The organism is Acetivibrio cellulolyticus CD2, from assembly GCF_000179595.2.
GTDB classification, from domain to species: Bacteria; Bacillota; Clostridia; order Acetivibrionales; family Acetivibrionaceae; genus Acetivibrio; species Acetivibrio cellulolyticus.
In genome coordinates this window covers 474,617-532,287 of record NZ_JH556657.1, presented here as the reverse complement: position 1 = coordinate 532,287, position 57,671 = coordinate 474,617, and the positions used below count along the sequence as shown (strand labels likewise).

At 36.3% G+C, this 57,671-nt stretch carries 38 protein-coding genes, 1 tRNA gene, 1 riboswitch and 1 other annotated feature (2 of these 41 running past the window's edge); of the genes, 11 read left to right on the top strand and 28 right to left on the bottom strand.

Annotation, left to right across the window (positions count from 1 at the left end):
• Positions 1 to 844, top strand: partial view of a site-specific integrase gene (locus ACECE_RS0214300; RefSeq protein ID WP_010248419.1) — the 3' portion only. It extends 410 nt beyond the left edge of the window; only the last 844 of its 1,254 coding nucleotides appear in the window; the start codon falls outside the window, past its left edge; its stop codon occupies positions 842 to 844.
• A 129-nt stretch (positions 845 to 973) separates the two neighbouring features.
• Here ACECE_RS0214300 and ACECE_RS0214295 read toward each other — a convergent pair.
• From ACECE_RS0214295 to ACECE_RS0214255, 9 genes are all read right to left on the bottom strand, one after another.
• Positions 974 to 1,048, bottom strand: a tRNA-Thr gene (locus ACECE_RS0214295).
• A gap of 98 nt (positions 1,049 to 1,146) precedes the next feature.
• A complete protein-coding gene (gene corA, locus ACECE_RS0214290; protein WP_010248417.1) occupies positions 1,147 to 2,106 on the bottom strand; it encodes a magnesium/cobalt transporter CorA in 960 nt (319 codons plus the stop codon).
• A gap of 42 nt (positions 2,107 to 2,148) precedes the next feature.
• The gene (locus ACECE_RS0214285; protein WP_010248415.1) at positions 2,149 to 3,459 is read right to left on the bottom strand and encodes an amidohydrolase; all 1,311 of its coding nucleotides are present in this window, start codon (positions 3,457 to 3,459) and stop codon (positions 2,149 to 2,151) included.
• A gap of 128 nt (positions 3,460 to 3,587) precedes the next feature.
• Positions 3,588 to 4,832, bottom strand: a complete 1,245-nt coding sequence (locus ACECE_RS0214280) for an adenosylhomocysteinase (RefSeq protein ID WP_010248413.1) — start codon at positions 4,830 to 4,832, stop codon at positions 3,588 to 3,590.
• Between the two features lie 37 nt (positions 4,833 to 4,869).
• Positions 4,870 to 5,694 carry a purine-nucleoside phosphorylase gene (locus tag ACECE_RS0214275; protein ID WP_010248411.1) on the bottom strand — a complete coding sequence of 275 codons (825 nt, stop codon included), beginning with the start codon at positions 5,692 to 5,694 and terminating at the stop codon, positions 4,870 to 4,872.
• A gap of 98 nt (positions 5,695 to 5,792) precedes the next feature.
• On the bottom strand, positions 5,793 to 6,953 hold the full coding sequence (locus ACECE_RS0214270) for an MFS transporter (RefSeq protein ID WP_010248409.1): 1,161 nt from the start codon (positions 6,951 to 6,953) through the stop codon (positions 5,793 to 5,795).
• A 283-nt stretch (positions 6,954 to 7,236) separates the two neighbouring features.
• Positions 7,237 to 8,625 (bottom strand): SpoVR family protein, encoded by a 1,389-nt coding sequence (locus tag ACECE_RS0214265; protein WP_010248407.1) that lies wholly within the window; start codon positions 8,623 to 8,625, stop codon positions 7,237 to 7,239.
• A 20-nt stretch (positions 8,626 to 8,645) separates the two neighbouring features.
• Entirely contained in the window at positions 8,646 to 9,854 is a 1,209-nt protein-coding gene (gene yhbH / locus ACECE_RS0214260) for a sporulation protein YhbH (RefSeq protein ID WP_010248406.1), read from the bottom strand.
• Positions 9,855 to 9,897: 43 nt separating this feature from the next.
• Positions 9,898 to 11,826 (bottom strand): PrkA family serine protein kinase, encoded by a 1,929-nt coding sequence (locus ACECE_RS0214255; RefSeq protein ID WP_010248405.1) that lies wholly within the window; start codon positions 11,824 to 11,826, stop codon positions 9,898 to 9,900.
• A gap of 586 nt (positions 11,827 to 12,412) precedes the next feature.
• Between ACECE_RS0214255 and ACECE_RS0214250 the strand changes: the two genes are divergently transcribed.
• Positions 12,413 to 14,182 (top strand): prealbumin-like fold domain-containing protein, encoded by a 1,770-nt coding sequence (locus ACECE_RS0214250; protein ID WP_010248404.1) that lies wholly within the window; start codon positions 12,413 to 12,415, stop codon positions 14,180 to 14,182.
• A gap of 164 nt (positions 14,183 to 14,346) precedes the next feature.
• Positions 14,347 to 15,036: a hypothetical protein gene (locus ACECE_RS0214245; RefSeq protein ID WP_010248403.1), complete on the top strand. Its 690-nt coding sequence runs from the start codon at positions 14,347 to 14,349 to the stop codon at positions 15,034 to 15,036.
• A gap of 352 nt (positions 15,037 to 15,388) precedes the next feature.
• Here ACECE_RS0214245 and ACECE_RS0214240 read toward each other — a convergent pair whose 3' ends face one another.
• A complete protein-coding gene (locus ACECE_RS0214240; RefSeq protein WP_010248402.1) occupies positions 15,389 to 16,432 on the bottom strand; it encodes a hypothetical protein in 1,044 nt (347 codons plus the stop codon).
• Between the two features lie 421 nt (positions 16,433 to 16,853).
• Positions 16,854 to 16,937: riboswitch (cyclic di-GMP riboswitch) on the top strand.
• 106 nt (positions 16,938 to 17,043) lie between these two features.
• Between ACECE_RS0214240 and ACECE_RS29440 the strand changes: the two genes are divergently transcribed.
• Positions 17,044 to 19,398, top strand: coding sequence for a cellulose binding domain-containing protein (locus tag ACECE_RS29440; RefSeq protein ID WP_010248401.1), 2,355 nt, complete (start codon positions 17,044 to 17,046; stop codon positions 19,396 to 19,398).
• A 245-nt stretch (positions 19,399 to 19,643) separates the two neighbouring features.
• Here the strand turns inward: ACECE_RS29440 and ACECE_RS0214230 are convergent, their stop codons facing one another.
• On the bottom strand, positions 19,644 to 20,039 hold the full coding sequence (locus tag ACECE_RS0214230) for a sulfite exporter TauE/SafE family protein (RefSeq protein ID WP_010248400.1): 396 nt from the start codon (positions 20,037 to 20,039) through the stop codon (positions 19,644 to 19,646).
• Between the two features lie 15 nt (positions 20,040 to 20,054).
• Positions 20,055 to 20,408, bottom strand: coding sequence for a sulfite exporter TauE/SafE family protein (locus ACECE_RS0214225; RefSeq protein WP_010248399.1), 354 nt, complete (start codon positions 20,406 to 20,408; stop codon positions 20,055 to 20,057).
• Positions 20,409 to 20,617: 209 nt separating this feature from the next.
• Between ACECE_RS0214225 and ACECE_RS0214220 the strand changes: the two genes are divergently transcribed.
• The 4 genes from ACECE_RS0214220 (at position 20,618) to ACECE_RS0214205 (ending at position 25,168) form a co-directional block, all read left to right on the top strand.
• Positions 20,618 to 20,917: an ATP-dependent Clp protease adaptor ClpS gene (locus tag ACECE_RS0214220; RefSeq protein ID WP_010248397.1), complete on the top strand. Its 300-nt coding sequence runs from the start codon at positions 20,618 to 20,620 to the stop codon at positions 20,915 to 20,917.
• Between the two features lie 162 nt (positions 20,918 to 21,079).
• Positions 21,080 to 23,353 (top strand): ATP-dependent Clp protease ATP-binding subunit ClpA, encoded by a 2,274-nt coding sequence (clpA, locus tag ACECE_RS0214215; protein ID WP_010248394.1) that lies wholly within the window; start codon positions 21,080 to 21,082, stop codon positions 23,351 to 23,353.
• Positions 23,353 to 24,036 carry a leucyl/phenylalanyl-tRNA--protein transferase gene (gene aat, locus ACECE_RS0214210; protein WP_010248392.1) on the top strand — a complete coding sequence of 228 codons (684 nt, stop codon included), beginning with the start codon at positions 23,353 to 23,355 and terminating at the stop codon, positions 24,034 to 24,036. The genes clpA and aat overlap by 1 nt, the downstream gene beginning before the upstream one ends.
• 28 nt (positions 24,037 to 24,064) lie before the next feature.
• A complete protein-coding gene (locus tag ACECE_RS0214205; protein WP_010248390.1) occupies positions 24,065 to 25,168 on the top strand; it encodes a DUF3810 domain-containing protein in 1,104 nt (367 codons plus the stop codon).
• Positions 25,169 to 25,260: 92 nt separating this feature from the next.
• On the opposite strand, the gene ACECE_RS27580 is transcribed toward ACECE_RS0214205, so the two are convergent.
• The 8 genes from ACECE_RS27580 to thrS form a co-directional block, all read right to left on the bottom strand.
• Positions 25,261 to 26,124 (bottom strand): DUF7847 domain-containing protein, encoded by an 864-nt coding sequence (locus ACECE_RS27580; protein WP_010248387.1) that lies wholly within the window; start codon positions 26,122 to 26,124, stop codon positions 25,261 to 25,263.
• 104 nt (positions 26,125 to 26,228) lie between these two features.
• On the bottom strand, positions 26,229 to 34,997 hold the full coding sequence (locus tag ACECE_RS0214195) for a GH36-type glycosyl hydrolase domain-containing protein (protein ID WP_010248384.1): 8,769 nt from the start codon (positions 34,995 to 34,997) through the stop codon (positions 26,229 to 26,231).
• Between the two features lie 380 nt (positions 34,998 to 35,377).
• On the bottom strand, positions 35,378 to 36,181 hold the full coding sequence (rlmB, locus tag ACECE_RS0214190; RefSeq protein WP_010248381.1) for a 23S rRNA (guanosine(2251)-2'-O)-methyltransferase RlmB: 804 nt from the start codon (positions 36,179 to 36,181) through the stop codon (positions 35,378 to 35,380).
• A 183-nt stretch (positions 36,182 to 36,364) separates the two neighbouring features.
• Entirely contained in the window at positions 36,365 to 36,718 is a 354-nt protein-coding gene (rplT, locus tag ACECE_RS0214185; protein ID WP_010248379.1) for a 50S ribosomal protein L20, read from the bottom strand.
• A 17-nt stretch (positions 36,719 to 36,735) separates the two neighbouring features.
• Positions 36,736 to 36,933: a 50S ribosomal protein L35 gene (gene rpmI / locus ACECE_RS0214180; protein ID WP_010248376.1), complete on the bottom strand. Its 198-nt coding sequence runs from the start codon at positions 36,931 to 36,933 to the stop codon at positions 36,736 to 36,738.
• A 28-nt stretch (positions 36,934 to 36,961) separates the two neighbouring features.
• Complete coding sequence (infC, locus tag ACECE_RS0214175) at positions 36,962 to 37,456, bottom strand: translation initiation factor IF-3 (protein WP_010248374.1); 495 nt, start codon at positions 37,454 to 37,456, stop codon at positions 36,962 to 36,964.
• A 56-nt stretch (positions 37,457 to 37,512) separates the two neighbouring features.
• Positions 37,513 to 37,648, bottom strand: a sequence feature (ribosomal protein L20 leader region).
• Positions 37,649 to 37,735: 87 nt separating this feature from the next.
• Positions 37,736 to 38,371 (bottom strand): FAD-dependent thymidylate synthase, encoded by a 636-nt coding sequence (gene thyX / locus ACECE_RS0214170; RefSeq protein WP_010248370.1) that lies wholly within the window; start codon positions 38,369 to 38,371, stop codon positions 37,736 to 37,738.
• Positions 38,372 to 38,585: 214 nt separating this feature from the next.
• Entirely contained in the window at positions 38,586 to 40,493 is a 1,908-nt protein-coding gene (gene thrS / locus ACECE_RS0214165) for a threonine--tRNA ligase (RefSeq protein ID WP_010248367.1), read from the bottom strand.
• 589 nt (positions 40,494 to 41,082) lie between these two features.
• Between thrS and ACECE_RS0214160 the strand changes: the two genes are divergently transcribed.
• Positions 41,083 to 42,384, top strand: coding sequence for a sensor histidine kinase (locus ACECE_RS0214160; RefSeq protein ID WP_010248363.1), 1,302 nt, complete (start codon positions 41,083 to 41,085; stop codon positions 42,382 to 42,384).
• A gap of 60 nt (positions 42,385 to 42,444) precedes the next feature.
• Here the strand turns inward: ACECE_RS0214160 and ACECE_RS32090 are convergent, their stop codons facing one another.
• The 3 genes from ACECE_RS32090 to ACECE_RS0214150 all read right to left on the bottom strand — a co-directional run bounded on the left by ACECE_RS32090 (position 42,445) and on the right by ACECE_RS0214150 (position 45,473).
• A complete protein-coding gene (locus ACECE_RS32090) occupies positions 42,445 to 42,582 on the bottom strand; it encodes a cyclic lactone autoinducer peptide (RefSeq protein ID WP_083878634.1) in 138 nt (45 codons plus the stop codon).
• Between the two features lie 47 nt (positions 42,583 to 42,629).
• Positions 42,630 to 43,220 carry an accessory gene regulator ArgB-like protein gene (locus ACECE_RS0214155; RefSeq protein ID WP_010248360.1) on the bottom strand — a complete coding sequence of 197 codons (591 nt, stop codon included), beginning with the start codon at positions 43,218 to 43,220 and terminating at the stop codon, positions 42,630 to 42,632.
• A gap of 252 nt (positions 43,221 to 43,472) precedes the next feature.
• A complete protein-coding gene (locus ACECE_RS0214150) occupies positions 43,473 to 45,473 on the bottom strand; it encodes a CotH kinase family protein (protein ID WP_010248357.1) in 2,001 nt (666 codons plus the stop codon).
• A 306-nt stretch (positions 45,474 to 45,779) separates the two neighbouring features.
• Here ACECE_RS0214150 and ACECE_RS32175 point away from each other — a divergent pair, with 306 nt between their 5' ends.
• Complete coding sequence (locus ACECE_RS32175) at positions 45,780 to 50,435, top strand: glycoside hydrolase family 48 protein (RefSeq protein WP_010248355.1); 4,656 nt, start codon at positions 45,780 to 45,782, stop codon at positions 50,433 to 50,435.
• A gap of 279 nt (positions 50,436 to 50,714) precedes the next feature.
• Here the strand turns inward: ACECE_RS32175 and ACECE_RS0214140 are convergent, their stop codons facing one another.
• The 5 genes from ACECE_RS0214140 to ACECE_RS0214120 all read right to left on the bottom strand — a co-directional run bounded on the left by ACECE_RS0214140 (position 50,715) and on the right by ACECE_RS0214120 (position 55,912).
• Entirely contained in the window at positions 50,715 to 52,598 is a 1,884-nt protein-coding gene (locus ACECE_RS0214140; protein ID WP_010248352.1) for a phospholipid carrier-dependent glycosyltransferase, read from the bottom strand.
• Positions 52,598 to 53,311: a carbohydrate binding domain-containing protein gene (locus ACECE_RS31795; RefSeq protein ID WP_010248351.1), complete on the bottom strand. Its 714-nt coding sequence runs from the start codon at positions 53,309 to 53,311 to the stop codon at positions 52,598 to 52,600. Before ACECE_RS31795 ends, ACECE_RS0214140 begins: the two co-directional genes overlap by 1 nt.
• Positions 53,312 to 53,459: 148 nt before the next feature.
• On the bottom strand, positions 53,460 to 53,834 hold the full coding sequence (locus ACECE_RS0214130) for a BlaI/MecI/CopY family transcriptional regulator (protein WP_010248349.1): 375 nt from the start codon (positions 53,832 to 53,834) through the stop codon (positions 53,460 to 53,462).
• Positions 53,835 to 54,335: 501 nt separating this feature from the next.
• A complete protein-coding gene (locus tag ACECE_RS0214125) occupies positions 54,336 to 54,992 on the bottom strand; it encodes a GerMN domain-containing protein (protein ID WP_026073846.1) in 657 nt (218 codons plus the stop codon).
• A 149-nt stretch (positions 54,993 to 55,141) separates the two neighbouring features.
• The gene (locus ACECE_RS0214120; protein WP_010248345.1) at positions 55,142 to 55,912 is read right to left on the bottom strand and encodes a helix-hairpin-helix domain-containing protein; all 771 of its coding nucleotides are present in this window, start codon (positions 55,910 to 55,912) and stop codon (positions 55,142 to 55,144) included.
• A 471-nt stretch (positions 55,913 to 56,383) separates the two neighbouring features.
• Between ACECE_RS0214120 and ACECE_RS0214115 the strand changes: the two genes are divergently transcribed.
• A protein-coding gene (locus ACECE_RS0214115) for a D-alanyl-D-alanine carboxypeptidase family protein (RefSeq protein ID WP_010248343.1) crosses the window boundary here: on the top strand, positions 56,384 to 57,671 show its 5' portion. Its footprint extends 2 nt past the window's final position; 1,288 of the gene's 1,290 nt are visible here — the first part of the coding sequence; its start codon is at positions 56,384 to 56,386; only part of the stop codon is in view: it crosses the right edge, with 1 base visible at position 57,671.

Here is a 57,671-nt window from a genome sequence, read left to right as displayed (position 1 = left end):
TAAGGGAGATACTTTATCTGAACCCACAATACAGAAATATCACAGGATAATTTCAAGTATCCTTCAGGATGCAATGCAATGGCAACTTATTATCTCAAATCCTGCCTCCAGGGTTAAACCTCCAAAGGTAAGAAAAAAGGAAGCTGGAACTTTTGATGAAGAAAAAACAGCCTTATTATTAGAGACATTAGAAAGTGAACAGTTAAAATATAAGGTCCTTGTTTTACTAGGAACTGTCACAGGTTTAAGGCGTGGCGAATTAGTCGCACTAAAATGGGAAAATGTTGATCTAAAGAACTGTATTATTGACGTTAGATACTCGGCTCAGTATGTCCCTGGAAAAGGCGTATCTATAAAAGAGCCAAAGACTAAAAGTTCATTGAGAAAAATTGCAATTCCTTCATCAGTAAAAGATCTGCTTAAATCGTATAAGCAATTCCAGTCCCAGGAGAGATTGGAGTCGGGCGATCAATGGAAAGGTGATGACTGGGTATTTACACAATTGAATGGCGAAATAATGCATCCAGACACCCCCACAAAGTGGTTTAAGAAGTTCCTTGAGGACTATAATGAAAAAGTGCACTCAGACAAAAACATACCAAAAAATCAAAAAGAAAAGTACTTGCTGCCGGTAATAAAATTTCATTGCTTACGCCATACTGCAGCCACATTGTTGATTCACAAAGGTCTTAATGTTAGAGCAGTATCAAGCCGATTAGGACATGCAAACACATCAACCACTATGAATATTTACGCTCACGCTCTTCAGACAGCCGATAAACAAGCAACTGATATGATGGAAAGTATATTGACCCCGAAGAAGAAAATGAGTAAAAAGGCTTAATTTCCTTTTGTATCTTTTAATAACTTTTAATATCTCCGTTCCCCATTTGTTCCCCACATTGTATTTATGTCAACAAACTCATTTTAAACAAAAAAGTCCGAAACCCATTTAAGTTTCAGACTTTTAGTGTGGAGCCACTGGAGGGAATCGAACCCTCGACCTATTCATTACGAGTGAATTGCTCTACCCCTGAGCCACAGTGGCTTATATGCTTTTCATACAATAATGGTAATTCTAAAATTGAATTTTGTCAAGTTCGATAATGAAATTGGTAGTTTTTTAAACAAAAGTTTATCAGCATCTTATTTGTAAATATTAAACCAACCCTTCACCTTAAACCACAGAGTCATAACCAATGCAATCAAAGCCATAAATCCCATTACAACAAAATACCCATAACGCCATTTTAATTCAGGCATATATTCAAAATTCATCCCATATATACCTGCTATAAATGTAAGTGGAATAAATATAGTCGTAATTACAGTAAGTATCATCATTATTGTATTCATCCTGTTGGACATAACCGAAAGGTAACTATCTCTAAGGTCAGAAGTTACATCTCTGTTTGATTCTATCATTTCAGACAGCTTGATTAGGTGATCATAGATATCTGTAAAATACAGTTTACCTTCCTTGAACCCTTCTGCATGGTCCGAATTTATAATCCTATATAATAAATCTCTCATGGAGTTAACTATTCTTCTTAACTTTAGTAACTCACCTCGAACCTCAAACACCTCGTTAATCAACTCTTTAACTGAGTTTCGCCGTGCATTGTCATCTATCTCGGACAAATAATCTTCTATCCTATAAATGGCCGGAAAATATTCATCAATAATCTTATCCAAAATTAAGTATATTATGTAGTTATGGCCTTTAGCCCATAGTTCCTTGTCTTCTTCCACCTGATTCCATGCAGATTGGATTTCATCCGATGGTTGCTTATGAAATGAGACAACATAATTTTTCCCGATAAATACATCAACCTCTTCCGCTGCCAATGTATCTTGATTTAAAGCATGTAAAACCAGAAAGTTATATGTACCGCAATAGTCAAGCTTTGGTCTCTCCAAAAACTGGAGACAATCTTCAATTGATAGATGATGGAAGTGAAAATAATCGCTCAAATACTTGATTTCTTTTTCATCAGGAGCTTCAAAATCCACCCAATACCATTGAATATTGCTATCCTTGAGATCTGCGATTTTTAGACCTTTTCTCAGTTTTAGATCCTTTGTAACAGCAATAATTCTTATCAAATAAACACCTACTCTCAGTAGCCGCAGCAAAATGAGATTTTATCACTTGTTTAACACTCTTTTGGAAATCTCTTTTACTTTGTTTTTTGCCTTTTCTTCATCAATTGTTTTAAGAACTCTATTCTCCATTAAAATATTACCATCTATAATTACCGTGTCAACATCCGAACCTTGCACACAATAAACCAGAGCCGGTATATAGTCATTTACCGGTGCTATATGTGCTTTATCCATATCAATCAATAAAATGTCCGCCTTAAGCCCTTCCCTTATTTGCCCGATTTCTCCTCCAAATCCCGTAGCCTTTGCACCGTTTACAGTAGCCATTTTCAGTACTTCCTCTGCAGTTACTAGTGTAGGCTGCATTTGAACACCTTTATGTATTAGAGCAGCTATATGCATCTCTTCAAACATGTTAAGGTTATTATTGCTTGCAGCACCATCCGTGCCTAACGCAACATTTATTCCTTTCTTCATCATTAAAGGCACATTTGCAATTCCGCTTCCAAGTTTTAAATTACTTGTCGGGTTATGCGCTACGCTAACCCCTTTACTTTTCAATACATCATAATTATCATCAGACAAATGAACACAGTGAGCTGCAATTACAGGAACATCAAATACACCCGCCCTAGAACATACTTCTATAGGATCTGCACCATAGCGTTTGATACCTTCCTCCCGCTCATGAAGAGTCTCAAGCAAATGTATGTGAATACCGGTTCCAAGTTCCTTTGCAAGCTGTGCTGATTCAGTTAAACCATCCTCATCACACAGATAAACCGAATGAATCTCAACATAAACCTTCATTCTCCCATTGGCCTTGTTATGCCAATTCTTAAAGTATTCGACACATACCGGAACCTGATTTCTTACCATTTCACTTTCACTGCCTATAAACTTAAAAGCATTCCTCGATAAATTAGCTCTCATGCCTGTTTCTTCAACCGCTTTTGCAACAGTATCCATATGGTAATACATATCAGTAAATGTAGTTGTACCCGACTTTATCATTTCAGCCATTCCAAGCATTGTTCCCCAGTATATGTCTTCTTCGGTTAACTTAGCCTCTGTAGGAATGATATTATTAAACAGCCAATCCTCCAATGGAAGGTCATTGGCATAATTTCTCAATATAGTCATTCCACAATGAGTATGCGTATTGATAAGCCCTGGCATTGCAAGCTTATTCCTTCCATCAATGACTTTATCTGCTTTAAATTCCCTAAGCTTTTCTTCATTTCCACCAATAAAATCTATGTAATTCTCTTTTATACCTATATTGGTATCCTTAATAACCTTGTTTTCTTCATCACAGGTTAATACATCTATATGTTTGATTAATATGTTCACTTTTTTCCTCTTTTCTAATTAGCGGGCTGTTGCAAAATACATCCTATTCCTTCATAATGTCTGAATTTTCAAACCCAGAATATATGAAAAGTAAAATATTTTTTCAACAGCCCTTCTAAAAATAATTCTTACGCCCAACTTCCAATATATTTTATTTGATCTTCTGTAAGCTCGTCTATTTTAACGCCCCAGGACTTAAGTTTCATATTTGCCACTCTCTTATCAATCTCATCAGGAACATCAACAACTCTGCATCCAAGCTTATTGTAATTCTTAACCATATACTCTGCCGATAGAGTTTGAAGGGCAAAACTCATGTCCATAATCTCAGCCGGATGACCATCTCCAGCCGCCAGATTAACCAACCTACCTTCAGCCAGTATATTAATCCACCTTCCGTCTTTTTGCCTGTAGCCCATTATATTTTTCCTCTGTTCCTTTTTCTCTTCGGTCATTTCCTCTAACTCAGGCAAGCAAATTTCCACATCAAAATGGCCTGCATTACACAAAATAGCGCCATCCTTCATTACCTTGAAGTGCTCACCATGAATAACTCGTTTACATCCTGTAACTGTAACAAAAATATCTCCACGACTTGCTGCATCGTTCATCGGCATTACTTTAAAACCGTCCATAATTGCTTCAGCGGCTTTAATTGGGTCAATTTCACAAACAATTACGTTTGCTCCCATACCCTTCGCTCTCATAGCTATTCCTTTTCCACACCATCCATAACCTACAACTACAACATCTTTTCCAGCTACAATAAGGTTGGTTGTTCTATTGATTCCGTCCCACACAGATTGGCCGGTACCATATCTATTATCAAAAAGGTATTTGCAATAAGCATTATTTACAGCTACCATCGGAAACTTCAGAACTCCTTCTTTTTCCATAGCTTTTAACCTTATAATCCCGGTTGTTGTCTCTTCGCAGCCTCCCATTATATGCGGCTGCAATTCGCTTCTTGATGTATGTAGAAGATGAATCAGGTCCCCTCCGTCATCTATAATAATATTAGGCTTATATCCGAGTGCTTGGTTTAAATGCTTTTCATACTCCTCATTAGTTGCTCCGTACCATGCATATACATCGAGTCCATCACTTGCTAAAGCTGCAGCAATATCATCCTGGGTAGATAACGGGTTGCTTCCCGTAACCGATACTTCGGCGCCACCAGCGGCAAAAACTTTTGCCATGTATGCTGTTTTTGCTTCAAGATGCACGGACACTGTAACTCTTACACCAAAGAAAGGTTTAGTCTTGGAAAATTCCTCCTCAAGACTCCTTAATATAGGCATATTTTTTCTTACCCATTCAATTTTTTGCTTTCCTGATTCAGCCAAGTTAATATCACGAATCATACTCTTCATTCAACAATACCTCCATATTTAAAATTAAAATCTTCAATTATTCAGGCCAACTATCTATAACTCTTTTCACTACGCAGGTAAAATTCCTTTCTGCCTGTTTAGCTGTTTGCATTACCTCTTCATGATTTAGCGGTTGATTTAATATACCTGCAGCCATATTTGTAATGCATGATATACCCATAACATTCATTCCAGCATGCCTTGCAGTTATAACCTCAGGCACTGTTGACATTCCAACTGCATCCGCTCCTAAAATACCTAAAGCTCTAATTTCCGCCGGAGTTTCATACATTGGTCCCTGTGTAAAAGCATAAACACCTTCCTGCATTTTTACCCCTACTTCTTCAGAAGCTTTTTTCAATACCTCTCTAAGTTTTTTGCTATAAGCCTCACTCATATCAGGAAACCTTGGTCCAAATTCGTTAAAATTCTTTCCTCGTAGCGGAGATGGTGCAAAAAAACTTATATGGTCTTTAATTATCATTAGGTCACCCGGGCTGAAAGACTTATTAATCCCCCCTGCTGCATTTGTAACAAGCAGATTATTAATGCCCAGCAGTTTAAAAATTCTTATTGCAATAACCACTTGCGAAACGTCATATCCTTCATAGTAATGAAATCGGCCTTTCATAGCAATTACAGGCTTGTTTCCAATTTCTCCGCAGACAAGCTTGCCAGCATGTCCTTCAACAGTTGATAACGGGAAACCAGGAATATCCTTATAATCTATTTCAATACAATTTTTAATATCATCTACAAGCGGCCCTAACCCTGAACCTAAAATAATTGCCACCTTCGGTATAGAACCTATCTTACCTTGAATATACTGTGCAGTTTGGTTTAAATCTTCATAGCTGTACATAAGATGCCTCCTGTCGTTATTAGTATACTTCTTTTTCATTTTTCTATTTCCGCTATTGCTTACTTAATATAAACTTCTATAACAACTCTATCAATTGACTAGGTTTGTTTGACATTTTTTATAAATATACCATAAAAAATAGCTATTGAAAACAAAATAATTAAAGATCCTAACAGAAATACCTGCCTTATTCCAATAACATCGCTAAGCATTCCGCCTCCGATGTTCCCTATTAACTTCGAAAACCCCGCAGTTATTACAGAATTTAAAGTCTGACCAGATGCTTTTAGTTCTTTAGGTACTTCCTTGTTTATATAATTAGCCATTGAATATGAAAGTACTATATAAATAAATCCGTGCAGCACCTGCATTACTAGAATTATATATATATTGCTTACAACTCCAAGCAGAAGCCATCTTATTACAGCTATAATTGCCGCTCCAAGCAGAGTATTCCTTATCCCAAGCTTTTCTATTATTTTGTCACCCTTAAACAGGAAAAATACTTCACTAACTGAAGCGATAAATATTGCCCATCCTAGAAGGGTACTGTCAGCACCCATATCTTTATAGTAAATTGAAAAAAACGCATTATAAAATGACAGCGTAATATGTACTGTAACTGTAAAAAATATAAGTATCATCAGCTCACGGTTTTTAAAAAGTTGCATAATGGAAATCTTATTGGCCTTTGACTGGTGGCCTTGAACCCTGGGCATTGAAAAAGACACAATAAATACAACTAATCCTATAATAAACGAAAGAAAAAAGATCCCGTTTATATTCTTTTTAACCATGATACCTGCGATAACTGCAATACATGCATACCCCATAGTTCCCGCAAATCTTATCGGCCCAAACTTCCACCTTGTTCCAGCCATATGTTCCAATGTAATGGCATCACTTATAGCATTAATTGGTGTCTGAAAAAACGCCAATATTATCAATAAGCAAAAGATATAGTAATAGTTGGTTGAAAGCCTAAAGAGAATGATGATTGCATTACTGCTAAACAATAAGAACATTAAAATGCTGTTCTTTGTTTTTGCCCTATCACTTGCAACGCCCCAAACAGGTTGCGCGAATAGCGCAACAAAAGATCCTAATGCCAACAAAACTCCTATCTGTCCATTATTATAATTAAGGCTCTTCAGGTAGACAGGCATAAATACCCCAAATACTGCCGTAGCCATAAAGTTTAAAGCGTAATATATCAAAAAGCAATAAGGATACCTATCAGAATTTTTATGATTAAACAAATAGCCTTTCTCCTTTAAAAAGATTATCTAATAAACTTTTAGAAATAATTTCCGTTACCATTTATACATTAGGCTTATTTTCTGCCAAATGGTCTTTAGGTAAAGTTAATGTAATATTGCACTCATTAATTAAACAACTCTTATAAAATTAAAAAACATATTTACAAGAGTATTTTACACTTACCTAAACCTATTGTCTACATAGAATTAGCTATGACATCAAGCCATAGCTAAACCTTCCACATCCCACCATTAAATATATTGAAGCGTAGCTAAAAATTTCTTAAGCATCTGCTAACGTTACCTTCTTGTGCTCATCGCACGCTATTACTTTTCTTTTATTATCAAGCTTTGTTACTAACATTACTTTTCCATCCCATAAATCAACTACATGTTTTAAAGTCTCATAAGCATAGCCAAGATCTAAATCTCTTCCATCATATTCATGTTCTAAAATAAGCATATTATCACTTTGTACCCATTCGAGAACTTTAATTACAGGAATACCTGATGTGCCAGCACTGTTGGCTATTGTATCCCGCACCTCTTTCCATCCGTCTTCGTCCGAAACATTAGTTATTACATAATTGTTCCCAAGCTTCACATATTCAAAAAGGTTCATCTCTTCACAAAGTTCCCGAGTCAGATACCTTCTTATAAAGGACTGGTCTCTTTCAACCTCTCTGACTTCAAATATCTTCTTGGGATTGTCGCTATGTTTATTCTTAAGATCCTCAAATATCTTGAAACCCACATAATAAGGATTTAGCTGACCCAAATGAGGTCTTATAACCTGATTGTGTCTCTTTAAAAATTCCATATGCAGACCCTGTGGAAGGTGCAATTCGTTAAGAATTGTGTAATGCCAGAAGCTAGCCCAACCTTCGTTCATTATCTTTGTCTCAATTTGTGGTATAAAATATAGTGTTTCTTCCCTGACAATATTTATAATGTCTCGTTCCCAGCTTGTCAGCTTTCCGTAGTTCATAATGAATAAAAGCATATCCTCATCGGGTTCGAAAGGAATTTTCCTGAAATCCGGCATTGGCTCCTCTTCTTTACCCTTAGGCTCTAATAATCGGTATTCACTCTTAGGTTTCGCCATCCTTTGGAGGGCATCTTTCTTTTTCTGCTCTTCAGTTAGCCTCTTTTCACCGATTGTCCTTGATATTTGATATTTTATTGCATGAGCAGCATTTAGAATCTTCTCAACCCTGGCATATCCAATGCCCGGGTCCTGAATGTATTCCCTGATCCTGTTTGCATGGTTTTTGAACATCTCCACTGTATTTTCTGCCCGGGTTCCAAGCTTAAAGAGCCTGTTATTCTTAAAAAAATCGTTATGTCCATAAACGTGTGCTATTGTCAATATCTGCAAAAGCAACGTATTATCTTTCATCAGGTAAGCAAGACATGGGTTGGAATTAATGACCATCTCATAAGGAAGCCCTGACATATTATATTTGTGCAATGTTTTGGTTCTCTCGTAGTGCTTCCCATAACTCCAGTGGGGATAATGAGATGGCATACCTACGTAAGTTTCATACCCAATCATATCTTCGAAACTGCATATTTCAAATTCCTGCTCATAATAGTTAAGTCCAAACTTTCCGGCGATCTCTTCGATTTTCTTATTCCATTCATGCAGCTCACTAATGCTGTAATCAGTCATATTATCACCCCCGGCTCCGGTTATTCTCCCTCTTTGTCGAGAAGTTTCTTTAAACCGGTAAAGATGTCTTCTTTCCTTGTCATCGTAATAATGGAGAAATTCTCCTTATTAATGTTTTTTTGATATTCGCTTTTAATAGTACTTGCTGAAGAATAGTAGCCCGGTACAATTTCCCCATATCCAAACAGGTTGCAAACCTCACATAGCTTTTGGGCTAACTCCACAGCTCGTTTATTATCCTCGAACCAATTGTCCCCATCACTGCAGTGAAAAGCATATATATTCCAACTTGCAGGATTATACCTTTGCTCAACTATTTCAAGGGCTTTTTCATAACCGCTGCTGATATAGGTTCCACCAGATTCTCCCTTATGGAAGAATTCATTCTCGTTTACTTCCTTTGCGGTAGTAGTATGAGCTACAAATACAACTTCCACATTTGAATACTTCAGCCTGATAAACTGGTATAGAAGGAAATAAAAACTTCTTGCCATATACTTCTTAGTCTGGTCCATAGAGCCAGAAACGTCCATAATACAGATAACAACTGCATTAAAGTCCTTCTTATGGTCTTCCCTCACTCTTCTGTACCTTAAATCATCCTCCATAAAAGGAAATCTCTTATTTTGCGGATCGTTTTCAGTTTCCAAAACATCATCTTCAGGGTTTTCAATATCATCATTCTCTTCGTGATTACGCTTAAAACCTTGCTTCCTCTTAATCTTCTCTATAACAGAACGCTTTTTCGCAAGCCTTGGAGGAATACCCTTGCGCTGATATCCCAGATTCTTAAAACTTCGAATAGACTCGATTTCAGCCATTTTCTTCTTATCTATGTCAGGAAGGTTTAAATCATCAAAAAGATAATTAATCAACTCTTCAATTGTAACCTCTGTCTCATAAATATCCTCACCTTCCTGATTACCAGCCTGGCCATCACCTTTCCCACTTTTTCCTGCTTTGTCCTCGCCGATCCTGTCTCCTCTCTTTTCACTGCCATCACCCGAACCGGCTGAAGTACCATTATTTCCATATACAAACTGGTACTCCTTGATTCCCTTTATAGGTATTTTGATCTTCTTATCCTTACTCTGACCTATTATACTTTCTTCAGCAATTATATTGCCAATATTCTTTTTAATAGACTCTTCTACCAGTTCCCTATGCCGCCTTTTGTCCTCGGCTGAACGGTCCTTGCCGTTATTGACATACTCCCTGAAAATAGCCATTTAACCACCCCCCGCTATTATTTGTTGCCCTTTCAAAAGGGGTTTAATCTTTCCAAAGATTATTTGCAGCATATTTTAAAACTACGTTGCAGCAGTGGTCACAATAGCCATTTTTCTTCATTTCTTCAACCATAGCATCATATTTTTCGCCCTGTTCCCTATCTCTTACCTTTGCTAATGTAATAACCCTGCTCAGTTCCCTAACTGAAGCTGTCAGCTTTTTCTCAATAGCCTCTTTCAAAGGTTCATAGCTGTCGAAGTCAAGTTTGCCCCCACTTCTTAAAATATAAAACATATAGGCAGTTACATCAGCTCTAAATCCTTTTGCTGCTGTATCAGTAATCCCTATTTGTTCTTCTATAGACCTTAAGAATTTTTCATCGGGCTCAAGTTCTTCACCTGTGTTCCTGTCCTTTATCTTTGTCTTATTCACAAACGACTCTGCGTGGTCAAGGTAGTTGTTGAACAGACTTTCTGCCTGCTCTCTGTATCCATGAATAAATGCTTTCGTTATCTCTTTTTCAAGAATCTTGTTGTACTCTTTTCTAATACTGTCCTGTATGAATCTTAAATATTTTTCCTTATCTTCTTCACCAATTGCCAGTTCCTTTACAGCTTTAACCAGTGATTCCATAACTGATATAGGGTTAATACAGTCATGTTCCGACTCCGAAAGTGTGGTATCTAAAGCTTTCATAATAAACCTGGTTGAAATGCCTGTCATACCCTCTCTTTGAGCTTCTTCCATTAATTCAAATATATCTATTTTTCTAGTCATACCCTTCTCTACAATTTCTTCACCATTATATATTTTAAGTTTTGTAATGGGATCTACTTTATTTGACGGCGAAATTCTTGAAAGTATTGCGAACATTGATGCAATCTCAATGGTATGAGGTGCAATATGAGCGCTAAACTTGCTCTTTTTCAGTATCTTTTCGTATATTTTAATTTCTTCATTGAGTTCCAGACAGTAAGGCACCTCTACTTTTACAATTCTATCCAGGATAGCTTCGTTGGTGTGGTCTGATTTAAACTTGTTCCACTCAGCCTCATTGGAGTGAGCAAGAATTATCCCGTCAAAATATATCATTGATCCTTTACCGGGAGATGGAATAGACTTTTCCTGAGTTGCAGTAATCATTGTATGGAGATACTCAGTCTCATTTTTAAAAACTTCTATAAATTCTACAATACCTCTGTTACCGACATTAAAAGCTCCATTTAGTGATAATACTCTAGGATCATCTTCCGCATACATATCTATTTTAGAAATATCTACGCTACCAATAAGAACAGATGTATCTTGATTATTTGGATCGACTGGAGGCACAACACCAATTCCCTTTCTTGACCTTATGGAAAAACCAATACTTTCTACAGGGAACTTCTCATATTCTCCCCCAAATTCGTTTTTTAACCTGTAACGACATACTGGACACAAGTCCCCTTCAATTCTTACGTTGAGTATATCTTCAAATTGCTTTCTCAAGTGCTTGGGTATAAGATGTAAAGGTTCTTCCCTCATAGGACAGCCTTTCAAAGCATAAATGGAAGAACTCATTTCAAGCGCCTTTTTTAGAGCTTCCATTAACGAAGACTTACCTGCTCCGACCGGGCCAACAAGATACAAAACCTGCCTTGCTTCTTCTCCTGCCATTGCTGCTGAATGAAAATATCTCACTATCTTCATTATGGTTTTATCTATTCCGAAAAAATCATCTTCAAAGAATTTGTACTTTTTTATGCTGTCATTGCCATATATTCTGCGCAATCTGGGATTTTCATCTGTTTTTATTACCTCTACTCCCGGCTCTGTTATCACTTTAAACATTCTCTGATGAGCCAACATTGGAATTTCAGGGTTTTCTTTAAGGATATCAAGGTATTCAAGGAACGTTCCTTCAAAATGTTTTATTTTATGCTCTTCTCTATCCCTACGAATAATACTTGACAAATCACCTTTTTCCATAATTATGCCCCCTTTTCTTTCCAGTTAGTATTTGTTTGATCCAAGTCACATACTTCGTGAAAATGCTCTTAAATAGCTATATTTTAAATTTTCCAAAGTATATTTACCTTACTTAAATATAAACTATCATTAATTCAGATCCCGATTGAAATTCTATTAAACTTAGTTTATTATATATGTTACACAAAAGAATTTTCATTGGTGATTACTTTAGTTTTGCTATTGTATTATAATATCTTTATTTCATAATATTACTAAAACAAATATAAAATACTTCCAAATATTAATTTTTAACCTCATTGTTATTTTTGCAGATTGTTTCTTGGCTTAGATATTGCTAATCTTCAAATAATTTTAAAAAGCATTTGAAAATGCATTACATGAAATTTTACAGAATTGCTAATTAAATTATAACATACCTAAATTTAAATATCTATAATTTTTATTTGCCACATTTTACTTAAGTTCATATTATAATTTAGTGATATAATATAATTCAAATAAATATTTTCCTAAAAATTCTTAAAATTTTTGAATTTTTTATATGAATATATTGACAACTAACATTTTATATTTGGAGGATTAAATGAAAGTTCTTGCAAAAGTTCTAAAAAACATTTTATTTGTATTTACTATATTTCTTACCAGCCTTTGTCTATTTACTTTTATTTTGTCAATAGACTTAAATAGTACCCTCATGTCATCCCAATACCATCAAAAACTGCTTAGCAAAAACAATGTTTACTCATACGTTGACGATCTTATTACTACCTATATAAGCGATGCCTTTGGCAACTTAAAAACTCAATCATCTGAGCCGAGCAGTCAGCATAAAGAAATTTATAAAATTCTTGAAAATTCAACTTCTTCTGAAATGATCAAAATGAACATAGACTCAGTAACCGAACAAATTTTCCAATACTTCAGAGGAGAAAGAAAATATCTCCCCGACCTTTATATTGATTTGGATACACCGTTAACAAATGAAAAATCCGTGCAAAACACCGCTACCGATTCTATTGATACTTCACAGGTATCCGGTCAAATAAGAAAAATAAACCTGCATGCCATACTGTTAACACTAAACAGAACAGATATATTGGATCAGTTAACTCTGGTCAAATTTATCTACTTTGTGATTTCACATCTTACCACTTTATCAATACTATCTGCCGCATTAATGTTACTATTAATCTTTCTTGTATTCAGAAAGTCTAAGATAGTTATCAGATGGCTTACTTTGGCACTGTTCTTTTGCGGAATTTTTAATCTGGCACTTGCAATAGTCCTATTTGTCTATTTGAATAAGATATTACCTGATAACATATATCTGTTTACTATGTCCATACCATTAAAGTCTGAGCTTATTCTATCATATATTAACGATTTATTATTTCCGGTGTCATTTTTTTGCTTTATACTCGGCATACTTTTCCCCTTATTGTCCATAGTAATTCATTCCTTCTATGCTAAGTTTGCAAAGATAGTTAAAGTTATTAAAGCTCTCGCTTCAAGACTTCCGGCAAAATCCAAAAACATTCTGAAGTACGGTGTTATGACTGTTGTAACAGTTTCAATTGTATCAGGAATGGGCTATAATTTGTACGCTTTCAAAAGCGGTTATGACTCCAACAGTTTTTCAAATGTTGTATCAAAGCTTACTAATAAGAATACAGTCATACAAGTTATATCAGCAAAAAATGATACACTTTACACTCTTCAAGTAAAACTGGTAGACACCTCAACAGGTCAACCAATACCTGATATACAAATTAATGCAATCGGAAAATCGAAAGTACCTGAAAAGCATTTTAACATTGCAGGAATAACTGACAAAGATGGTTCTACAAAATTTACCCTCGGTCAGGGAACGTTCCATCTTAGCTTTTCTTCTCTCACCCCTCTTGACGAGTACAATTTGCCATCACCTTTCTTTTACGAGTTAAAAACAGCAGGAACCACAATCCTAACTGTCAATATGGATAAGAAAGCAAAAGAAGAACCCTCTAATGGCATTGGAGAAGTAGAAGTACTAGATGAGGATAACATGCCTGTTAAAAATGTAGAATTATATTTGGAAGAAAAAATAAATATCGAAACGGACCAAGACTCGGAACCGAATGACAATTCCCTCGTTTCTTCAGATTCAAAAGCTGTAAAATATTATTCAGTAACAAACGAAAATGGGATTGCAGTGTTTAAACTGCCCCAAGGCACTTACAAGACCGGATTCTCCGAATCGAAATTTCCCGCAAGCTATGTACTTCCCCAAGTATTTGAAATGAGCATTTCATCAGATTATGTTACCAGATATACAATAAGGGTTCCACAGAAAAACAAAGAACTAACCAATTAACAGCTTGATGACAATACTATATTATATACTTTTCCAAAAAATCATGCTGCAAATATTAAAAATACATAATTATAGAAGGCTCAGTAACAAAATAGCCAAAGTTTGAATAATATATAAGGTAATGTACTTATGTAAACAGTGTACCAGAAGGAGGAATCATATTTATGTTACCTTATTATAGTTGTCCCTTTGTCTCGCAAAATACCGGCAGTTTTAACCAACCGTCAACATATTCACCTTATATGCCTACGGTAGTTAATCCTATTGCACCTTATCAAAATCCTAACTATACACCTCAGACAATGCCTTTATATAATGAAGGAAGCCCTATGTTTGAAGAGCTCGAAAACGAAGGTACTAATGAGATAAATTTTCCCAACTCACAGGAGCGTCAACCAAACCCAGTATTAAGTGACCCACCTGCGCAAACAAATATAACATTGTTTAAGGAGCTTACCGGTTACCCCAATTATGGCAATCCAAGTGGTAATGCGGACATATTGTACACAGGTAACAGAGGCACATGGAATTTCTCAGTTCCACCGTTCCTATTTGTCCCGGGAAACCTAAGAGCACAACTTATAATTCGCGCAGTACTTGACGATCATCAAAACGTACCGGTTAACAACTACTCTGCACGTATAACCATAAACGGAACAATAGTCCATACAGGAAGACTTCAACTTGAACACGGGCGTCCAGCAGGACAAAGGTTTGACAACTGGAGAAATTTGACCTTCAATATTTCAAACTTGAGACGAAACAACAGAGTAGTAATTGAGAATACTTCAAATGCAGGCCCTAATGACTGGATAGCTTTTGACTGGATGGAATTAAGGTTTGTTCAAAGATAACTGCTTGATAAAAAGCTCAAAAAAATTAAATAAAATTAGCTACGGCAACTTGCCGTAGCTAATTCATTAATATAAGAAGAATTTTTTCACAAATTAGTTTTTTACAGAGGCTAAGGCTTAACCTAATTTAGGAAGATTCTTCATACTCTCTTTTACTGAATCCTTAGAATAATCTATATCACTAAGATTTCCTGCATGGTAATTATCTTAAGCAGTCATGTCAAAATATCCATGTCCACTCAAATTAAACTCTTTCTCGATTTCGCATCTTCATTTCACTCCAAGGGCCTATAATTAAAAAGAGAATGCGATAAGAATCACATTCTCTAAACTAATAAATTATAAACTATACTTAAATTTTACATCTTAAAACACAAACTCTTTTTGCCCCAATATTTTGCCAATACTCTATGTGCCCGTCATCCTGTCTGAAATTCTCAAAGGAATAATTGTTTGCTTTTACATAATCAACTATATCCTTAGAAAACAACACATCCCAACCATCTTCCCTAACTGAAGGAAGCTTACTGAATGTAAACTCATCATACAATTGTCTGAACTCATCAAACAACAACACTTTATATGTCCTGCTGGTATTTTTATACACTGCATACCCAGCTCTTATTTTAATTATATCCTCAACTTGAATATTTCTATCTTCAATTAATAGCGCATGTAGTTTCTTATCAAGATAAAGCATCTTAGAGCTATCCAAATAGGTATGTAAAGCTTTTTTGTTATTTATATTCTTAAAATTTTTAAGGGATACTTTAAGGAAATCTGGTTTATCATTTTTAAATAAAACGATAGTTGCTTCATCTTTATACAAATACCAAATTTCATTATCATCCATATGTATAACATCGCCAGTCAAATTCTTTTCATTAAATACCGGGAACAAGAATGGTTCATCCTCAAAAAACTTGACACGTCTTATTGCAACGTCATTAGCTTCTTTAACGGTAACGGTGCATGGTTCTCCCCAGATATCACGGTCTATTATAACCATCCTTCCAGAACCTGTACTGTAAATATAATTCTTTTTGTTTGAAAAAGATAAATCCTTTTTGTCAACACCTAAAATCCTTTCAAGATTTCTAATTTTATCCTTCTTTAATGAATTCAAAAAACTAGTAGCCCTGTCAGAATTCTGATGTATACTATCTATCAGATTATCTTTTAAGGTTTTAGAAAGTGTTACTACGCCTTCCTTACTCTTTTCCGATTGTGCAGGCGGAACTTTAGAGTCAGACTCGTTAGTAACTTTCTCACTTTCATTAACTTCGCTTTGAGTTCTTCTTTTCTCCATAGAATTTGACGACGCAGCTAAAATGTCTTCTGGAAGTAAATTAATATCTTTCATGGTCACCCTCAAAATGTCTTTTTTATTATCCATGAAACCACCCCTTAAATTTAAACAAACGAAACAACATAGATATGATTAATTGTAAATTCATATTATACTTATGTCATACTACATAATAATTATAACTTATAACATAAAAAATGCCAATACCTTTATAAAAGAATTTCTTAGAGCGGTGTGACAATAATATGTATAGTTTGAATTTTGTACTTGTAATTATATGCCATTTTTGATAATAAAGCAACACTTTTTTATGATGATTCCAACTAAATTTAAAGGATGTTTTTTATATATAGTAGATAACGTTTAAGTGCTATATAGATTTAACTTTAGCGTTTGTCATATATAGTATTTGAGTCCTAATCTAGTATTTGAGTCCTAATCTAGTACTAATAGCCTATTAAAATCGATTCCATAATATGCTATAATGAAATCTATATTAACAAAACATCATTTGAAATGGTAAACCTGGTGAAAACCAGTGACACAAAGCTACGGGTCTAAGGTCTTTGACTAAGACAGCCGAGTTGCCGAAAATGATAGTTTTATTTTTTGGGTTTTCTCCAATGATCTCCAAAGCTTCATTGCCCCTTCTAAATGAGTATTTGTTAGTATAGGAAATTTGAAGGGAGAGAATGTTTATGAAAAATGCAAAAAGAATTTTTGCAGCACTAGCCATTTTTGTTTTTCTTTTCACTTTTGGATTCATTTTTATCTCACCATCTCCAAGTAATGCTTCAATTCCAACTCCTTGGCTTCATGTAGACGGAAAGTACATTAAAGACCCCGGCGGCAATACAGTAGTCTTAAGAGGTGTATCACTAATTGACATCGGTGCTATTGAACATCAGGGATCATTTAGGGGCGGCAAAACAGCCGTTGACCTTATTAACATGGCTACTAATGAATCTAGCGGATGGTATTCGAGAGTAGTCAGACTACCTGTTTATCCAGCAGCTATTGATGGTGAAGCCGGATGGACAAACTGCTGGTATAATGGTAAATCAAGCAACTCATATTATGACGATCATCTTAAAGCTGCTGTCGAGGCATGTATTGCCAAAGGAGTGTACTGTATAATTGACTGGCACTACATTGATACTTATACGGATAAAGATACACAAACAAGAGAATTCTGGACTTTTATAGCAAACAAATATAAGGATACTCCTAATGTAATATTCGAATTATTCAATGAACCAACTTACCCTGATAGTTGGAGCACATGGCGAACTACTGCACAGGGCTGGGTAGACATGATACGTACGATCGCACCTAATAACCTCATTATCGTAGGCGGACCAAGATGGTCACAAAACCTCGGCCAGGCTGCTACCAGTCCTGTAACAGGTGGTAACATTGTTTATAACGCTCACTATTATCCAACTCATGGTGGGTCAAGTGCATGGGATGCAAACTTCGGTAATGCAGCAAATTCAGTTCCTTTCCTTAATACTGAATGGGGATTCCAGCATGATGGTGATTCAATTACCACAGGTACTGTAAGTAGTTACGGTCAGGCATATAAGGACTATTTGGAAACCAAGGGTATAAGCTGGACCGCATGGACTTTTGACAACGATTATAAACCTGTTATGTTCTCAACACGTGTTTCCTCATGGGATCTTGCAGGTTCGACCAACAATGCCAGCGGAGATTCAACTTATAATGATCATATGGGCCAATTTGTAAAAGACTGGCTGTACGAAAAGAGGAATAGCAATATTCCTTCCGGCAGTGCCGCAACCGCTGCGGTAACCGCAACCGCCGCTGCTACCCCAACTAAAACTGCAACAGTAACTGCTACACCTACTAAAACTGCTACACCTACTTCAACAGTTGCTGCTACTTCTACTTCACAATCATCTAATAAAATCTTGAACATTCAAATGTACAATGGTACTACATCATCTTCAACAAATGGAATAACTCCTAAGTTCAAATTAACAAATATAGGTTCATCTGCAATTGATCTGTCAACTGTAAAAATAAGATATTACTATACTATGGACAGTTCAGCTTCACAATCATTTAGTGTTGACTTTGCTTCAGTTGGCAGCTCGAACATAACTGGAACATTTACAACTGTTAGTCCTTCAGTTACTGGAACAGACTGTTACTTTGAAGTCGGGTTCTCATCGAGTGCCGGCACTTTGGCAGCTGGTTCAAGTACTGAAATACAGGCAAGGTACAATAAATCCGACTGGTCAAATTATAATCAATCAAACGATTACTCCTTCAATCCAACAGCTACGGCCTATGCTGATACGGATAAAGTAACAGTATATCTTTCAGGAACCTTAAATAGTGGTACTCCTCCATCAGGTAGTGGCACAACCGTCACTGCTACACCTACACGTACAGCTACACCTGTAGTTACACCTACACGTACAGCTACACCTGTAGTTACACCTACACCTACAGCTACACCTGTAGTTACACCTACACGTACAGCTACGCCTGTAGTTACACCTACACGTACAGCTACACCTGTAGCTACACCTACACCTACAGTTGCTGCCACATCTACAAATTCATCCAGTGCTAGCTTGAACATACAGATGTTCAATGGTAATACAGCTTCTTCATTAAACGGCATAACTCCTAAGTTCAAGTTAACAAATACAGGGTCAACACCAATTAATCTGTCAACTGTAAAAATAAGATATTACTATACTGCTGACAGTTCAGTTTCACAACAATTTACTGTTGACTATGCTATGGCTGGAAATTCAAACATAACTTCGTCATTCATAAGTATGAGTTCTCCAACTACAACCGCAGACTGTTACCTTGAAATCGGCTTCTCTTCAGGGGCAGGTAGTCTTGCCGCTGGTGCAAGCACAGAGATACATTCAAGGTTTAATAAATCCGACTGGTCAAACTACTCTCAGACAAACGATTATTCTTTCAACTCGTCAGCAACAAATTTTGTTGACTGGACTAAGGTAACAGTATATTTATCCGGTACTAAAGTAAGTGGTACAGAGCCATAAAAGCATAATGGACTGTCGTACTGAACCGCTCCCTGTCAAGTAGACAGGTAAATATCTCCAGCCAAGATTTTTGGTTGGAGATATTTTTATGATACTTTATTCTGTAAAAAGACGCTATATTCCATTGGACCGTTGTCTATATAGCGCGCGATATGCTGGACTTATTTTTATTTGGCATAGAAAATGCTCCCTTCCAAGCAAACATTATTATTTATTGTCTACTTAGAAGAGAGCGTATCATACACCTACGACCTTTGCCCAGCTTGCCTCAGTTTTTTCTCCGAGACCTTTTGTTTATCCTTTCTGATTATCTCACAGACACCAAGTACCAATAGAAAAAATCCAAAATACTTTTTTAGGACTATTCCAGGCAACCTGATTGCAAGTCGGGAACCAAGATATGCACCTAATAGACCAAAAATAATTATAGGAATTGCCACCTTGAAATCAACGCGCTTGTTTCTTATATGTACTATCAGTGCTATAACTGCTGTAGGAATAAAGAATATAAGATTAACACTTTGGGCAATATGTTGATCGGGATTTGCAAATATAACCAATGCTGGAATTAGGATTGTTCCACCTCCAATTCCCATTCCACTGATTATTCCCGAGATAAGACCAATAAGAAAAAGTATCATAAATCCTCCGCTTTATCACAATATCATTCTTATAGCAGCAGCAATCATAAATACTGCAAAGATTTTTCTTAATATGTTTGAAGGGCATATATTAAGAAGTTTAGCTCCTATATAGCCTCCTATAATCCCTCCAATCATAACTTTAGCTGTTAGATTCCAATTGATAAAATTATTGGACATGTAAAGTATTGCACTTACAACGGTCAGCGGCAATATAATTGAAATGGCAGTAGCATGGGCCTTATGCTCTTCCTCATTTAAAAGGAGAACCATGGCTGGAACAGCTATAGTTCCCCCTCCCGAGCCAAAAAGGCCGTTAGCTAGGCCTGTCGCCAACCCTATAAGTATATACTTGATATATTTTTTCAAAAGCTTTCCTCCATATACACTTCAAGTATTTATATGCACTTTACAATCACCTTTCTTATTCTTATTAAATTTATCAATTATATTCATTAAAATTTTGAGGTATTTACCTGTATAATTATACCTTGTTTATTGGTTGCACTTTTTGAGCTCAATTTGTTATAATTTAAATTGAATATGGCAAAGAATTTATTAGCTATGGGAGAAATAATATGTCTGAAAAAGTTGTTTATAAAGATGATACAATAATTGAGTTTAAAAAACCTAAAATGTATAAAGTAATACTTTTAAATGATGATTACACTACAATGGAATTTGTTATAGAAGTACTTATTGCAGTATTTCACAAAAATCCTACTGACGCAACGCAAATTATGCTTGATGTTCATGAGAAGGGAAAAGGTATTGTAGGTGCATATACCTATGATATTGCATGTACCAAAATTGCTCAGGTAGAAGAGATGGCTATAAAAAGAGATTTTCCACTTGTAACAGTTATGGAACCAGATTAAATTGTTAAAACTATATAGGTTGCTATTTAAGTGCCCATAACAGAACTCGTTTCTAGAGTTTCTGAAGCACATATGGAGTAACTATATGCTTAACATTATTCTGCAAAATTGTGTAACTGTATGTTTTATGATACCTAATACTTAGAATTGGTGGGGTTTTATATGAAATTAGATGATATAACAAACAGAGTTTTAATGGCTGCATACAATGAGGCTAAATACAATGGACATGAATACTTTACACCTGAACATATTCTTTATGCCTCACTCTTTTTCAATGAAGGCGCAGCCATTATAGAAAGCTGTGGAGCAAGCGTTGAAATCATCAAAAATGAGCTGGTTAAATTCTTTGGAGAAAACATTCCTGTAGTTGAAGGTACTGATCCAATAGAATCTGTAGGCGTAAACAGCATTATGCAATCAACAGCTTATCACTGTATGTCCTCAGGTAAGGATATAATTAGGCTTGGTGACATTATAGTTGCTCTTTTTAGTGAGAAAGAGTCCTTTGCAAGCTATATACTTCAAAAAAATGGTGTAAAGAGAATAGATGTCCTCAAATATATCTCACATGGAGTTTCTCTAGTTCCTAAGACAAATGAATCATTCCTAGATAGTATGGAGTCTTCCATATATACCGATGATGAAGAAGTGGAATCAAGCTCCGAACAAAGTGAATTCTTGAGTAACTTTACAATAGATCTTGTTGAAAAGGCTAAAAAAGGCAAGATAGATCCCCTTATCGGAAGAGAAGATATCCTCGAACGTACAATACAGGTACTATCAAGAAGACTAAAAAACAATCCTATTCATGTTGGCGACCCCGGAGTCGGCAAAACAGCTATCACTGAAGGACTTGCCAGGCTTATTGTAGAAAACAAGGTACCAAAATCCTTAAAGGACAGCAAGATCTACTATCTGGATATGGGCAGCATGTTAGCGGGAACAAAGTATCGCGGGGACTTTGAGGAACGTATGAAGAAGGTGCTAAATGAGATACAAAGTCAGGAAAAAGCTATTGTATATATAGATGAAATTCATACCATTGTAGGAGCTGGATCTGTATCGGATGGTGCAATGGACGCTTCAAACATAATTAAGCCTTTTCTGACACAGGGATCTTTGCGTTTTATAGGTTCAACCACCTATGAAGAATACAAAAAATACTTTGAAAAAGACAGGGCACTGTCAAGAAGATTCCAAAAAATAGATGTTCCTGAGCCTGATGTTGAAGATACCTATAAAATACTCATAGGCCTTAAAGACAAGTATGAAGATTATCACAAGGTTAAATATACTGACGAATCCTTAAGACTTGCAGCAGAACTGTCGGCTAAGTATATTCAGGACAGGCATCTGCCTGACAAGGCTATAGACGTTATTGATGAAACAGGAGCATATGTGAGGCTTCACTGTGAAAATGATAAAAAAGTCATTACAATTACAGAGAAAGACATTGAACTTACAGTTTCCTCTATAGCAAAAATACCTCAAAAATCAGTTTCAAGCAACGAAATTTCGCAGCTTAAGAATCTTGATAAGAAGCTTAAGAAAGAGATATTTGGGCAGGACAAAGCAATAGACACAGTTACAGGTGCCATAAAAAGATCCAGAGCAGGATTTAACGAACCTGAAAAACCTGTAGCATCCCTCTTTTTTGTGGGACCAACAGGTGTAGGAAAAACCGAATTATGTAAGCAACTATCTTCAATACTTGGAATTCCTCTTATCAGATTTGATATGAGCGAGTATCAGGAAAAACATACCGTTGCAAGACTTATTGGAGCTCCCCCCGGATATGTGGGATATGAAGAAGGCGGGCTTCTTACAGATGCTATAAGGAAAACACCTTATTGCATTCTGTTGCTTGATGAAATTGAAAAAGCCCATCCCGATATATATAATATCCTGCTTCAGATCATGGACTATGCTACCCTAACGGATAACAACGGGAAGAAAGCTGATTTCAGGAATGTAATATTAATAATGACTTCCAATGCTGGTGCAAGGGAAGTTGGCAAGGCAATGATAGGCTTTGACAGCCGAAGTGTTGAAAGAAGTGCAATCCTTAAAGAAGTTGAAAGAATATTCTCTCCTGAATTTAGAAACAGACTTGACGAAATTGCAGTATTCAACCATATAAACGAGGATATGGCAATGCTTATTGCTAAAAAAGCAATGAAGATTTTTGAAGAAAAACTTAAAACTAAAAACATCAAACTCACAGTGACGGGCAAATTTTATAAATGGCTTGCGCAAAAAGGTCTGTCATCTAACTATGGAGCCCGTGAAATCCTGCGGATTGTTCAGGAAAGAATTAAGACCTATTTTGTTGATGAGGTACTGTTTGGAAATCTTTCATCGGGTGGAACAGCTGTTATTGATATCGTCAATGATGAAGTAAAAATCAGCAGAAAGAACAAGGTGAAAAACTGATGCCAGTATATGGACTTAGTAAAGATTTGATATTTCCCCATCCCTCACTATCAAATAAGGATGGGTTGCTAGCTGTAGGAGGAGACCTCTCGATTGAGCGTCTTCTTCTTGCTTATGAGAATGGAATTTTCCCATGGTATGAGGAAGATCAGCCGATACTATGGTGGTCACCCAATCCAAGGTTTATTCTATATCCAAAAAATCTAAAGGTATCAAAATCAATGGAAAAGGTGCTTAGGAAAACTATATACAAAGTCACCTTTGACACATGTTTTCGCAATGTAATAACCATGTGCGGCAAACTTAGAAGTGGTAATACGTGGATAACTGAAGATATGATAGAAAGTTACTGTGATTTGCATCAGCTTGGATTTGCTCATTCCATTGAAGCATGGTTTGGTGATGAACTTGTTGGAGGACTCTATGGAGTTTCACTTGGAAAGTGCTTTTTTGGTGAGTCCATGTTTTCAACCATGGATAACGCTTCTAAAACAGCACTTATAACCCTTACAAGAGAACTTAGTCAACTGGGATTTCACTTTATTGACTGTCAGGTCTATACTAAACACCTTGAATCCCTTGGTGCAGTAAGTGTATCCCGGGATACTTTTCTACAGGAACTCGAAGAAGGTCTCACTCATGACACTCTAAGAGGCATTTGGCATAGAACACAAGATAAGTAAAATTCAAATTGAGTAAGGATGGTGTATAATGGGACTAAAAAAGAGCTTTAAAAAATTGTGTTTCGTACTTCTTATACCATTAGGCATTATACTGGTTTACCTTTCAACATTATCTTTAGCATTGGTTGAAAGAGTATATTCCTCAGGAATTTACAGAATTATTGCCGCTCCACTGAACCTTATTTCAGGACTTTTTCCCTTTTCCCTGGCTGAAATACTTCTAATTGGCTTAATTGTACTAGTAATATCAAAATTTATTCATCTAATAATCAAACTTTTCAAAACACCCCGCCAAGCAAAACAGCTTTTTCTTGATTCGCTTATCAATATTGTGGCCTTTATCAGTATATTATATTTTTCCTTCGTTGTCATATGGGGATTAAACTACCAAAGGGTCCCTTTTTCTCAAATAGCAGGACTGGACATTCAACCGGCATCAGTTGAGGAACTTGCAAGTGTATGTAAAAGACTAGCAACCCAGGCTAATGAGCTCAGAAAATACGTAAGCGAAGATGAGAATGGTGTAATGACACTTCCAGCAGGTAAACAAGACGCATTAAAACGCGCATATAAGGGGTATGAAAACGCTGCTAAAGCGTATCCTGAGTTTAAAGGAATTTATGCCAGACCTAAAGGCGTTCTTTTATCTGAAGTTATGTCCTATCTAGGCATAGAAGGCATATATTCGCCCTTTACCGGAGAAGCAAATGTAAATACATCTATACTTGACGCTCCATTCCCTTTTACAGCTTGCCATGAAATGGCACATCAGAGAGGCTTTTCAAGAGAAGACGAAGCAAATTACATATCTTATATTGCCTGTAGATATCATCCCGATAAGGATTTTCAATATTCAGGAATGTTATATGCTTTAATCTACACCTCCAATGCCCTCTATGAAAATGATGCCACTAGCTATTCTGAACTCAGAAGCAACTACTCAGAAGGAATAATAAGAGACCTTAATGCAATAAATCAATACTGGCGAAAATATGAAACACCTGTACAGGATTTCTCCTCATCAGTAAATGATACTTATCTTAAAGCAAACAGGCAAGAGGATGGAGTAAAAAGTTACGGAAGAATGGTTGACCTGTTAATTGCTGAGTATAGAAAATCGGCTAACCAATAGTGATTAGCCGATTCACAATTTCGAAGAATTTTTTGAAGCAAGTGTCCTGAAATCATAGTGGTAGATACCACCGTGATTTTTATATAAATAAATTAGAGGTAATCACCTGGAGTTTCAGAAATAGGGTTTTGGTTTTCAACCATATAATCATTCTTACCTGTCTTGTCTCTGTAAACTTCAAAATAAAACACTATAAGTATAAATTGAGCCAAAGCTGACACACCTGATGAAAAAGTATATGAGATAACCGGAATGAAAGAAAAAATTCCTGATAAAATACCGCCTCCAAATGCACTTCCTATCCAAACCAATAACGATATTCCTACTATAGACCAAAAATATGATTTCGCCACTGAAAATGACTTTTTAAAACCATCAACAACACCTAGTCCATCATCAACCATAGATGCGAACCACAAAGCAGTTAAAAATGCAAAAGCTAAAAGAAATGCAATAAATGCTAAAACAAACAAAACTATTAAAAGAATTCCAATAACTCTTGATGCTACTGTAACAACTCCAAGAATTACGAATAATATCGTTGCAGCAATCCCTATACCAAAATATATCGCCAGTAAGCTTAATCCATATAGGATATACTTTCCGATGTTTTTTTTCAATTCCGGTAAAAAGTCACCCAAATCTGCATTGCCAGTGGACAATGCTTTGCTTACCATACCATAAGTTGATGGGTAAGCAATTATCATTAGAATAAAGGATGCAACACTCATAATGCCATATATAGGAAACAACGATTGGGACACCCCCATATATTCCCAAGGATTACTCTGGAACATTGCAGGGTTTTGTGTTATTAAATCGCTTAACTCCTTCGTTTTCTGCGGCAAACCTAAAGCAACGCCTATAATAGATGGTATAACAATTGCAATAAATAGCGGTATCGCTAATAAATAATACTTACCAAAAAAATTAAATGCTTTCTCTAAATATTTCATATTAACCCCCTTGACTGATAATATTATAGAAAATACCATTTTCATTATAATTAAATTTATTCATGATGTCCACAAGAAAGTACCTAACACTATACTTTCGCCTATTACTCCCTTCCCATAATCACTTCCACACTATGCTCCTTTTTATCATCAATAAGCTCAATGATGCTTCTATTAAGTTCCTTTTCATCTACAATAATCTTTCTGATGCCTTTGTTTACCCCATCAGGGTTTTTTACTGCAATACGGTAGAAAGTGTCCTTATACTTGTATTTAATATCAAATCCGGTCCACCCTTTTGGAATGCATGGGTCAATTGACAGACCATCTCCGTTCTTTTTAAATCCCAGAATGTATTCCATGCCTACCCTGTACATCCAGCCAGCAGCTCCGGTATACCAGGTCCAACCGCCTCTGCCGGTATGAGGTTCTACCGAGTAGACATCAGCGGCCAACACATATGGTTCTACCTTGTATTTGGAGTATTCCATGTAGGTTTTTGCATGATTTATAGGATTTAGCAGTCCAAATAATTCTGAAGCTTTATCCCCATCTCCCAAAAGAGCAACTGCCATAACAACCCAGGAGGCTGCATGGGTATACTGACCTCCATTTTCACGTACTCCAGGAACATAACTTTTTATATACCCCGGTTCCAAATCACCTTCGTCAAAGGGTGGAGTAAGCAATTTTATAAGTCCTTCATCCCTCTTGATAAGGTAATTTTCCAGAGCATTCATTGCTGTGTTTATTCTATCCCTGTCGCCTGCACCCGATATAACTGCCCATGATTGTGCAAGAGAATCAATCTGACATTCACTATTTTGAATGGAACCAAGTGGATGTCCATTGTCAAAGTATGCTCTTCTATACCAGTTGCCATCCCATGCATTCTCTTCAATAGATCTAGCGATATCTTTTGCAATTGATATATACCTCTCGGCACGGTCTTCTTCTCCCATATCCCTGCATATAGGTGCAAATTTCATAAGTATTGAGTACAAAAACCATCCCAACCATACACTTTCTCCCCTGCCCTTGTTTCCAACCGTATTCATACCATCATTCCAGTCTCCCGAGCCAATTAACGGAATGCCGTGGTCCCCGAATTTTAAAGACCTTTCAATAGCTCTTATGCAGTGGTCATATATTGATGATATCTGGTTCGAAATTCTAGGAACCCTGTAGCTCTCATCTTCAAAATCCTTCAGCGGCTCATCTTCCAGAAATGGCGTCTCTACCTTTAGTATATCTGTATCACCGGTAATTCTTATATACTCAGCAGCAACATACGGCATCCATAAGAGGTCATCTGAAAATCTTGTCCTTGTGCCTTTGTACTTTTCTTCGTGCCACCAGTGCTGCACATCACCTTCAACGAACTGGTGCTTTGAATGCAGAAGGATCTGCTCCCTGGTAATTTCCGGCATTATATGAGCAATTGAAAGACAATCCTGCAATTGATCTCTGAATCCATATGCTCCACCGGATTGATAAAATCCTGTCCTGGTCCACATTCTACATGATAGGGCTTGATATAACAGCCATCCGTTGAGCATATAATCCATGGCTCTATCTGGAGTAGAAAACTGGAGACTTTCCAGCTTTTCCTTCCAAAACTTCTCCACTTCTTTAAGAGCCTTTTTTACCTCATCTTTTTTTCTATATTTAAAAATCAATGCTTCCGCAGTCTTAATACTCTTTTCTTCACCTAACGTAAAAACAATCTCTTTTTCCTCCCCAGGCTTAAAACTAAGAACAGAGCATATAACTGTACAGGGGTCAAACCCAGCCCCTGCTGTTTCAGTTAGTTTAGCCCTCCTTATTCCGGGTGGATCTGAGAGAGTACTTCCTCCGAAAAATTCCTTCCTGTCACAGGTAAAAGTTCTTTCCTTTGCAGAAGTATCAACAAAAGCCACTCTTCCATAAAACTCCTCATTATATGTGTTTCTTATAAGTATTGCGCCGGATTCATGCTTTTGGGTACTTATATGTGAAGCTGTCACTTGATCATTCACACCAAGTACCGGTCTGATATAATAGTATAAACTGATTACTCTCGAAGAATCAGATACATTTTTTAATTTTACCAGACTAAGCTTTATATTTTCATTTACAGGTACAAACTGAGTTAATTCCTGCTCGAATCCATGCGCCGAATGCCTGAATATACTATATCCAAATCCATGTATAACTGTATACGTGCCGTTTTCACGTATAGGAAGCGGAGTAATGTTCCATATTTCTCCGGTCGCATCGTCAGAAAGATAGATTATCTCACCCGGTGTATCAGATACAGGATCGTTTGACCATGGAGTCAGCTTGTTCTCCCTGCTGTTTTCATGCCATGTATATCCTGAACCTGACTCTGTAACCAGAAATCCAAATTTGGGATTAGATATTACGTTTGACCATGGTAAAGGAGTACTAGCACCATTTTTCAAAAAAATCTCATATTCCTTTCCATCTTTATTAAAACCTCCAATACCATTATAAAATTGCAGGTCCACCTCCTCACCTGACTTGTGATCATATTCTTTAGGCACTTCCTTATATACCTTTAATTCAGGCAATTTATTGTCTAACTTAACGTTTAGCTGCTCCTTCAAATCCCCGGCATTACCGCTGAGTACTATCCTTGCTGCCGCACAAATCAGATTAACATCTTCCTTAGGAAGATTACTCTCTCTTAAGACAAATACTCCCCCAGGTTTATTTATCATATCATGGGCATGGCTTGCAGAGAGGATATCTGCTATAAGACCATTCAGCGGATTTGTATAGCTGTTTTCCTCCTCATTAAGTATTACCAGGTCTACTTTCAGGTTTTTATATTTCCAGTATTCATGAGCCTTTAATATTTCGTAAATTATATCAATTTCATCGGTCTTTTCCAATTTCACCAAAACTATTGGTATATCTCCGGATATACCATACGGCCACAATGCTGGCTGGCCTTTGGTATTATTGATAATGCACTCCTGCCTGAGCCTTTGCGCAGGACTTATAAACAAAATATGAGAAATCAATTCCTGATAAAACTCAATCTCTGAAGTCTTAAGATTCAAATACCTGGCTTCCACACGGCTTCTTGTTGCTGCAAGATTAAATTCCTCTGGGATTATGTCATGATTTGAGTATTTGGATGCTATTTCCAATACTGCTTCACGACTTTCAGCTAAAGCAACTATGAAATTTAGTTTTGCAGTCTTTCCCGGATCTATTCTTATCATATAGCGTATCCCCATTATAGGGTCTAAAACAGCACCAACCGAGTTTGAAAGAGGTTTACTTGGTTCTAGGGCCTGAGGATCTGATACATCCCGACCTCTTCCAATAAACTTGAACCTGTCTGTTTCATATTGTATCCCTCCTAAAGCCTCTCCTTCCAAAGTCAGTACATTTACTGCCCACATTGTTTTATCATTTTCTGACCTCGGTCTTCTGCTGGCTATAAGACAGTTTAATTCTGGAATAAACTGCGTTCTTATAAAAAGATTACTGAATGCAGGATGAGCAACATCCGCTCCATGCTGTGTCAAAACAAGTTCAAAATAACTGCTGACCTCCAGCACACAAGCTTCACTTCCATGGTTTACAAAAGTTACTCGCCTTATTTCTGCATTGTCACCGGAACTAACAACTACTTCGGTAACTGTGTCAATGTCTCCGTCCTTTCTATGGTATTTTGCCATCCCTGAAGTAAATGTCACCTTATACTTATCAGGTCGCTTGCTTACAGGAGCATAGGCAGAAGACCAGACTTCATTAGTGTTGGTATTCCTTACATAAAAAAATACTCCGTAATTATCAAGGGTAATATCTTCTCTCCACCTTGTAACATCAAACAAATTACTCCTGCTGTATCCAGTTCCCCTATCGGTAAGCATTACAGAGTAGCTTCCATTTGATAAAATATGGGCCTTAGGTAAAACATAGTCCGGCATATCGTATTCTCTGTAGGAATCTTCTACATCAAAGGTTACATCAGTAAATGGCAGTATTCTCTCCTTATTCTCCTTTGTAAAGAGAATATTCGTCGGTACCTTTTCCTGAAGAAGCAGTTTAGCTGCATCGACTACGGGGTCATTATGGAAACGCCTCTGCATTATATTTCCATTTAAATAGTTATTTAGAGCCAGTATGCTCATTCCCTGATGGTGAGCCATATAACTCTTTACAATACCGTATTTAGAGCCGATTGGCAGCCTTTCAGGTGTATAATCAATCGCTTCATAGTATCCATAGGGTCCATTTGCTCCCTCTGCCGCCAATTTCTTTAGATTTCTGACGGAATCATGCGGGTCAACCGGCAAAGCAAGCATAGTAGAGTACGGTGCTACCACCATATCTTCTGCCAATCCTCTTTTTAGTCCAAGCCACGGAACTCCAAATGCCTTATACTGATAATCAAGCTTTATATCAAAAGAATAAAATCCCGACTCGGATGTTCCCCACGGAACATTTCTCTGCTTTGCATATTTTTTCTGACTCCTTAAAACAAACGAATAGGTCTCATCCAATAAAGTGTTTTTTACACTTTTCATTATAAGCAAAGGCATCAGATATTCAAACATTGTTCCACTCCATGAAATCATACCTTTATAGCGGTCTATGCGGGTAAGAGTCCTCCCTAATTTGAACCAATGCTGTGCGTCTACTTCGCCTCTTGCAATAGCGATATAACTCGTCTGTCTAGCTTCGGATGCAAGCAAATCATAGTATGAATTGGTGAGACTGTTTTCTTCGATATTGTAACCTATTGAAAAAAGCTGCTTCTTATTGTCATATAAATGAATAAACTCTGTTTCGCAGGATATTTTATCAATCCTGTCAATTAAATATCGATAATTAGAAATAATCTGTTCCACATTTTGAGCCGACTTTTCCAATTCATGCTTTAATCTGTCCAGCCAATTTTTTATATTTACAAAACTACTCTCCTTATTTTTTGCAATGTTCTTGTTAAGTTTATCTATCTCGATATTTATCACCCTGTAGTGCTCCGGCAATTTTACCAGAGCAACATTAACCTTCAGCAGGTCAAATATAGCTTTTATCGGTTTTTCAATTTCATTCTTATGGGATCCATTTTTTAATTCTTCAGGAACTTCAAACAGCAAATAGCTCCAGGAATAGTAATTTCTTAACTCCTCCTTAAAGTTTGACACCATATAATCAACTTTACGGCTCCAGGCATTAATCTTTCTAGCCTTATCTCTCTGGTTCTGTACAATTCTGTCTAAAGCTTTGCTCCACAAGGCCAAGTCAAATCTTCCTGTTTCATCAAAGCTTTTAGCAAAGTCGTCAAGCTCATCTGTTTCCAGGAACACTCCATCTGTTTCCTTGCCGCTAAGATTGACTGTATCCTTTATTCCATTAACAAGTACCTTTTCGATAAGAGGTCTGTTTAAATACTCTATAAGCCCCTCTTTTAGAGTAATGAGGTAGCATACAAAGTTTCCGCTGTCAACAGTGGAGATGTACCTTGGTCTCAATGTATTAAGCGTACGTGTATCATACCAGTTGTATAGATGACCATTCCACTTGTCCATTTTCTCAATGGTACTCACTGTTCTCTTAACAATCTTATACATCTCATCGGTACCAATATAACCAAAGTCCCTTGCACATAAGGCAGCCAGCATTCCAAGCCCAATATTTGTTGGAGATGTTCTGTATGCAATACCATTTGGCGGGTCTTCCTGGTAGTTATCCGGTGCAAGATAATTATTCTTATTGTTTACAAACTCTTCATAGTACCTCCATGTCTTTCTGGCAACTGCTCTAAGTTCGAGCAAATCTTCATTGCTTATTGGATAAACTGTTTTTATCTCTTCACGGCTTACCTTGTAAGCAACAAACGGGGACAAAAGCCATGCAACAGAAATTATGAAAGCTGGAATAACTGACTGCTGCTTAAACAATAATGCAATTCCCAACAATACAATAGCTTCAATTACACCTGTTCTCATCTTTATTACATAACTTTTCAGTGAGTTCTTTAAGGTTTTTTCAGCATCTAAGGCAGTTACCCACTCTAGCATATTCCTTTTGGTAATAAGCACTCTAGCTAGAGTAATTGTTATTGCATTCACCATAAGATACGCCTGATACGGCAAAAATAAAAACTGCAATGTTATCTGCAAAAAGGCCGCTTTCAACCCGCAAATAACCGGTGTATATCTTCTGGAAAGTATAACTCTAAGCGGTTTATATACCAGATAGTCTATACCCGACAAAATGAACGGGAAATAGTTAATAAACAGCAAAATTCCAATCCATAAGTCTGTATTTCCCGGAAATATACTAAAGCCGAGGGCAACAAGCAATATAAGAGAAGGCGCAATCAAGCTTCTTCTGAGGTTATCAATTATCTTCCATCTAGATACCATAGATAATGGATTTTTTACAAGTTTACCTGACCTATTTCTAATATTATTCCTAAGCCATGGCAAAAGCTGCCAATCACCTCTTACCCACCGATGAAGTCTCATAGCGTAGGAATTATATTTTGACGGGTATCCGTCGATAAGCTCTAAATCGGTTACCAATCCAGCCCTTATGTATGACCCCTCAAGCAGGTCATGGCTAAGTACTGTGTTTTCAGGTATTGCATTAGCCAACAATTTTTGAAATACGTCAATATCATAAATACCTTTACCTGTAAAGATTCCCTCACCAAACAAGTCCTGGTAAACATCAGACACAGCACTGGCATAAGGGTCCCGTCCCTCCTCACCTGCAAAAATTCTGGAAAAGAGAGATTTATTAACACTTTCAATATCAAAACCTATTCTCGGCTGCATAAGTCCATAGCCACTGATTACTATCCCTTTTTCTTCATCTATTTCAGGCAAATTTAATGGATGCACCATAGTTCCTACTAATTTTTTAGCTGTACCTAAAGGTAAAATAGTGTCTGCATCCAGGGTAATAACGTATTTTACCTTAGGGATCAATGAGATATTGGTTGAAGTTACGCTATAGCTTGTCTTCTTTGAACCTAAAAGCATATCGTTAAACTCAACAAGAGCACCTCTTTTTCTCTCCCATCCCATCCATTTTTTTTGCCTGTCATTATACTGCCTATGTCTATGAAAGAAGTAAAATATATCATTACTATCCTTGCAATACTTCTTGTTTAGTTCCTTTATCCTATCTAAAGCTGCACTAATTATCTTCCCGTCATTCTCCATATCCTTTTTGGCAGAATCCTTATAGTCCCCTGCAAGCGCAAAATACAGGTTATTTTCCCGGTTTGACAAATAATATACCTCAAGATTATTAATCAGTTCTACTGCTCTCTTCTCGTCCGGGAGTAATGCAGGAATAACTACCATAGTACTATACTCATTAGGTATACTGTCCTTGAGTTCAATCCTTGGAAAAAACGAAGGTTTGAATACATGGTTTAATATCCAGTTAATAAAATTTATTGAAACTTCAGTTGCAGGTACCAATACAGCCAGAACACCGATTGCAGCAAGAACACCTTTGAACTTAGGAACTCCATTAAATATATAGCTGGAAAACAGCGCACTTATTAAAATAGTCAATATACTTACTGATCCAATGTATAGAGTCAATGGACTTCTTTTTATTAATCCTGCCATTCTTTTAGCAAAAGTTTTTTTACTGCCAATTTCCTTCTCAAGTTCCTTTAATCCCTCTCCAATAATGTAGTAGCCTACATGACAACCCCTCTTACATTTTACATTGTTTTTATCTTCAATACTTTCCAACACCCTTGTTGCCAGATCAACAACCTTGTTTGCAACATGTTTTTCTGAAACATCAAAATCAAGAGCTAACTCTTCTATTCTCTTTCTATAGTAGTTCTTTGATGAGAGGTCCATTAGATTGTATGTCCCATTTGGATCAGACCTAAGAACATCCTCTACCTTGCTCAATGCCTCAAAAATGTCCACCCAATTACTGGAAGAAATAAATTTCAAGCTAATTATACAGTTTCCTATTGATCCCTTCCTTACTGTCTGCTCACTATGCTCCTTATGAGTAATAGAATCCACATTTGTTCCGTTTATATCAAGAATATCATCAATATGACGTAAAACGTGTGAATATGCTCTTCCCATCTTCCTGAGCTTATAAGCCAAATGCTCAATAAAAGCTGAGTTGACCTGATACTGTCCCTTAAGTTCAACCTCAATGTTTTGAATAAGCTTCTTAATATCTATGCCCTCTTCACATTTTGCTGCAGAGAGAATCTCTTCAACCTTACGCCTTTGATTCTGAGATTCTTCTATTGTTTGACATATATATCTTATATTCTCAATCAATGCAAGCTTAATCATTATAGCAAGTGCCCACAATTCCCTATTTGCAAGGACATTGTGGGATTGATATGCATTTATATAGTTCAGAAGTACTTTTTCGTCAATCCTTCCATCCGTATGTGATACAAGTTCGAGGGCAACAGTATATATTCTTGCATAACCTTTTAATTGCCCCGATCTCAGCATAGGCAGCCGTGAATAATATTCCTTTGTCAGATCCTTCCTTACACCCTTTACCTGCTCCTCAATAATATAAAAATTATCAAGAAGCCACTCTGCTGCAGGTGTTGTTCCAATCCCCTTTTGCATATCTTCATTTAAAGCTTTATAAACAGATAAAATATATCTATAATTTTCATTCATTCTTGGTACAGGCCAATTAAACAGATTAAGTTTCTTTGAAACAGCATGATCATATGCCATTTCTCTTGCATGTGCCTCAAGTTCATCACTTGTAAGTGAAGCATCACGTATTTTAATCTTTTCATCTTTAGATTTTGAAAAAATTAGCCAAAAGGTAAAAACTAATAAAATCAGAACAGCAATCAAATATAGATTTATGTAATCTTGCATTGCAGCTTACCAACTCCTGTTCGATAATTTAATAATGTGCAACTTGTAAATTCTTATACGAAGCACCAGTACTTTTAGTACAAAAAGTATTGTCACCAAAAAAATTCATACTTTTTTTAGCAGTAATTTTATTATATGCGAAATAGAAATATTCAAACATTTATATAAAAAAAAGAAAACCTTCTTAACCGAAGATTTCCTTGTGATGCTATATTTATCCATTTTTATAACACATCGAGCTCAATAAGGAATTTATTAATCCTACTCAAGATATACATTCAAATATTTGCAAATCCTAAATAGACGTACTGTCTCAACTTTCAGGAATATTTTTTAAATCTGTATTTTTCCTTAAAAATAAGTGTACTTTTTCTGCACTCTTATCCTTTCATTCTAAGCCTCAATACCTCGTACATCAAAAGACCTGCCGCTACCGAAGCATTCAGCGATTCACTTTTCCCTGCCATAGGTATCCTTACCAACTCATTTGAAATACCTGCAACACTATCGCTTATCCCATTAGCCTCGTTTCCGACAATTATAGCAATATTGTCTTTATAATCCAACTCAAAATAATTTTTGCTGCCGCTAAGATGTGCCGCACAAAGCCTTATTCCTTTATTCTTCATTTCCTCAAGGGTCTGCAATATATTTTCACTGTAACAAATCGGTATATGAAACAATGATCCCATGGTTGACCTCAATACCTTTGGATTGTATACATCCACACAGCCTTTAGATACTATTACACCAGTAACCCCTGCTGCATCGGCTGTTCTTATTATTGTTCCCATATTCCCGGGATCCTGTAAAGAATCTAAAACTAAAAAGAAGTTTTTATTATCATATACCGATTCAAGGCTAATTGACTTTTTGTTCAAAATCGCAAGTATCCCCTGAGGATTCTCCGTGTCAGTAACTTCCATATATAGTTTATTTGTAAGCGTGTAAACATTACAGCAATTAGAATTCTCCAATTGCTCCAATATTTCTTTTCCTCCATGCACATCTGCCAGCTTGTCGGATACAAGAATTTTTGATATTTCTATCTTTTCCTTTAATGCTTCTTCAACAAATCGTATACCTTCAATAAAAAATAAACCTGTCTGGTCTCTATACTTCTTTTCCTTTAAAGCTTTTATCTCCTTAATGACAGGATTTTGGCTACTACTGATAAAATTCATCTTATCACCTCAGGTCAGTATATAAAAAAGTCGGCTTCGCCGATTTATAGCTAGGGTATTTCTCTGCAGAAAACAGCCTTTAGGTAAACTTTTTTGATGCCAGAAAGTAATTCACTTTCTTAGGCATTAAAAAAATGGTTCAACTAAAAAGGGACCCTTAAGGCCCCCTTTTTATATTTAAACTTATTTTACTGATTTAACCTTTTCTGCAAGTTGAGCAAATGAACTTGCATCATTAACTGCCATCTCAGCTAACATTTTTCTATTCAATGTAATTCCGGACTTTTTGAGCCCACTCATAAACTTACTGTAAGAAAGTCCATTTATTCTTGCAGCAGCATTTATTCTAGCTATCCACAATTGTCTGAAACTTCTTTTCTTAGCTTTCCTGTCTCTATATGCATAAACCAATGACTTCATAACGGCCTGGTTTGCAAGTCTGTAGTTCTTACTCTTCATTCCAAAATAACCTTTAGCAAGCTTTAAGATCTTCTTGTGTCTTGCACGGGTTCTCATTGCACCTTTTACTCTTGACATAAACCTTACCCTCCTTCTTACTTGTATGGAATCAACATTTTAACTGTAGCTGCATTCACATCTGACACTATTGTTGATTTCCTCAAGTTTCTTGTTCTTTTAGTAGTTTTCTTTGTCAAAATATGCCTCTTAAAAGCTTTTGCTCTTTTTACTTTACCTGTACCGGTTAAACTAAATCTCTTTTTTGATGCACTATGAGTTTTAATCTTAGGCATTGTATGTTCCCTCCTTATTTATTCACTATTACTGCTTTGGATTAAGTATCATTAACATATTTCTACCTTCAAGCTTAGGTTTCTTTTCCACTGTTCCAACTTCTTGTACAGATTCTGCAAATTTTTGAAGTACCTGTTCGCCTAAAGCTGTATAGTTCATCTCTCTACCCCTGAACTTCACGCTGACTTTTACCTTGTCGCCATCTTTCAAAAACTTAACAGCATTTTTCACCTTAAACTCAAAGTCATGTTCTTCAATAGAAGCAGATAGTCTTACTTCCTTTATACTAACTACCTTTTGGTTCTTTCTTGCCTCTTTTTCCTTTTTGTTTAGTTCAAATATATACTTACCATAGTCCATTATCCTACATACTGGCGGCGCTGCCTGAGGAGCTATTTTTACTAAATCCAAAGACTTTGAATTTGCAAGCACCTGAGCATCTTTTGAACTCACAATTCCAAGCATAGTACCATCAGCATCAATTAATCTAACTTCTTTATCTCTTATTTGCTCATTAATCATCAATTCGTTTTTGTTAATAAAAAACACCTCCGGGCAGATTTTACAGTCTTGTGTTAACAAACGCAAAAAAGTGGATCAAAGAACCGATCCACTTATCTCTTAATAAGCAAAGTTAATAAACTTAACTTCAAACTATTAACCCTATCAGAACCAATCTGTAAGGTGAGAAGTGGATGACTTCTTCTTTATTACACCGTTACATATTATCAGATAATTCATTTCATGTCAATTATTTTTTACGAAATAATTTTAATTATTTTAATATTATACACTTATCTCTTAACAGCTCAAATCGTCAAATATAACCGGTATTAACTCCTTAAACTTATTTAACAAAGGGATGGCTATTTCTCTCATTTGAGGATGCGCTGCCGTAGCTACCCTCAATTTGAAAAAATGTCTCCATTCTCTAAGATTCATAGTCATAACCAGTTCTGTCTTAAGTGAATTCGGAAGAATACTTCTTGCTTCCTGAGGTGTTGCACCTGCTTCAAGCAATTCCATATACTTTTGCTCAGTATATTCCATTACACTTTTCCATATTTCATACTTCTTCTTTCCTTCTTCAGTTGCCGTATCCCAGAAACATGGCTCAATATATGTAATTTGATTTGAGAACTTATCCTTGCTGTAATTACAATATCTTGTACTTTCCTGTGAATATGAAGCAATTCTATGTCTCACAATCTCATGTGTAACTCCCCTGTCACATATTACTTTCACTGTAATGGAATAGTGTTCAATAACAGCCTCATGCCCATTTTTGATAATCTTTCTTACAAAATCAGCAGCAGATACTTCTGTAGCTTTATCTTCACTTTTATAGCATACCCTTCCCGCCTTTTCAATATGCTTTAAAATTTCATCACCATTAATATCAGATTCAATAACAAAATATGGCTTAATTACGATCACTAATCTCTACCCCACTTCTTTTTTTTCGATTTGCAAAACTTATCTAGAATTTTATCATAGATTTTTTATAAAAAACAGAGGCAATATAAAGTTAAAAACTAGAAAAACCTCATGGACATTTAACCCCTTAGATTTTAGGATATTACTTTAAAAACAACAAAAATAAAAAGAAGGCAAAAACTAATTCACCTTCTTCTATAGTTTAATACCATCCTTATTTAGCTTTAGACTCTACTTCTTCTACAATCTTGTTAACAAAATCATTTAAAGCCATTGAACCTAGATCACCATCTTTTCTAGATCTTACTGCAACTGCTCCGTTTTCAAGTTCCTTGTCACCGATTACCAGCATATATGGTGTCTTTTCAAGCTGAGCTTCCCTGATTTTATAGCCAATCTTCTCATTTCTCAAATCCACTTCAACCCTTACACCTTTTGCCTCTAATGCCGCTTTTACCTCACCGGCAAACTGATGATGCTTATCTATTAAAGGAAGTATCTTAACCTGAACAGGTGAAAGCCATGTAGGGAATGCACCTGCAAAGTGCTCTGTCAGTATTGCTATAAACCTCTCAATACTTCCAAATACAACCCTATGAATCATGACAGGTCTATGCTTTTCACCATCTGCACCTACATAGTTTAGATCAAATCTCTGAGGCATCTGGAAGTCAAGTTGTATTGTACCGCACTGCCATGTACGGCCTATTGAATCCTCAAGGTGGAAGTCAATTTTTGGACCATAGAATGCTCCGTCACCTTCATTTACCTTATAGTTCATTTTTCTTGCATCCAAGGCATCCCTAAGAGCATTTGTTGCCATCTCCCACTGTTCGTCAGAACCCATTGAATCCTCCGGCCTTGTAGATAGCTCAACGTGATACTTGAATCCGAACACATTGTAGAAATCATCTATCAGATTAATAACACCCAACACCTCATCCTTTATCTGCTCTGGAGTCATAAATATATGCGCATCATCCTGAGTAAAACACCTTACCCTCATCAATCCGTGAAGAGCACCTGAAAGCTCATGCCTGTGAACCAAACCTAACTCTGCCATTCTCTGGGGCAGATCCCTGTACGAGTGAAGTTTTCTCTTATATACAAGCATTCCACCTGGACAGTTCATTGGCTTTATAGCATAATCGCCTTCATCTATCTTTGTAAAATACATGTTTTCCTTATAGTGATCCCAGTGACCTGAACGGTGCCACAAGTCTTCATTCAAAATTATAGGCGTTCTGATCTCCTGATAGCCTCTTGCCTTGTGTTCTTCTCTCCAGTAATTCTCAAGGAGGTTGCGGAGCATCATTCCTTTAGGCATAAAGAATGGAAAACCTGGACCTTCTTCATATATATCAAACAAATCAAGTTCTTTTCCAAGCTTTCTGTGATCCCTCTTTTTTGCTTCTTCCAACCTGAACAGATAATCATCCAGATCGCTCTTTTTGGAGAATGCTGTACCATAAATTCTCTGGAGCATTTTATTTTTTTCATTTCCTCTCCAGTATGCGCCTGCAACAGACAAAAGTTTGAATGCCTTTATTTTACCTGTTGATTCCAAGTGAGGACCTGCACAAAGATCAACAAAATCTCCCTGCTTATAAAATGATATTATCTCTCCTTCAGGCAGATCACGGATAAGTTCAACTTTGTAGGGTTCACCCTTTTCCTCCATGAATTTTATTGCTTCATCCCTTGGAAGAGTAAATCTTTCAAGCTTTAAGTCCTCTTTCACTATTTTCTTCATCTCTTCTTCAATCTGAGCAAGTTCTTCAACAGAAAATGGCTTCTCCACATCAAAATCATAGTAGTAACCGTTATCTATCGCCGGTCCTATCGCAAGTTTAACATTTGGATAAAGGTTCTTGACAGCCTGCGCCATAATATGAGATGTTGTATGCCTATATGCATGTCTTCCACCTTCATCATCGAAAGTCATGAGGCTTAACTTACAATCCTCATTAAGCTCATAGCTCAAATCCTTCACCTTTCCGTCAACTTCACCAGCAAGCGCAACTCTCGCTAGCCCTGCACTTATACTTTCAGCAACTTCCTTGATGGTAATTCCTTTATTATATTCCTTTACGCTTCCGTCCTTTAAAGTGATTTTAATCATATCGATCAATCCCTCCTAAAAATAAATAAAAAACTCCCATCCCTGATAAAGGGACGAGAGTCAATTCCCGTGGTTCCACCCTAGTTTGCACTCATTGCGATTATAACGTAATCAACGTTTCAGCTCAGAGGTGGTCTTCGATTGACTTTCCCAGAAAGTACTCTCAGCCTTGGTACCTTCTCTCTTTTGGGATATCCTCAATTTACTCTTCTCATCACAGCCGAATTTTCAATATAATATAAATTATATATATTTGAACTTTTATTGTCAACGTAGTATTAATATATTTTCTAATCTGTAAATGCTTCTAAATAGAGGCATATCCGACAGAAAGTTAACCTTCCATATAATTCTGTAAAAATCAAACTTTTAATTTCCCAAAAAATTCTTTCATGATTTTCATAATTATGATACAATACTTTTTGTCACATTATGTAGAAATATGGCATATGATTGTTTAAATATGGATGTTTGTTGGCAACACAATCATTTAGGAATGCTGACAATATAACTTCGGCTATAACTTCGGCTATAATTTCAGCCATTCCTTTGTACACTCAAAACTTTAAAAGTAAGGGGAGGAAAAATATTGTTAGCACTAAAATTTATATCATTAACTTTGACCGGTGTTACACAGGAACTTATTATCGGAGTCTTTTTATTTGTAATTTTTAATTTGAAAATTGATTGGAAAAAGGTATTTCCATACGCCTTAATTATGGGACTTTCCAGCAGTATTTCATATACCTTTTTAGCTCAGTCTCCTTCAACTGTTTATTTTGCCATTTATATAATTATGATGCTTCTTAGCCTTATATTTATATTTAGATTCAGTATGTTAAAAAGTATTGCTGTTACGTGTATGATTTATTTTCTTAAAGCTGTCGTATCTCTTACTTCCTTAACTATTCTTAAACTGAGTTCTAACTGGACATTCAGTTCTTTGGGAGAACAGCTTATAGGCCAGATATTTGGTGCAATATTTCTTTTTCTTATAGTAATGGTAATAATGTCTTTTAAGATAAAAATACAAATTCCTAAAGATTTGAACAAAAAAAGAACTCTTTCAATTGTAATTAATATAATATTGTCTGTTCTTCTTTTATTTCCAAATCTTTTTTACATTGATAATTCAATAGGCTTCAGTTCAACACCTTTATATGTATATAATTCAATTTCTCTTGCAATTATTGTTATAACTAACGCCTTTAATAGTATAAGGTTAGGTAAAATGGAACTTCTAAAGCAAAATTTGGAGTTCCAGGAACTATATACTCAGAATCTGAATGAAATGGTTAACAGCTTACGTGGATTTAAACATGATCACAATAATATGCTGCAAGTAATAGGCGGGTATATTTCAGTAAATGATATGGATGGACTTCGGAAGTTTTACAGTCAGATGATGTCAGAAACAAGGAAAATAAATAATCTTATTCCTCTAAATTCTTATATAAAAGATAATCCAGCTATATATGGGCTATTATTATCAAAGATATCTTATGCCGAAGTAAAAAATGTAAACCTTACCATTAATGTTATTTGCGAAATCAAGCTAAATAATATAAAAACATATGATTTATGTAAAATATTAGGCGTCTTGCTCGATAATGCAATTGAAGCAGCTGTAGAAACTGAGAAAAGATTTGTTGAGCTGGCTATACGAGAAAATGCTGATAAAAACCGCCTGTTTATTGAAGTAAATAATTCCTGTGCGGGAGATATAGATATTGAGACCATATTCAAAGATGGATACACTACCAAAAAAGAGCATACCGGATTCGGTTTATGGGAAATTCGAAATATAGTAGACAAATATAAAAAGAATTGCAAACTTCATACACAAGTAAAATACAATGTATTTTCACAGAAACTTGAAATTATATATTGATAATTTCTTTCTTATTGAAAGGCAGGATGCAAATCATCCTGCCTTTTTATTAGCGTAGTTTTATTCGGACTTAATTAAGGATTTAGGCACTTTTGGCTGGTAGATCGAAAATGGAAAACATCTGTCTGCTGATACCATTGCAATGTACGTAGCAAAAACGGCGATAATCGAAAGAATGCTATGACGAAATTTGCCCATAACTATCAACTCACCTCCTTTCTATGTTTTCCCCCAACCTTCTAAAATCAACTGCTTCGTTTAGATCCTGTAAGTTTGTAGCCTATTGGAGACAGAAGAAATGTTACAAATATTGATACCAGTATAATGATATTGAAAAAAACTTCATCAAAATGCCAGATAATACATGCTGCAACAAATAATACGGTAATAAAAATCAAAGAAAGGACTTTTAAACGAAACCTATCCTTTTTTCTTAGTATAGGTTTTTCCAATGTATCCCCTGGTGCATATATATATGCCATGCAAAAGTTTATAATAAATAGTGGTATGGAGCAGTAGAAACTACCTATCCGTACATGCTTTGACAGGAATATGATCCCAAATATAGTTATACAGTATGATATGAAGCACTTTATACGAGAGTTCATATGTGCTCCGCCTTCTACTATTCTTAATAAACCATATATTGTAAAGGCAACTAAAAAGTATTTAAAAACCCCCAAAAATATGGCAACAGAAAATTCAAAAATTAAAATCAAACTTTCGTAAACAGCTATCTTTAAGCCATAATCAATAATCTCTTCTTTTTCAGGAGTAATACCATCAATACTATCTTTAATCAAATCAGTAATTTTTCTGCTAAAGGTATCTATCATACTTTCACCCCTATTGTACAAGTGTTTCTCACCTGGCTTTGAAGCATTTTGACACCTAAATTGTAATTAACATAATCCAATACTTTGCAACTAATGATTATATATATAATTATATTCTACACATTTTTAGGAAATCCTGCATATTATGTTGCTAATCTTCATATTATGTAGAGTTTTGTCTTGCAACCAAATATCACCGCCTGCATACAAAAAAGGCAACTCGTAAAGAGCTGCCTTTTTGAAAAATTCCTATTATTCTTCAGCAGGGAAAGTAGATATTATTCCTAAGATATGCTTTCTCATATATGCAAAGTCTAAAGCATTGATTTTTCCATCTGGGTATACGTCTGCTGCTTTTGCTCCATACTCATATTCGAAGCTTTTGCGCATACCTAAAATGTATTCTCTTAACAAGCCAAAGTCAATAGAATCTACGGAACCGTTGCCGTTTATATCGCCGTATACAAAAGTTGAAGTAGATTTCTTTACAAGACTCATATTATCAAAAGTAACAACTGTACCCTTGGTACTTCCGCCAAGGCTTAAAGCAAGAGCACAGTTTGAGTCATTTTCAGTGGCTTTAAAAGTACCTTCGAAATGTTGAAATTCATTAGTCATATTTATTTCTTCCGAATAATATGGTGACCAAGGTTTATAGTTTTTTTGAACAGCTAATGGAACAGTGAGTTCATTACTGCATTTGTAATCGAAAGACAGTACATATTCTGCTCCTTCTTCCAGCATAAAACCAGTAGCACAAGCCTGTGCCCAAGCTGAACCACCTTCTTCAAATGACACAGCTATTCCTGTATTTGGTAACATTTCATAGCCTGAGCATCCAAATGCCAGGACTGAACTTAATTCCACTAAATTAGAATCAGAAGATAGTTTTTTGCCATCCTCTTTAACAAAAACTCCATTTGTAAAATCTTCACTATTATAGTATTCTGTTAACCAGTTTATACGCTTGGATAACCAATTGCTAAGATAAGTATAATGGTCTTTATATGTTGGAAGTGCAACTATTTCAGCTGGTGATATATTCGTCTGTTTACCCAATATATCCCACTTCTCAAAATTTCTGCAATAAGACTGATAATTTGATTCAGCTTCGTTAATAACTATGTTTGGTATATCATTAAGATCATTCTGAAGTTCATTCCAACGCTCTTTTACCAATTCACGGAACCATTCATATGAAAGTGCATGGCAGAACCATGGATTTGCATTTGCATTGACATTTAAAACATGATATGGGTTAAATCCTGCCCATGAGTCAAATCCTTTTACACAGTTTGCATTTCCCATAGAAAGGTCAAAGTCCCACATAGGACCAAAGCAGAGTTTTCCATTAACATCTTTGTACATATAGAAGCTATCCCAGCCGGCATCAACATTTTTTACAATTTCATTGCCGATGTATATATCAACTAATGAATCAATATCAATGAGTTTTTTTACATCGTCTTTATTACCATTTTTCAAGGCATTATAGGATTCTTCAATGTATTTGGATATGTAAGTAATCTGCTGTTCTTTTATTGACGCTGTTTCAGATAAATTGCTTTGTATTACATAACTCGCTGTATCAACAGCAAACACATTTTCTCCAGCATATCTGGACATTTCAACTAAATATCCATTGTCTTCGACTTCATCCTGTGCTTCTTCAATCGCTACGCGATTTTTATTAACATTATTATCCTCACAAAGTAAACAAACACCTTGATATTCACCGTTAAGATATACTTCTACAGAACGGCAGTTTGGTGAATAAGACATACCGGTTAGTTTATCAGCAAAATGATAGGCAGTAAAATTTCTTAAAAGGGAATGATCAGAATAATTCGCTATCAAAAGCCATGGCTTTCCTGCGCCACCACCAACATTAAGCAAATTCTGTTTTTCTTCAAATTTCATTTTGTAACTTTTCTTTTCTGCATACATGGAACTGCTGCCGCGAAGTTTTATTGACGTATTCATATCAGTCATTTCATAATTGCCTTCATCATTAATTATACTGATTTGTGCGCCAACATATTCTTCTTCAGAACTGATTTCACTTCCAGAAACAGTATTGATTGAAATTATTGGCATTTCAAGTTGATTGAATTCAACATTTGAAGAAGCCACTTCTGCTGCATTTCCTATTTCTGATGCATACACTTTTTCTTTGCAATTCCCCCCCAAGGTACATGTTGCTACAACAGTAACTATTAATGATACCGTTATAGCTGGTAATTTTCTTTTCATAGTATAACCTCCCTATTAATATTTTCCTTTTGAATCGGGCTACAGCATTGTTATGCTCTATAGATTTTAAAATCAGAATTTGTTGATTAGAATAAGCTATAATCATTTTTATAATATACTTTGTGTTTTATATTGAATAGTGGAAAAATTTCAGTTCAACTGTAAAAATCACAGTTTTATAAATAGGCTGCTCCATGGCCTATTTACAATAAATCAGCCTTAAACTAAAAAATGCACGCTCCATATATATTTATGTATACAAAAACTACCCCTTCCGGCGAATTATTGTTTGGAGGTGACGATTCTATGAAAATTTATCGAATATTAAAAGAAAGAAAAAAGATAGCCGCTATTTTAGGGGTAGCTCTAGTTGTAGCATGCACGATATTAATAGCACAAAATAGAGGTACAAAAGCTACCCTCAATACTCCGAATGGTAAGATTCCTGCATCATCCTCAAGATCCTCAAATGCAACAGTATACTCTGACAGATTTCTGGAATTGTTTAATGACATTCAATCAAAAGGCTACCTTAGTGAAGAAGGTGTACCTTATCATTCAATTGAGACATTATTAGTGGAAGCTCCTGACTATGGCCATCTTACAACAAGTGAATCATTCAGCTTTATGACCTGGCTAGGTGCCACTTACGCTAAACTTACCGGGGACTGGTCATATTATAAGGATGCCTGGGACAAAACAGAAAAATACATAATTCCAAATGCACAAAGTGACCAACCAGGAACTGATAAATATCCGCCTGCAAAGCCTGCGCAATTTGCTCCCGAAGCAAATACTCCCAATGAATATCCTACTTCGGGCAGTGAAAATGCTCCAACAGGAACCGACCCAATAGCAGATAGCTTGGCTTCAGCATATGGTTCCAAATCTATATACCAAATGCATTGGCTGCTTGATGTTGACAATTTTTATAAATACGGAAACCATGGTGACGGTACAAGCAGGTGCTCTTACATTAATACTTATCAGCGCGGTGCTGAGGAATCAGTTTGGGAAACAGTTCCCCATCCAGCATGGGAGGACTTTAAATGGGGTGCAGGTGAAAAAGGCGGATTTTTAGGCCTCTTTGGGAGTTTCGGTCAGCCTTCCAAGCAATGGCGTTACACATCTGCTTCTGATGCTGATGCAAGGCAGGTTCAAGCTTCTTACTGGGCCTATATATGGGCAAAAGAACAGGGTGTGGATGGAGAAATTGTCGACTATTCCAATAAAGCTGCCAAAATGGGAGATTATTTAAGATATACATTCTTCGACAAATACTTCAGACCAATTGGAGTCCAGGATAAGTCAACAGCAGGAACAGGCTATGACAGCTGTCATTACCTGCTATCATGGTATGCCTCCTGGGGCGGTGATATTAACGGGGCATGGAGCTGGAGAATTGGAAGCTCTCATTGCCACCAGGGTTATCAAAATCCAGTTGCAGCATACGCTTTATCACAGGAAGCTGCATTAAAGCCTAAATCACAGGGATCACAGGAAGATTGGAAAAAAAGTCTCAGTCGCCAAATTGAACTTTACCAATACCTGCAAAGTTCTGAAGGAGCAATTGCAGGAGGGGTAACAAACAGCTGGGAAGGCAAATACTCCAAATATCCCGCGAATAAAAGCACATTCTATGATATGGCATATGATTACCAGCCTGTATATCATGATCCTTCCAGCAACAATTGGTTTGGATTCCAGGCATGGTCTATGGAAAGAGTAATGGAATATTATTACCTTTCAGGAGATGAAAATATAAGGCCTGTCTGTGAAAAATGGGTTAAATGGGCTTTATCAAATACAAAATTAAAAAGTGACGGTACATATGAAATACCTTCAACACTTGAATGGTCAGGAGAGCCTGACACATGGACCGGTAAATCGACCGAAAATCCTAACCTTCACTGTAAGGTTAAGGATTACACAAATGACGTAGGTGTAGCTGCAGCTTATTCAAAAACACTTATATACTATGCAGCTGCAACTGAAAAGTACGGAAGTACAATGGATGCAAAATCCAAGGATACAGCTAAAGAGCTTTTAGACAGAATGTGGAAGAATTATCGAGATGACAAAGGTATTGCAGTATCCGAAAAAAGAGAAGACTATAAGCGCTTTTTTGATGAAGTTTATATACCGGAAGGCTTTAGCGGAACAAATGGCCAGGGAGCACAGCTAAAGAACGGTATATCCTTTGTAGATATGCGCCCTGACTATAAAAACGATCCAGATTTCAAGAAGGTGAGTGAAACAGTTAAAAACGGAAAAGACCCCGTTATGACCTATCACCGTTATTGGGCACAGGCTGATATTGCAATGGCTAATGCAATGTATCACATATATATAGAGAAAAAAAATGGTCTTGTTATTGAACACGCCTCAAAAACAGAAAGTGCTGCTGAAACAAACTCTTCTGAAGAAAATGGTTCTTCTGCAACTTCTTCTGGAAATATTGAGAACAATGGTAAGTATAAATACAAATATAAAAATGATATCCCTGCACAGCCACCTGCTACAGGACCATACAACTATGGTGAAGCGCTTCAGAAAGCCATATTCTTTTATGAATGCCAGCGCTCCGGAAAACTTAGTTCAACTGTACTTCGCCTTAACTGGCGCGGAGATTCCGGGCTCAATGACGGAAAAGACGCGGGTATTGACCTTACAGGGGGTTGGTATGATGCCGGTGACCATGTCAAATTCAACCTTCCGATGGCATATTCATCTGCAATGCTAAGCTGGTCGGTTTATGAATACAAAGATGCCTTCAAAAAAAGCGGGCAGCTTGATCCTATACTTGAAAATATAAAATGGGCAACCGACTACTTCATTAAGTGTCACCCCAAAGCAGATGTCTACTATTACCAGGTTGGCAGCGGAGATGCTGACCACGCCTGGTGGGGACCGGCTGAAGCCTTGCCGATGGATAGGCCCTCATACAAACTGGATAAATCAGCTCCCGGCTCTGCAGTTTCTGCTGAAACAGCTGCCGCATTAGCTTCTGCCGCTATTATCTTTAAGGATATAGATGCTGCCTATTCTAAAGAATGCTTGAAACATGCTAAGGAACTATTTGAGTTTGCCGACAGTACAAAAAGTGATGCAGGCTATACTGCTGCCAACAGCTTCTACAAATCTTGGAGCGGCTTTTATGATGAGCTATCATGGGCAGGCGCCTGGCTTTATCTTGCAACAAATGATAATTCTTACCTTAATAAGGCAGAAGGATATGTGTCTAAGTGGGGAACAGAACCTCAATCTACAACTATAAAATACAAATGGAGTCAATGCTGGGATGATGTACACTACGGAGCATCACTTCTGCTTGCCAAAATTTCAGGTAGCAACAGTAAGCATAAGCAAAACATAGAAAGGCATCTTGACTGGTGGGCAAACAGCTCTGGTGGAGACCATATTAAATACACTCCAAAAGGCCTTGCATGGCTTGATCAATGGGGTTCTTTGAGATATGCAACTACAACAGCTTTTCTTGCATGCGTATATTCAGACTGGTCAGGATCAGATAAAACAAAAGCAAAAAACTATATAAAATTTGCAGAAAACCAGGCAAACTATGCTTTAGGCAGCAGTGGCCGAAGTTTTGTTGTAGGTTTCGGAAAAACCTCTCCACAGCATCCTCACCACAGAACATCTCACGGATCCTGGGCCAATAGCCAGACAATCCCTGATAAGCACATGCATACATTATATGGGGCACTTGTTGGAGGACCTGATGCAGCAGACAGCTACAAAGATGAAATAAATGATTATGTATGCAATGAGGTAGCCTGCGATTACAATGCAGGATTTGTAGGTCTTTTGGCAAGGATGTACCAATCATATGCAGGTAGTCCTTCTGAAACCTTTAACGGAATAGAAGAAAAAACTGCTGATGAAGTCTATGTAGAAGCCGGTATTAACGCATCAGGAAGTAATTTTATTGAAATAAAGGCAGTTGTAAATAATAAATCTGCATGGCCGGCAAGAGTATGTGAGAACCTGACTTTCAACTACTTCGTTGATTTAAGTGAAGTAATAAGTTCCGGCCATTCTGCTGCCGACATTAAGGCAAGTGCAAATTATAATCAAGGGTCAAAAATATCTGAACTCAAACCTTATAATGGCAATATTTATTATGTAACTGTTGACTTTAGTGGAACAAAGATATTCCCCGGAGGACAGTCAGACTACAAAAAGGAAGTGCAGTTCAGAATAGCCGCACCCGAAGGTACTTCATACTTCGATCCAAAAAATGATTACTCGTATAAGGATCTTGCAGCAAATTCCACAGTAAAAACCAAATATATTCCTGTTTATGATAACGGTATTCTTGCCTTTGGAACGGAACCAGACGGAAAACAAGTCTCTTCTGGCGTTTCCCAGAATTTAAATACTCCGCCGTCATCAAACAATACTACTTTAGCTGTTCCAAGCCCTTCAACATCAAGCGGCTTTAGCTCCAATAACAATAATAATACAAATAATAATATTTCAAGCAGCAGCGGTAAGATCGTAGTTCAATGTGCAAATGGAAATGGAACAGACTCTACAAACGGCATAACCCCAAGATTAAGGCTTGTAAACAACAGTGGTTCAAGTATAAACCTATCTACTGTAAAATTGAGATATTACTATACCATCGATGGCGACAAACCTCAAACCTTCTGGTGTGACTGGAGCTCTGCAGGTAATTCCAACGTCACTGGCTCCTTTAACAAACTTTCTTCTTCAAAAAGTGGAGCAGACTACTACCTTGAAATTAGTTTTTCAAGCGGAGCAGGGTCTATTGAACCGGGTAAAAGCGTAGATGTGCAGGCAAGGTTTTCTAAAAATGACTGGAGCAACTATAGTCAGTCTAATGACTACTCTTTTAGTTCAACAGCCTCCGATTATGCACAAAATAGCAAGATTCCAGTATATATTTCAGGAAAGCTTGTATTTGGAACAGAACCATAAAAGTGGTCTTTAAGGATTAATTTTACGGGTGTATAGTCTACCCAAATCTTAAATGCCCTAAATGATAATTTTATATATACACAAAAACATGGGATGACGCTTTAGTCATCCTCTGTTTTTATATCCTTTTTATTGCCATGCAGCTAAAATTTAAGGTGGCATGGACCTAACGGTCAATGCCACCTCTTATTCTGCTTTACGAAATGATAATAGGTGTATATTAGTATTAAATGCTCTAAAATCATTCTTAAATCAGCCTATTTTGATATCTCAAATCTATTACGCTATGTGGATCCATTTAACCCAGTTTAGATAAGTTGTCGGAACTTCCATTCCCGAAATCGCAGGGTAAAGGAATATAAACAACGCAAGTGTTATTACAAGATAACTGTATATAAATGCTGTTGAAACTTTATAGGTAGTTTCCCCTGCTGCCTTGCTGCCAAAATCCCTTCCCACAATTTTTGGAAAATCTTCCCTCAGGAAATTTAATACATACACAGTGCACAGTATCATAAATGGCACTGATGTGAAGAAGTGATATATAAATATGCAGCGGCTTACCCTGAACCATGGGAGGTATTGAAATGCAAACGCCACTAAAATAGGGAACACTCTCTTATCCTTCTTCATTATACCTATTAATATTGCAGCAAATACACAAACAATTCCAAACCAAAAGACTGCCGGATTTCCCATAACATACATCAATGACGTTCTATCTCCAGGAAGACTCATATTCCTGTATTCAAGCAAAGGCTTCTGGATCAAAGGCCATGAGTAAGCCGGCGATGCCCATGCATGCGTATCTGTTAATTTCGAATGGTAATCAAACATATTAACCTGGTATCTCCAAACTTCTCCAAGGTTATGTCCCTCGCCCGGAAGCGTTATGATGGGCAGGTATGAAGCAGTGTATAGTATTACCGGTATCACTACAAAAAATATTACACAGGCCAAGGATGTGCGCACAAAGTTATTAGAAAACCACTCACGTATTTTAGATTGCCTTGCACCCCCTGATAATGCTTTTTTCCTCAACGACTTTTCATAACTCTTATATTCGAGGAACTTCGAAGTGAAGTAAAGAACTGCAAGACCGCCACCTGCATATACCGCAGTCCATTTACTTGCAGAGCCAAGCCCCCAGCATATTCCGGCAAGCATCAGCGGCAATAAACTCTTTTTGAATCCCACTTCATATGACTTGTTCATAAAGCTATCATACATAAAATAATACGCCAGAATTACAAAGAACCCTGCATATGAATCAATTGTACCAATTCTTGTCTGAGCAAAATGCATACACTCAAACATAATTAGGAATGCACTGATAAATCCGTATATCCTCTTGCGGAATATCTTCTTGCCAAAAAGATACATAAGCGGAATCATAGCAACTCCAAACAAAGTTCCCATTATACGCCATCCAAATGGGTTTACACCAAAAATAAGCAAGCCCAAAGCCATAATATCCTTTCCAAGAGGCGGATGTGTAGTCTCGTATGGTTCCATACGGTTTATGTTCTCGAATGCTGTCCTTGGAAAATATATTTCATCAAAATAGGTTGAATTCATGTAGTTGTTTTCATAATCCCCAACATCCAGTTCATCAAAAAGGTTTTGCACTGTACCCTTATCGTTCTGGCTCACTTTTTCAGTTTCCACAGTGAAATTCTTTATAGGTTCTTTGCTGCCCTGCTCAAAGAAGACTATTTCATTTAAAGTGCCTCCGATTTTCTGCACCTTAAATCTAAGTGTCTTAGCCTTAAACTGTGTAACTACGGAATCCCACATAAATGCTTTATACACATCCTGCTTTATTGTAGCAACAGGTTCGTAATTACCATCCGGCCTAAGATATTCGATCCTTAAATTTAGGTCTGCAACTCCATTATAGAAGGCTATTTTTGAAATGTCATATTCACGGTCAAAATTTACACTAAAAGTAGTACCCAATGCAGACGGTTTCCAGTAAGTCTCCGGTACATTTGTAGAGCCTAGGTTATAAATTGCAATTACTGCATATACAAGCGTCATAACTGACATAATAATCATATCTTTTTTGTCTATCTTAAACGGCTTTGTATTTGAAATACCTTCAAAATTACTCTTGTCAGTACCATTTTGTTGATTATTTGGCTGCTTCAGTATTCTTGTCATCAGCTTTTCCTGACATTCTGAACACAAAAAAATATAATTGCACCTATAGCAACTGCCAATGCAACTATCAAAGCAGTTATCCAACCCTTGTTGTCTGATTGTTCTGTGTTGCCCGTCCCCTGATTGCCTTGCTGTGGTGTATAAAGGTTCTCTATAGCTGCACCCTCAGGAACGTTCAATGTTTCCTCAACTGATAAGTCGTCAAAATATGCAGTTCCTGTACTCTCACCACTATGACCGCCTACTCCTGCAGTAAATTCCAGAGCCTGTTGGTCCGGTCCTGTTCGTCCATAGAATTCCACATAGGTCCAATCATTTGTACCTTTAAGTTCTTTTGTAGAAATCATCATCATGTACACTGAAAGGATTGCACCCTTTCCTTCATTGCCCACATTTTCAGTCTTTACCCAGCCTGAAATTTTATACAGTGTACTTGGCTTTACCGGCACAACCTGAACAACCCTTGAATCGTTTCCTACACTGTTTGTAATTCTGACGCAATTGTTTCCTGAATGCGCTTGTGCAGTTTGCACACTTATTTCTCCGGCACCTGGTGATGTGTTATAAATCCTGTTTTCCCAAAAAGTAGCTTCAGAACTACTTTCTTCAAATCCCGGATTCAAAACCTCGTTGACTCCTTCTGCATAAGCGGCCCCAAATTGCAAAAACACAAAGCATAGAACAAATATGGCTGCTACTAGCTTTTTAAACATCCCTTTGACCTCCTAGATTAAATAATAAAAATGTTAAACCTTAAAAGGCTTAAAAACAAATTCAACAGTTTTCATTTGAAAACACTAAAGCAATCAAACAATCCAAACTATATCATCCAATATAAAGTTTATTATTTGGACAATAACTTTATCTGACCTTGTTATCCAGAATTTCTTTGATTTCATCTATCTCTTTATTTGTCAGCTTTTGATGTTCTAAGAAAGCCGCAAGCATTTCCTTAAAAACGCCTCCATATACTCTTTCTAAGAAAGTTCTGTTCTCATTGAATATACATTGCTGCTCGGTAACAAGGCTGTAGTAATAATACTCTCTACCCTCCTTAGTAAATCCTAATACTTCCTTTCTGACAAGCCTTGAAATAAGGGTTTTAATTGTTTTGGGCTTCCAGCCTATAGTACCTTCAAGTTCCTCAATAACTTGATTTGCAGTAATTGGCGACCTATTCCAAATCACCTTCATTATATACCATTCAGAATCAGAAATGTTTGGAACCTTATTCATTTTTTAAAACATCCCCTTAAAATTACTATTATCTAATTTAGATATTACGCTTGTAATCTTAGCTTGTCAATAATTAATTGACATATATTTCTTGGGTTCCAATTCATCTTAAATTACATTTCCCAGGATATAACAAACCGATTTTTCTAGCACTTAAGCGTATATATAATCTAATTTAATTTGAATAATTTATTATACAGCTGGAAATAATGTTACCAACCCTTGCACATGGTATAATATGTAAAAACATTCGAAAGGGGAATCACACAAATGAGAAATACCAGAGTTGAGAAATTTCGTCAATTAAGACATGAACAAATCAAAAAAATATTTATTTACGCTATGTTTTTGCCAAGTACATCAATTATTCTTGGCTATATTATAACAGCATTATTTATACTACCCCGTATGTCAAGCACTCCATAAGTAATTTCCCAAGATAAAAAGCCGTCATTAAGCGGCTTTTTATCTTGAGAAATTAAAGCAAAATATTCTAAATTTTTATTTTTTAATTATATTTTCGTCTCTCCCTATAGGTGCGTCAAATGCCATATGCAAATAAACTTCTCTTTTTTCACCTTCAATTAGGAACTGCACCTTATTTACTCCTGGTAGCTCCGTTAGCGAGTTGACTACAGAATACACTGTCATAGTTTCTCCTGCAGAACCTGTATAGTTGTTATCAATAAACTCTTTTGAAAGGTTTAAATTACATATACCATCCTTTGTCTCTACAGATATAAGTCTTGTACCTTCAGGTATAACAGAATCTATACCTGCTTTTTCAGGCCCCTTTATCAACTCTTTCATAACTACTTCCTCAATACTTTTTCCTGCTTCCAATTCAACCTCTCTTTTTTCAGGAACAACAAATTCGGCTTCTGAATCACCAAAATACAATGTAATTGTCTCCTTTTTTGCACTTTGAGATAAGATACTATCATCAAGATCAACCCTGCTTAATTCACCATAGGGTTGCCCGCTTGGTCCAATTAAGTCCTCACCTTCAACAAGTATCCTTACAGTTGGGCTTACTTTAAGTGTTTCTTCCACTTTACTGTTATTGCTATTATTATTTTTACTATCAAATAAATTACTGCATCCAAACAATGAAATCATAACAGACACTGCAGCTAAAACGATCAATAACCTTCTCATAAAGTGTTATCAGACAAAAATCTGCCTGAAAATTCCCCCCCTATAATTATTACTATTTTTCTAAACTCTTAAATAGAATTATACTTTCGATTTGCGAAAATGTCTATTTGCAATATTTTTCTAAAAGTATATATATAACCAATGAAGAATCAATTAATAGTAATAAAATCCTTCATATTTTCAAATTTGCTCTCTCCTATTCCAGGAACATTCATAATATCTTCTATCTTTTTGAAGTTACCGGACTTCTCTCTGAACGAAACTATTTTACTTGCAGTTGATGGTCCGACTCCAGGTAATGTATCCAGTTCCGCCTCTGTAGCAAGGTTAATATTTATCTTACCCTTTGAAGTATCCTTATCATCCTTTTCATTCAGTAGTACACCTCCGCTGTCGCTTTTTATTTCTATTCCTGTAAAACCCGGATTTTTGCTCGAAGCTGGAGTCGGAAAGCTCACCGAAGAATTTGTCTGCTGTTTTTTTACACCGCCATTAACCGCAGTCGTATCAACCTTTGGAAGTATTTTAAGCATAACATTCTCTTGAAGTTCAAAGGCAAGGTTAATATTTTCAATATCGGCCTTATTAGTAGGCCCCCCGGCAGCTTTAATAGCATCCTCAATTATCTGACCTTTCCTTAAAGTGACAACACCGGGTTTATTGACCTCACCTACCACATATACCTTTATTTCTTCTATTATTTCATCCTTAGTCTGTTCTGCAGCATCTGTAACTAGCGGTGAGTTCCTTACAGTAGAATTTTTAATTTCAACATTTTCAGATTTACTTACTATTATCTCACTACCATCCCTGCTAATTAAAAAACCTACTATCCCTATACTAATGATAAGAGCAGCAACTAAAGCAATAAATATACCCATTTTCAATTTTATTTCTTTGTTAAATATGTTTTCTGACATGAGTTTCCCTCCAATACGTTTTACCTTTAAGATAAATAAGCATAAGAAGACTGTTGTTATTAATTTACATAAATAAGACAAGATTTATATATAATTATGTATTCTATATTTATACTCCTCTTTCCTTTAATTACCTTAAATATTTTTATTCGGCCTCTTATTTACTACTTTCTATTTTTTGATATACTGTAATTGAGGTCAGTTTTATTAGGGCTTTAAAATAGAACTTTCATATTTTTATTTAGGCTATATTTCTTTTGAAATAGGTACACCTAAATAGAAAGGTAATTATTCTGCACTTTTAGATGTTTTTGTCCAAATTCCCCCTCAGTATCAATAATATTTTATTTGCAAAATGCTTTCTATTGTCTTAATATAGTTACTGGTATGTTTTTATTATTATTTAGCCTTACAATAGCTTAAATTGCTATTTTTTACACATAATAGTATTATACAAATTTGGAGGGACGTATGAAAAAACTCTTTATTGGCATAATTATGTTTACAATTTTGAATATGAATATCAACACGGCAAAAGCAGAACCTTTAAATATTGATGCTAAAGCCTATATTTTAATAGATTCGAAAACAGGTCAGGTTATTAGTGAATACAATGCCGATCAAAAACTCTATCCCGCAAGCACAACCAAAATTATGACAGCAATAATCGGTATTGAAAATGCCGATCCCGAACAACTTATGACTGTGAGCCAGTATGCTATAAATAATATAGGGCCAGGTGGAATGAATATTGGCTTATTACCTGGAGAACAACTCAAGTTTAAAGATGTACTGAATGCGCTTCTAGTTAGATCTGCCAACGAAACTGCATATGTTATTGCAGAAAATGTCGGACCAACCCCTGAAGCTTTTTTTGCAAAGATGAACCAGAGGGCAAAAGAGCTTGCCTGTACAAATACCAATTTTGTAAATCCCTGCGGAATGGATACCGATGAAGCCAGTCAAAACCATCTTACTACAGCCAGGGATCTTTCATTGATGGCAAAGCATGCCATGACCCTGCCATTATTCAAAGAAATAGTAAAGAAAACCAGCTGCACCATACCTCCAACAAATATGCACAATGAGGCCTACACCTTACCTTCAACAAACAAGCTTTTTTATGGAAAATATAGTTCCAAATATTATAATGAAGTAACAGGTATCAAAACTGGTTATACAGTTAGAGCTTCTTTCAATCTTGTATCCTCAGCTAAAAATGAAGAGGGTATGGAGCTAATTTCGGTAATATTGGGATGTCCAAATTCCGAAGGTATCTATCAAAGTTCAAAGGATTTACTGGAATATGGTTTTAAGAACTATTCCATGCAAAATCTCATTGCAGCCAATTCTTTCGTTACTAGTGTCCGCGTAGCTGATGCCAGTTATAATCCGAATCTCAATATTGTTGCTGCCGAGGACTTGAAGTGTATACTTCCAAATGAACCAACCAATCAAGCCGATATTTCTGAGGATATAAAAATAAACAAAAACATTACAGCACCTATCAAAGAAGGTGCTGTATTAGGCTCTATTGAATATAAGCAAGCTGGTATCTCTATTGGGAAAGTAAATTTAGTCGCATCAAGAAATGTAGAAAGGATCCTTGCTACTCCTACTCCTCCACGTATTATTACATCTTTCGGTAATTCGATTTATAAAAAAGTATTGTTGACTATATTTGCAGTTATAATTGGCTTTTTAGCTTTAAGAACGATTCTAAGAAAAATCTCCAGAAACAGACGTCTCAATAGGTTTT

Excerpts from the sequence above, each read along its gene's own strand:
- yhbH (WP_010248406.1), bottom strand. The coding sequence starts at position 9,854 with ATGGCTATTTTCAGGGAGTATGTCAATAACGGCAAGGACCGTTCAGCC.
- thrS (WP_010248367.1), bottom strand. The coding sequence starts at position 40,493 with ATGATTAAAATCACTTTAAAGGACGGAAGCGTAAAGGAATATAATAAA.
- ACECE_RS0214140 (WP_010248352.1), bottom strand. The coding sequence starts at position 52,598 with ATGACAAGAATACTGAAGCAGCCAAATAATCAACAAAATGGTACTGAC.
- clpA (WP_010248394.1), top strand. The coding sequence starts at position 21,080 with ATGAAATTAGATGATATAACAAACAGAGTTTTAATGGCTGCATACAAT.
- ACECE_RS32090 (WP_083878634.1), bottom strand. The coding sequence starts at position 42,582 with ATGGGCAAATTTCGTCATAGCATTCTTTCGATTATCGCCGTTTTTGCT.
- ACECE_RS0214120 (WP_010248345.1), bottom strand. The coding sequence starts at position 55,912 with ATGTCAGAAAACATATTTAACAAAGAAATAAAATTGAAAATGGGTATA.
- ACECE_RS0214240 (WP_010248402.1), bottom strand. The coding sequence starts at position 16,432 with ATGGATAATAAAAAAGACATTTTGAGGGTGACCATGAAAGATATTAAT.
- aat (WP_010248392.1), top strand. The coding sequence starts at position 23,353 with ATGCCAGTATATGGACTTAGTAAAGATTTGATATTTCCCCATCCCTCA.
- ACECE_RS27580 (WP_010248387.1), bottom strand. The coding sequence starts at position 26,124 with ATGAAATATTTAGAGAAAGCATTTAATTTTTTTGGTAAGTATTATTTA.
- ACECE_RS32175 (WP_010248355.1), top strand. The coding sequence starts at position 45,780 with ATGAAAATTTATCGAATATTAAAAGAAAGAAAAAAGATAGCCGCTATT.
- ACECE_RS0214130 (WP_010248349.1), bottom strand. The coding sequence starts at position 53,834 with ATGAATAAGGTTCCAAACATTTCTGATTCTGAATGGTATATAATGAAG.
- ACECE_RS0214155 (WP_010248360.1), bottom strand. The coding sequence starts at position 43,220 with ATGATAGATACCTTTAGCAGAAAAATTACTGATTTGATTAAAGATAGT.
- ACECE_RS0214280 (WP_010248413.1), bottom strand. The coding sequence starts at position 4,832 with ATGAAGAGTATGATTCGTGATATTAACTTGGCTGAATCAGGAAAGCAA.
- ACECE_RS0214195 (WP_010248384.1), bottom strand. The coding sequence starts at position 34,997 with ATGCAAGATTACATAAATCTATATTTGATTGCTGTTCTGATTTTATTA.
- ACECE_RS0214205 (WP_010248390.1), top strand. The coding sequence starts at position 24,065 with ATGGGACTAAAAAAGAGCTTTAAAAAATTGTGTTTCGTACTTCTTATA.
- ACECE_RS0214230 (WP_010248400.1), bottom strand. The coding sequence starts at position 20,039 with ATGATACTTTTTCTTATTGGTCTTATCTCGGGAATAATCAGTGGAATG.
- rlmB (WP_010248381.1), bottom strand. The coding sequence starts at position 36,181 with ATGAATTTTATCAGTAGTAGCCAAAATCCTGTCATTAAGGAGATAAAA.
- ACECE_RS0214265 (WP_010248407.1), bottom strand. The coding sequence starts at position 8,625 with ATGACTGATTACAGCATTAGTGAGCTGCATGAATGGAATAAGAAAATC.
- ACECE_RS0214275 (WP_010248411.1), bottom strand. The coding sequence starts at position 5,694 with ATGTACAGCTATGAAGATTTAAACCAAACTGCACAGTATATTCAAGGT.
- ACECE_RS31795 (WP_010248351.1), bottom strand. The coding sequence starts at position 53,311 with ATGTTTAAAAAGCTAGTAGCAGCCATATTTGTTCTATGCTTTGTGTTT.
- ACECE_RS0214150 (WP_010248357.1), bottom strand. The coding sequence starts at position 45,473 with ATGAAAAGAAAATTACCAGCTATAACGGTATCATTAATAGTTACTGTT.
- rpmI (WP_010248376.1), bottom strand. The coding sequence starts at position 36,933 with ATGCCTAAGATTAAAACTCATAGTGCATCAAAAAAGAGATTTAGTTTA.
- infC (WP_010248374.1), bottom strand. The coding sequence starts at position 37,456 with ATGATTAATGAGCAAATAAGAGATAAAGAAGTTAGATTAATTGATGCT.
- ACECE_RS0214245 (WP_010248403.1), top strand. The coding sequence starts at position 14,347 with ATGTTACCTTATTATAGTTGTCCCTTTGTCTCGCAAAATACCGGCAGT.
- ACECE_RS0214255 (WP_010248405.1), bottom strand. The coding sequence starts at position 11,826 with ATGGAAAAAGGTGATTTGTCAAGTATTATTCGTAGGGATAGAGAAGAG.
- ACECE_RS0214125 (WP_026073846.1), bottom strand. The coding sequence starts at position 54,992 with ATGAGAAGGTTATTGATCGTTTTAGCTGCAGTGTCTGTTATGATTTCA.
- rplT (WP_010248379.1), bottom strand. The coding sequence starts at position 36,718 with ATGTCAAGAGTAAAAGGTGCAATGAGAACCCGTGCAAGACACAAGAAG.
- ACECE_RS0214220 (WP_010248397.1), top strand. The coding sequence starts at position 20,618 with ATGTCTGAAAAAGTTGTTTATAAAGATGATACAATAATTGAGTTTAAA.
- ACECE_RS29440 (WP_010248401.1), top strand. The coding sequence starts at position 17,044 with ATGAAAAATGCAAAAAGAATTTTTGCAGCACTAGCCATTTTTGTTTTT.
- ACECE_RS0214250 (WP_010248404.1), top strand. The coding sequence starts at position 12,413 with ATGAAAGTTCTTGCAAAAGTTCTAAAAAACATTTTATTTGTATTTACT.